General features: G+C 75.2%; 51 protein-coding genes, 1 tRNA gene and 1 pseudogene (1 of these 53 running past the window's edge). 18 read left to right on the top strand and 35 right to left on the bottom strand.

What is annotated here, in order from left to right:
* Positions 1-103 carry the end of a glycoside hydrolase family 3 N-terminal domain-containing protein gene (locus ACI798_RS17825; protein WP_457048553.1) on the top strand. The gene continues 1,109 nt to the left of window position 1, outside the view, so the window shows 103 of its 1,212 coding nt (coding positions 1,110-1,212); the start codon falls outside the window, past its left edge; its stop codon occupies positions 101-103.
* A gap of 68 nt (positions 104-171) precedes the next feature.
* Here the strand turns inward: ACI798_RS17825 and ACI798_RS17820 are convergent, their stop codons facing one another.
* Positions 172-336, bottom strand: a complete 165-nt coding sequence (locus ACI798_RS17820) for a hypothetical protein (protein WP_456941376.1) — start codon at positions 334-336, stop codon at positions 172-174.
* 192 nt (positions 337-528) lie between these two features.
* On the opposite strand from ACI798_RS17820, the gene ACI798_RS17815 reads away from it, so the two are divergent.
* Both ACI798_RS17815 and ACI798_RS17810 read left to right on the top strand, forming a co-directional pair.
* On the top strand, positions 529-2,649 hold the full coding sequence (locus tag ACI798_RS17815) for a SpoIIE family protein phosphatase (RefSeq protein ID WP_457048552.1): 2,121 nt from the start codon (positions 529-531) through the stop codon (positions 2,647-2,649).
* A gap of 23 nt (positions 2,650-2,672) precedes the next feature.
* Entirely contained in the window at positions 2,673-3,497 is an 825-nt protein-coding gene (locus tag ACI798_RS17810; RefSeq protein WP_457048551.1) for an SDR family oxidoreductase, read from the top strand.
* Between the two features lie 43 nt (positions 3,498-3,540).
* Here ACI798_RS17810 and ACI798_RS17805 read toward each other — a convergent pair whose 3' ends face one another.
* On the bottom strand, positions 3,541-4,110 hold the full coding sequence (locus tag ACI798_RS17805) for a metal-dependent hydrolase (RefSeq protein ID WP_456941379.1): 570 nt from the start codon (positions 4,108-4,110) through the stop codon (positions 3,541-3,543).
* Between the two features lie 187 nt (positions 4,111-4,297).
* Between ACI798_RS17805 and ACI798_RS17800 the strand changes: the two genes are divergently transcribed.
* Positions 4,298-5,611: a hypothetical protein gene (locus ACI798_RS17800; protein WP_457048550.1), complete on the top strand. Its 1,314-nt coding sequence runs from the start codon at positions 4,298-4,300 to the stop codon at positions 5,609-5,611.
* On the opposite strand, the gene ACI798_RS17795 is transcribed toward ACI798_RS17800, so the two are convergent.
* The 7 genes from ACI798_RS17795 to ACI798_RS17765 form a co-directional block, all read right to left on the bottom strand.
* Complete coding sequence (locus tag ACI798_RS17795; RefSeq protein ID WP_457048549.1) at positions 5,608-6,465, bottom strand: methyltransferase domain-containing protein; 858 nt, start codon at positions 6,463-6,465, stop codon at positions 5,608-5,610. The two genes, ACI798_RS17800 and ACI798_RS17795, sit on opposite strands and share 4 nt — an antisense overlap.
* A gap of 68 nt (positions 6,466-6,533) precedes the next feature.
* Positions 6,534-10,049: a lipopolysaccharide biosynthesis protein gene (locus ACI798_RS17790; protein WP_456941382.1), complete on the bottom strand. Its 3,516-nt coding sequence runs from the start codon at positions 10,047-10,049 to the stop codon at positions 6,534-6,536.
* Entirely contained in the window at positions 10,046-10,819 is a 774-nt protein-coding gene (locus tag ACI798_RS17785) for a polysaccharide deacetylase family protein (RefSeq protein ID WP_456941383.1), read from the bottom strand. Before ACI798_RS17785 ends, ACI798_RS17790 begins: the two co-directional genes overlap by 4 nt.
* A 23-nt stretch (positions 10,820-10,842) precedes the next feature.
* Positions 10,843-11,862: a glycosyltransferase family 2 protein gene (locus ACI798_RS17780; RefSeq protein WP_456941384.1), complete on the bottom strand. Its 1,020-nt coding sequence runs from the start codon at positions 11,860-11,862 to the stop codon at positions 10,843-10,845.
* On the bottom strand, positions 11,859-13,031 hold the full coding sequence (locus ACI798_RS17775; RefSeq protein ID WP_457048548.1) for a GNAT family N-acetyltransferase: 1,173 nt from the start codon (positions 13,029-13,031) through the stop codon (positions 11,859-11,861). Before ACI798_RS17775 ends, ACI798_RS17780 begins: the two co-directional genes overlap by 4 nt.
* Positions 13,028-13,375, bottom strand: coding sequence for a hypothetical protein (locus ACI798_RS17770; protein ID WP_456941386.1), 348 nt, complete (start codon positions 13,373-13,375; stop codon positions 13,028-13,030). Before ACI798_RS17770 ends, ACI798_RS17775 begins: the two co-directional genes overlap by 4 nt.
* Before the next feature lie 85 nt (positions 13,376-13,460).
* Positions 13,461-14,249, bottom strand: coding sequence for a glycosyltransferase family 2 protein (locus ACI798_RS17765; protein ID WP_456941387.1), 789 nt, complete (start codon positions 14,247-14,249; stop codon positions 13,461-13,463).
* A gap of 1,012 nt (positions 14,250-15,261) precedes the next feature.
* Here ACI798_RS17765 and ACI798_RS17760 point away from each other — a divergent pair.
* On the top strand, positions 15,262-15,801 hold the full coding sequence (locus tag ACI798_RS17760) for an FkbM family methyltransferase (RefSeq protein WP_457048547.1): 540 nt from the start codon (positions 15,262-15,264) through the stop codon (positions 15,799-15,801).
* 208 nt (positions 15,802-16,009) lie between these two features.
* Complete coding sequence (locus ACI798_RS17755; protein WP_456941389.1) at positions 16,010-17,305, top strand: flavin-containing monooxygenase; 1,296 nt, start codon at positions 16,010-16,012, stop codon at positions 17,303-17,305.
* A 66-nt stretch (positions 17,306-17,371) separates the two neighbouring features.
* On the opposite strand, the gene nrfD is transcribed toward ACI798_RS17755, so the two are convergent.
* The 6 genes and pseudogenes from nrfD to ACI798_RS17725 all read right to left on the bottom strand — a co-directional run bounded on the left by nrfD (position 17,372) and on the right by ACI798_RS17725 (position 24,169).
* Complete coding sequence (gene nrfD, locus ACI798_RS17750) at positions 17,372-18,412, bottom strand: NrfD/PsrC family molybdoenzyme membrane anchor subunit (protein WP_456941390.1); 1,041 nt, start codon at positions 18,410-18,412, stop codon at positions 17,372-17,374.
* Positions 18,413-18,458: 46 nt separating this feature from the next.
* On the bottom strand, positions 18,459-19,526 hold the full coding sequence (locus tag ACI798_RS17745; RefSeq protein WP_456941391.1) for a 4Fe-4S dicluster domain-containing protein: 1,068 nt from the start codon (positions 19,524-19,526) through the stop codon (positions 18,459-18,461).
* A gap of 10 nt (positions 19,527-19,536) precedes the next feature.
* Positions 19,537-22,827 (bottom strand): annotated as a pseudogene (gene fdh / locus ACI798_RS17740) (formate dehydrogenase).
* Positions 22,828-22,912: 85 nt separating this feature from the next.
* Positions 22,913-23,389 (bottom strand): hypothetical protein, encoded by a 477-nt coding sequence (locus ACI798_RS17735; protein WP_457048546.1) that lies wholly within the window; start codon positions 23,387-23,389, stop codon positions 22,913-22,915.
* Positions 23,390-23,497: 108 nt separating this feature from the next.
* Positions 23,498-23,884 carry an MmcQ/YjbR family DNA-binding protein gene (locus ACI798_RS17730; protein ID WP_456941393.1) on the bottom strand — a complete coding sequence of 129 codons (387 nt, stop codon included), beginning with the start codon at positions 23,882-23,884 and terminating at the stop codon, positions 23,498-23,500.
* 24 nt (positions 23,885-23,908) lie between these two features.
* Positions 23,909-24,169: a hypothetical protein gene (locus ACI798_RS17725; RefSeq protein WP_456941394.1), complete on the bottom strand. Its 261-nt coding sequence runs from the start codon at positions 24,167-24,169 to the stop codon at positions 23,909-23,911.
* 118 nt (positions 24,170-24,287) lie between these two features.
* Here ACI798_RS17725 and ACI798_RS17720 point away from each other — a divergent pair, with 118 nt between their 5' ends.
* The 4 genes from ACI798_RS17720 (at position 24,288) to ACI798_RS17705 (ending at position 28,938) form a co-directional block, all read left to right on the top strand.
* Positions 24,288-25,097 (top strand): MBL fold metallo-hydrolase, encoded by an 810-nt coding sequence (locus ACI798_RS17720; protein ID WP_457048545.1) that lies wholly within the window; start codon positions 24,288-24,290, stop codon positions 25,095-25,097.
* Positions 25,094-25,735, top strand: coding sequence for a DedA family protein (locus ACI798_RS17715; protein ID WP_457048544.1), 642 nt, complete (start codon positions 25,094-25,096; stop codon positions 25,733-25,735). Before ACI798_RS17720 ends, ACI798_RS17715 begins: the two co-directional genes overlap by 4 nt.
* Positions 25,732-27,888 carry a phage holin family protein gene (locus ACI798_RS17710; RefSeq protein ID WP_457048543.1) on the top strand — a complete coding sequence of 719 codons (2,157 nt, stop codon included), beginning with the start codon at positions 25,732-25,734 and terminating at the stop codon, positions 27,886-27,888. The genes ACI798_RS17715 and ACI798_RS17710 overlap by 4 nt, the downstream gene beginning before the upstream one ends.
* An 81-nt stretch (positions 27,889-27,969) precedes the next feature.
* Complete coding sequence (locus ACI798_RS17705; RefSeq protein ID WP_456941398.1) at positions 27,970-28,938, top strand: glucosyl-3-phosphoglycerate synthase; 969 nt, start codon at positions 27,970-27,972, stop codon at positions 28,936-28,938.
* 11 nt (positions 28,939-28,949) lie between these two features.
* Here ACI798_RS17705 and ACI798_RS17700 read toward each other — a convergent pair whose 3' ends face one another.
* On the bottom strand, positions 28,950-30,062 hold the full coding sequence (locus ACI798_RS17700) for an NDMA-dependent alcohol dehydrogenase (RefSeq protein ID WP_456941399.1): 1,113 nt from the start codon (positions 30,060-30,062) through the stop codon (positions 28,950-28,952).
* A 206-nt stretch (positions 30,063-30,268) separates the two neighbouring features.
* Here ACI798_RS17700 and ACI798_RS17695 point away from each other — a divergent pair, with 206 nt between their 5' ends.
* Complete coding sequence (locus ACI798_RS17695; RefSeq protein WP_456941400.1) at positions 30,269-30,955, top strand: TetR family transcriptional regulator; 687 nt, start codon at positions 30,269-30,271, stop codon at positions 30,953-30,955.
* A gap of 28 nt (positions 30,956-30,983) precedes the next feature.
* On the opposite strand, the gene ACI798_RS17690 is transcribed toward ACI798_RS17695, so the two are convergent.
* The 4 genes from ACI798_RS17690 to ACI798_RS17675 form a co-directional block, all read right to left on the bottom strand.
* Complete coding sequence (locus tag ACI798_RS17690) at positions 30,984-31,580, bottom strand: TetR-like C-terminal domain-containing protein (protein WP_457048542.1); 597 nt, start codon at positions 31,578-31,580, stop codon at positions 30,984-30,986.
* A 117-nt stretch (positions 31,581-31,697) separates the two neighbouring features.
* Complete coding sequence (locus ACI798_RS17685) at positions 31,698-32,030, bottom strand: hypothetical protein (RefSeq protein ID WP_456941402.1); 333 nt, start codon at positions 32,028-32,030, stop codon at positions 31,698-31,700.
* 11 nt (positions 32,031-32,041) lie between these two features.
* Positions 32,042-32,932 (bottom strand): 1,4-dihydroxy-2-naphthoyl-CoA synthase, encoded by an 891-nt coding sequence (locus ACI798_RS17680; protein ID WP_456941403.1) that lies wholly within the window; start codon positions 32,930-32,932, stop codon positions 32,042-32,044.
* Positions 32,933-32,970: 38 nt separating this feature from the next.
* Positions 32,971-33,717, bottom strand: coding sequence for a hypothetical protein (locus ACI798_RS17675; RefSeq protein WP_456941404.1), 747 nt, complete (start codon positions 33,715-33,717; stop codon positions 32,971-32,973).
* A 163-nt stretch (positions 33,718-33,880) separates the two neighbouring features.
* On the opposite strand from ACI798_RS17675, the gene ACI798_RS17670 reads away from it, so the two are divergent.
* Positions 33,881-34,684, top strand: coding sequence for an endonuclease/exonuclease/phosphatase family protein (locus ACI798_RS17670; protein WP_457048541.1), 804 nt, complete (start codon positions 33,881-33,883; stop codon positions 34,682-34,684).
* 2 nt (positions 34,685-34,686) lie between these two features.
* Here the strand turns inward: ACI798_RS17670 and ACI798_RS17665 are convergent, their stop codons facing one another.
* On the bottom strand, positions 34,687-35,166 hold the full coding sequence (locus ACI798_RS17665) for an NUDIX domain-containing protein (protein WP_456941406.1): 480 nt from the start codon (positions 35,164-35,166) through the stop codon (positions 34,687-34,689).
* A 93-nt stretch (positions 35,167-35,259) separates the two neighbouring features.
* Here ACI798_RS17665 and ACI798_RS17660 point away from each other — a divergent pair, with 93 nt between their 5' ends.
* A complete protein-coding gene (locus tag ACI798_RS17660; protein ID WP_456941407.1) occupies positions 35,260-35,718 on the top strand; it encodes a MaoC family dehydratase in 459 nt (152 codons plus the stop codon).
* A 10-nt stretch (positions 35,719-35,728) separates the two neighbouring features.
* Positions 35,729-36,298, top strand: coding sequence for an LOG family protein (locus tag ACI798_RS17655; RefSeq protein ID WP_456941408.1), 570 nt, complete (start codon positions 35,729-35,731; stop codon positions 36,296-36,298).
* Between the two features lie 41 nt (positions 36,299-36,339).
* On the opposite strand, the gene ACI798_RS17650 is transcribed toward ACI798_RS17655, so the two are convergent.
* Positions 36,340-36,900, bottom strand: a complete 561-nt coding sequence (locus ACI798_RS17650) for a mycothiol transferase (protein ID WP_456941409.1) — start codon at positions 36,898-36,900, stop codon at positions 36,340-36,342.
* An 81-nt stretch (positions 36,901-36,981) separates the two neighbouring features.
* Between ACI798_RS17650 and ACI798_RS17645 the strand changes: the two genes are divergently transcribed.
* The gene (locus ACI798_RS17645; RefSeq protein WP_457048540.1) at positions 36,982-38,091 is read left to right on the top strand and encodes an NAD(P)/FAD-dependent oxidoreductase; all 1,110 of its coding nucleotides are present in this window, start codon (positions 36,982-36,984) and stop codon (positions 38,089-38,091) included.
* Positions 38,092-38,117: 26 nt separating this feature from the next.
* Here the strand turns inward: ACI798_RS17645 and ACI798_RS17640 are convergent, their stop codons facing one another.
* The 4 genes from ACI798_RS17640 to ACI798_RS17625 form a co-directional block, all read right to left on the bottom strand.
* On the bottom strand, positions 38,118-39,158 hold the full coding sequence (locus tag ACI798_RS17640; RefSeq protein WP_456941411.1) for a GGDEF domain-containing protein: 1,041 nt from the start codon (positions 39,156-39,158) through the stop codon (positions 38,118-38,120).
* A gap of 104 nt (positions 39,159-39,262) precedes the next feature.
* Positions 39,263-41,821, bottom strand: coding sequence for a putative bifunctional diguanylate cyclase/phosphodiesterase (locus ACI798_RS17635; protein ID WP_457048539.1), 2,559 nt, complete (start codon positions 41,819-41,821; stop codon positions 39,263-39,265).
* An 89-nt stretch (positions 41,822-41,910) separates the two neighbouring features.
* Positions 41,911-41,997 (bottom strand) — tRNA-Ser (locus ACI798_RS17630).
* 60 nt (positions 41,998-42,057) lie between these two features.
* Complete coding sequence (locus ACI798_RS17625) at positions 42,058-42,576, bottom strand: hypothetical protein (RefSeq protein ID WP_457048538.1); 519 nt, start codon at positions 42,574-42,576, stop codon at positions 42,058-42,060.
* Between the two features lie 272 nt (positions 42,577-42,848).
* On the opposite strand from ACI798_RS17625, the gene ACI798_RS17620 reads away from it, so the two are divergent.
* Positions 42,849-44,636, top strand: a complete 1,788-nt coding sequence (locus tag ACI798_RS17620) for a helicase-related protein (RefSeq protein ID WP_457048537.1) — start codon at positions 42,849-42,851, stop codon at positions 44,634-44,636.
* 72 nt (positions 44,637-44,708) lie between these two features.
* On the opposite strand, the gene ACI798_RS17615 is transcribed toward ACI798_RS17620, so the two are convergent.
* The 7 genes from ACI798_RS17615 to ACI798_RS17585 all read right to left on the bottom strand — a co-directional run bounded on the left by ACI798_RS17615 (position 44,709) and on the right by ACI798_RS17585 (position 52,917).
* Entirely contained in the window at positions 44,709-45,461 is a 753-nt protein-coding gene (locus ACI798_RS17615) for an MIP/aquaporin family protein (protein WP_456941415.1), read from the bottom strand.
* 99 nt (positions 45,462-45,560) lie between these two features.
* Positions 45,561-46,628: an ABC transporter ATP-binding protein gene (locus tag ACI798_RS17610; protein ID WP_457048536.1), complete on the bottom strand. Its 1,068-nt coding sequence runs from the start codon at positions 46,626-46,628 to the stop codon at positions 45,561-45,563.
* Entirely contained in the window at positions 46,625-47,644 is a 1,020-nt protein-coding gene (locus tag ACI798_RS17605) for an ABC transporter ATP-binding protein (protein ID WP_457048535.1), read from the bottom strand. The genes ACI798_RS17610 and ACI798_RS17605 overlap by 4 nt, the downstream gene beginning before the upstream one ends.
* Positions 47,641-48,579 (bottom strand): ABC transporter permease, encoded by a 939-nt coding sequence (locus ACI798_RS17600; RefSeq protein ID WP_457048534.1) that lies wholly within the window; start codon positions 48,577-48,579, stop codon positions 47,641-47,643. The genes ACI798_RS17605 and ACI798_RS17600 overlap by 4 nt, the downstream gene beginning before the upstream one ends.
* Complete coding sequence (locus tag ACI798_RS17595) at positions 48,576-49,508, bottom strand: ABC transporter permease (protein WP_457048560.1); 933 nt, start codon at positions 49,506-49,508, stop codon at positions 48,576-48,578. The genes ACI798_RS17600 and ACI798_RS17595 overlap by 4 nt, the downstream gene beginning before the upstream one ends.
* 8 nt (positions 49,509-49,516) lie before the next feature.
* Positions 49,517-51,046, bottom strand: coding sequence for an ABC transporter substrate-binding protein (locus tag ACI798_RS17590; protein WP_457048533.1), 1,530 nt, complete (start codon positions 51,044-51,046; stop codon positions 49,517-49,519).
* An 83-nt stretch (positions 51,047-51,129) separates the two neighbouring features.
* Positions 51,130-52,917 carry a glycoside hydrolase family 2 protein gene (locus ACI798_RS17585; protein ID WP_457048532.1) on the bottom strand — a complete coding sequence of 596 codons (1,788 nt, stop codon included), beginning with the start codon at positions 52,915-52,917 and terminating at the stop codon, positions 51,130-51,132.
* 123 nt (positions 52,918-53,040) lie between these two features.
* Here ACI798_RS17585 and nagA point away from each other — a divergent pair, with 123 nt between their 5' ends.
* Positions 53,041-54,165, top strand: coding sequence for an N-acetylglucosamine-6-phosphate deacetylase (nagA, locus tag ACI798_RS17580; RefSeq protein WP_456941421.1), 1,125 nt, complete (start codon positions 53,041-53,043; stop codon positions 54,163-54,165).
* On the opposite strand, the gene ACI798_RS17575 is transcribed toward nagA, so the two are convergent.
* Positions 54,128-54,943 carry a glucosamine-6-phosphate deaminase gene (locus tag ACI798_RS17575; RefSeq protein WP_456941422.1) on the bottom strand — a complete coding sequence of 272 codons (816 nt, stop codon included), beginning with the start codon at positions 54,941-54,943 and terminating at the stop codon, positions 54,128-54,130. The two genes, nagA and ACI798_RS17575, sit on opposite strands and share 38 nt — an antisense overlap.
* 123 nt (positions 54,944-55,066) lie before the next feature.
* Between ACI798_RS17575 and ACI798_RS17570 the strand changes: the two genes are divergently transcribed.
* Positions 55,067-56,248 carry a hydroxymethylglutaryl-CoA reductase gene (locus ACI798_RS17570; RefSeq protein ID WP_457048531.1) on the top strand — a complete coding sequence of 394 codons (1,182 nt, stop codon included), beginning with the start codon at positions 55,067-55,069 and terminating at the stop codon, positions 56,246-56,248.
* 21 nt (positions 56,249-56,269) lie between these two features.
* Here the strand turns inward: ACI798_RS17570 and ACI798_RS17565 are convergent, their stop codons facing one another.
* Positions 56,270-57,484, bottom strand: a complete 1,215-nt coding sequence (locus tag ACI798_RS17565) for an acyl-CoA dehydrogenase family protein (RefSeq protein ID WP_456941424.1) — start codon at positions 57,482-57,484, stop codon at positions 56,270-56,272.
* Between the last annotated feature and the right edge of the window lie 187 nt (positions 57,485-57,671).

Raw genomic sequence — 57,671 nt, 5'->3', positions numbered from 1 at the left:
CGTCCTCGCCCGCGCCGAGGCCGACCCGGGGTTCTCGGCCACCGTGGACGCCGCCGTCCGCACCGCGCTCACCGCCAAGGCGGAGGCCGGCCTGCTGGGGTGACCGCCCGCGCCGGGGCGGCGGCCCGCACCGTCGTCCGCCACCGCGGGACGCGCCGGGCGGTCCCGCGCTCAGGAGACCCGGCGTCCCCCGGGCGGCGTCCGGCCGTCGTCACGGACCCTCCGGGCCTCCCGGGCCTCCCGCCGGTCGGCCGCGCGGATCACCCGCCCGACGACCACCGAGACGACGACCGCGACCGCGGCCCACAACACCAGCGCCCACACCCACCACGGCACGACTCCCCCAGCCGACGGACAGGCCCCCGTGGCCACACGGGACGGCTACCCACGGAACGGGAGGCAACACGTCCGGTGGCGACTCGCGCCGAACACGCTCCCTGTGATCTCCGTCGGACGCGTTGCTCGAGCAGAGGATAGGCCGGGGTACACAGGATCGGGACCGCGTCTCGAATCACCGGAAAGGGCACCGTGGGGGACCGAGAAGGGGTCGGGCGGCGGGAGAGCGGCCCGGCGCACCGGCACGTCGACGAGATCGCCTCGGCACTGCGCGGTGAACTGGCGCTGCAGGCCGCCGGCATCGGCACCTTCGACTGGGACCTGACCACCGGCGTCCTCGACTGGGACGAGCGCCTCGTGGCGCTGTTCGGATACGACGGCGCGAGCTTCGACCGCAGCATCGAGGGCTTCACCGCCCGGCTGCACCCGGACGACCGCGACGAGGTCGTGGCCGCGCTGCAGGCCGCCGTCGACGAGTGCGGCGACTTCAGCGCGCTGTACCGCATCGCCCTCCCCGGCGGCGCCGTCCGCTGGATCTCCGCCCAGGGCCGCGCGCTGAGCGGACCGGACGGGGGAGCCACCCGGTTGCTCGGCGCCGCCTACGACGTCACCGACCAGCGCGGCGAGTCCCTCGGCGTCACCCAGGTCCTCGAGGCCATGCCCGCCGGCTTCTACTCGCTGAGCCCCGACTGGCGCTTCACCCACCTCAACGCCGAGGCCGAGCGGCTGCTGGGCCGCCGCCGCGAGGACCTGCTCGGCGAGGTCATCTGGGAGGCCTTCCCCGCGGCCGTGAGCTCGGTGTTCGAGGAGAGCTACCGCCGCGCGGTGGAGACCCGCCGGCCGGTCTCCTTCGACGCGTACTACCCCGCCCCGCTCGACGGCTGGTACGAGCTGCGCGCCTGGCCGACCGCGGAGGGCCTGTCGGTCTACTTCATCGAGGTCACCGACCGGGTCCGCGCCCAGGAGGAGCTCCGCCGTGCCGCCGAGCGGACGCTCACCGTGGCCCGGATCAGCACCGAGCTGGCGGGGTCCATGGACGCCGAGGTCGCCACCGGCCAGGTGCCCCGCATGGTGGTGCCCACGCTCGCCGACGCCTGCATCGTCAGCGTCCTCGACGACCACGGCCGCACCCGAAGCGTGAGCTCCTGGCACGCCGACGAGGCCTCCCGCGCGCTGCTGCAGGAGTACGCCCTGTCCCGAGCGGCCGCGCTGCCCGGCATCCCCGCCGTCAGCCACGTGTTCGCGACGGGCGAGCCCCTGCAGCTGACCGGCGAGCAGACCCTCGCCACCACCCCGCCCGGCGAGCCGCACGCGCTGCTGTCCCGGCTGGCGCCGAGCGCGGCGCTGGCCCTCCCCCTGCGCGGGCGCGGCCACACCCTCGGCCTGGTCTCCCTGCTCTACACCGGCGGCCGCGTCCCGACCGCGGAGGAGGTCGCCACCCTCCGCGACGTGGCCGAGCGCCTCGGCATGGCCCTCGACAACGCCCGGCTCTACGGCGAGCAGCGGCAGCTGGCCCTGCAGCTGCAGCGGTCGATGCTCACCGCCCCGCCCGAGCCCGACCACGCCGAGATCGTCGTCCGGTACGCCCCCGCCGCCCAGGCGGCCGCCGTCGGCGGCGACTGGTACGACGCGTTCCTGCAGGCCGACGGCGCCACCACGCTGGTCATCGGCGACGTCGTCGGGCACGACACCGCGGCCGCCGCGACGATGGGCCAGCTGCGCAGCCTGGTCCGCGGCATCGCCGTCGCCACCGGGGCCGGGCCGGCCGCGGTGCTGCGCGACCTCGACCGCGCCATGGCGGTGCTGGGCTTCGACACCCTCGCCACCGCGGCGGTCGCCCGGCTCGAGCAGGAGCCCGGGGAGATCGACCGCGGCACCACCCGGATGCGCTGGTCCAACGCCGGACACACCCCGCCGGTCCTGCTCACGGCCGGCGGGGAGGTGCAGGTCCTCGCGGGCGAGCGGGCCGACCGGCTGCTCGGCGTCGACCCGGAGGTGCCGCGGCGCGAGTCCGTCGTGGAGCTGGAGCGCGGCACGACCGTCCTGCTCTACACCGACGGACTGGTCGAGCGGCGCGACGCCGACCTCGACGCCGGCCTCGCCCGGCTCACCGCCACCCTGGCCGAGCTCGGCGACCGGCCACTGCAGGAACTGTGCGACCTGCTCGTCGAGCGCATGGTCGACGGCCACCCGGACGACGACGTCGCGCTCGTCGCCGTCCGCCTGCACCGGCAGGACCGGCCGCGCCCGGACGTCGCCGGGCCGGCCGACGTGCCCGACGCCGTCCCCCCGGACCCGGCCACGCCCGCCTGACCTGCCTCTCTAGGGTCGGTCCGGTGATCGTCGTGACCGCCGCGGGCGGCCCCACCGGCACCGCGGTCGTCCGGGTGCTGCGGGCGCGCGGCGAGCGGGTGCGTGCCGTCGTCGCCACGCCGCGGCCACGGCCGGAGCTCGAGGCGCTGGGCGCTGAGGTCGTCGTCGCCGACCTCAGCGGGGACGTCGCCCCCGTGCTCGCCGGCGCCGGGGCGCTGTACCTGGTCTGGCCGAACTTCGACCCGCGCGAGGCGACCGGGGCGCCCGCTGTGCTGCGCGCCGCCGCGCGGGCCGGGGCGGCGCGGCTGGTCTACCACTCGGTGCTCCGACCGCAGGCCCGGTCGATGCCGCACCACGCCGCCAAGGACCGCGTCGAGGAGGCGCTCGACGACGCCGTCGCCGGGACCGGCGCCCGCTGGCGGGTGCTGCAGCCGTGCGCCTACGCCGACAACCTCGACGCGCAGGTGGCCGCCGCGGCGGAGACCGGGGAGCTGCGCAGCCCGTGGGGCCTGGAGCGCGCGCAGTCCTTCGTCGCCCTGCGCGACGTCGCCGAGGCCGCCGCCGTGCTGCTCACCGAGGAGGGCCTGGACAGCGGCACCTTCGAGGCGGCCGGTCCCGAGGAGCTCACCGCGCGCGACGTCGCCCGGCTCGTGGGTGAGCACCTCGGCCGGGAGGTCACCGCCGTCGACGCCGACCCGCCCGAGGACGACGGCAGCTACGCCCGACACTGCCTGAGGACCATGTTCGCCGAGTACCGCGCGCACGGGTTCACCGGCAGCCCGCGGGTGCTCACCGCGCTGCTCGGCCGCCCGCCCCGGACCCTCGCCGAGCACCTGGCCGACGCCTGAGCGCCTGCCCCGCACACCCGAGGACGCCCGGCCCGCCCCGACGTCAGCCCTCGCGGAGGCGGCGGACGTCGGCGCGGCGCCACTGCCGCAGCACCGCCGCGCCGGCCAGCAGGCCCACCACTGCCAGGTAGGCCCAGTACGGGACGGACAGGTTCGTGTCCCGGAGCGGCCAGAGGAGCGACACACCGGGCCCGGTCGCGACGTCCCGGACGAGGTGCAGGAGGACCCCGGCCGCGATCCCCACCGCAGCCGTCCGCACCCGTCGAGCGCCGAGGGCGACCGCGAGGAGCACCAGGACCGTGGTCAGCGAGTGCGTAATCGGGCGTCCCCCGTCCGCGTTCAGCGGCTCGTTCCACAGGTACATCGGCAGGTGGTCGACGTCGATGGCCACCGCACCGGCGAGCACCCACGGCCAGACGCGCGGGGACGTCGCGCCCACGGCCACGAGTGCCAGCCACGCGGTGAGCAGGTGGGCCGGCTCGTCGAGCAGCCCGGTGACGACGACCGACCGGTGCCGCGCCGACATCACGAGGTCCAGGCCGACGATGCACAGGACGGCCAGCACCGGACCGGCCGCACCGGCGACCCGGCCGGCCCAGCCACCTCGCGGCACCTGGACATCGTCGCCGAGATGGTCTCGACGCGCCCGTCCGCCGGAGGGGGCCTCCCGTGTGCGACCGGCCGTCCCGTGGCGGGAGGACGCTGACCAGCACACCGACACGCGCGACGGGACCTCCGCGGTCCCCCGCACCCGTACGCTACGCGTGGCCAGGACGCTCGGACCCGTCCGGAGGGTCAGTGTGAGACGTTGGCACCTGCCGACCGCGGTGCTCCTCGTCGCCATGGTCGGGACCGTCCTGGCGGCGGACACCCCCGTCGGGGACCAGCGACCTCCTCTGCGCACCGCACCCTCGTGGCCCGGCTGGGGTTTCACCCACACGCAGTTCAGCGCCGACCACGGCGCCCCGGCGGCCGTCCGGTCCGTCGAGTCGGCCCTGTCCGCCCAGCCCCTCGTCCAGGCCCAGGCGCTCATGGGATGGGGAGCCGACAACCCGGAGCCCAGCCCGGGGCGGTACGACTTCGGCAGCCTGGACGAGCGGATCGACCTCATCCGCCGCTCCGGCGGGATCCCCGTCATCACGCTCTGCTGCGCCCCCGACTGGATGAAGGGCGGCCGGCCCGGGACCACCGACTGGGCCCGCCTCACCGAGGCCCCCCTGCCCGAGCACTACGCCGACTTCGCGGCGCTGGCCGCGACCGTCGCCGAGCGCTATCCCGACGTGCTCCACTTCATGGTCTGGAACGAGTTCAAGGGGTTCTGGGACGAGGACGACGACACCTGGGACGCCTCGGGCTACACGGCCCTGTACAACCGGGTCTACGACGCGGTGAAGGCGGTCAACCCGCGGGCACGGATCGGCGGCCCGTACCTGTCGCTGTTCAACGACGCCGACGGCCACGGGACCGGTGCCGACCCGGCGGTCCCGCCCGACGGCGCCGCTCCGCTGGCCGGCCCCTGGGGGACCGTCGACCCGCGCGTCCTCGATGCGTTCGACTACTGGCTGGCGCACAACCGCGGGGCCGACTTCGTGGTGGTCGACGGCGTGGCCCACAGCCTGGGCCGCGCCGTCGACCCGTTCTCCGTGGTCGGCATGTTCTCCGCGGTCAACCGCTGGATCCAGCAGCGCACGGCCCTGCCCATCTGGTGGGCCGAGTGGTACCTCGACCCGGCCGTGCGGCTCTGGCCGGCCGACCGGCAGGTCGCCGCCTACACGGTCGCCATGATGGAGTTCGTCCGTTCCGGTGCCGAGACGGTCCTGTACTGGAACCCCCGACCCCGCAGCCGGGGATGCGCCGGCTGCCTGTGGACGGACACCGCCGAGGACGGGGGCGGGAGGCCGCTGCCCTTCCTGACCGTGCTACAGGACTTCGGCCGTTGGTTCCCTCCCGGGACGGCACTGCGGACGGTGCCCGCGCCGCCCGGCGTCGAGGTCCTGGCCCAGCACCGCACGCTCGTCGCGGTGAACACGACCGGCGCCGTGCACACCCTGACGATCGACGGCACGCGCCTCACCCTCTCGCCGTACGAGACACGGTGGATCACCCCCGACTAGCTGTCGGGCCTCACGGGCTCGTCGACCGGGCCGTCGCCCGTCGGCGGTCGGGTGCGGCTCGCGTCCGGGCTCGGCGCCGTGCGCTCGTCGTCCCCGGGACCGGCCGCGTACAGCACCCATTCCCGGTCCTGCCGCACCGCCCAGTCGCTGCGGGGGGGCCGCCCACAGCGGATCGGCCGCAGCTCCGGGATCGCGTCCCACACCTGGCGGTGCACGGGATTGACGTAGAGGACGAACAGCGGCCGCGGGCGCTCGTGCAGCGATGCCACGACCGACTTCGCGACCTCGCCCATCGTGCCCGCACCGAACGGGTTGTACAGGAAGAGCAGCGTCGGCTCCGGCGGCAACCGGTAGGTGCTGGCGTCAGCCTCGACCACCTCGATCCGGGTGGGCGTCCGGGCCTGCAGCACGGCCGCGTTGCGCCGGGCGGTCCGGGCGAGCCGGCTGTCCAGTTCCACCCCGATGACGCGGTGGAAGCGGTGCAGGGCCGCCACCGCCAGCGGACCGCCCTTGCCGCAGCCCAGGTCCACGAAGGTGAGCCCGGCCGGATCCGCCGGCAGCCCGGCGAAGATCCGGCCCAGCTCCCGCACCGACATCGGCTCGAAGTCGGTGTTGTCCCGGTGGAGCGAGCGGGCGACCGCGTCCGCATCCGGAGTCCGCCACCCACGCGTGTCCAGGCCGAACTTGCGGTCGAAGACGTACAGCTCGGCGAAGGAGGCCATCCGGTACAGCTGCCGGCCGATCAGCCGCCCCACCACCGGAACCGTCGCTCGCACCCCGCCCCGGTGGTAGCCGCTCAGCACGTCGGCCCGGAAGCGGGTGAGGCGCACCCCCACGTCCCTCACGAAGTCCACGACTGTCCCTCTCCCCTGTGCTCACAGTTCCCCGGACACGCCGAGCCGGGGCCCGGCACCGCCATCGGTCACGCCAGCAGGACCGCGCGCTCCAGGACGACGACGAGCAGGCCGAAGGCGAGCGGCAGGGTCACCACCGTGAGCATCGGCGCCCGGGCCCGTCCGGTCAGGCGGCGCAGCTCACGCAGGCAGAGCGCGCCCGCGAGCGCCACGAGACAGGTGAGGCCCACCCCGGTCAGCGGCGTCCACGCGCCCACGCCCGTGCTCACCGGCGGCGGGTCCTCGACGGGCCCGGGTGGCGGAGTGGCCAGCACGTACACCGCGGCGTCGGGGTTCGACACCAGGACACGGACGTCCGGGCTCGCTGCCATGCTGGCCCGGAAACGGTCCCCCCAATCCTGGGGGAATCCCTCGGCGAGGACCAGTTCGGCCTCCTGGCTGCGGGTGGTGAGGAGATACGCACCGGGCCCGTGCTCACGCATCTGGTTCACCACGGGCCCGACGTCCCCGGGGTCCGGTGGCACGATGACCGAGGAGTAGAAGACCCGGTCGACCTGGCTGTAACTGGTCACGAAGGAGGCGCTGGGCAGGGTCGCGGGGGGTTCCCTCGCCGGCCAGAGCACCGAGGTCAGGCCGGTGCTGTGGTCGAGCACGACGTCGGTGGCGGTGATCTCCCCGGGACGCACGTACTCGAACCCCTCGTTGCCGAAGCGGGCGACCAGGAAGCCACCCACCAGCAACGGGACGCACAGCAGAGCGGCCGGAACGCCCAGCAGGCGCCCGATGCGCCGTCGGGATCCGGCCTCGGGGAAGAAGGACTGGGCGGCGAGGAAGCACACCGCCGGCAGGGAGAACACGAAGACACGCAGGGCGATCTCCCCGCCGTAGCTCTGCAGGCCGAACCCGAGGGCGGGGCTGGCCAGCAGCGCCAGGACGACGCGGTCGTCGAAACCCTGCCGCCGGCGTCGCAGTGCCCCCGCCGCGGCGAGCCCCCACGCACCCAGGGCGAGGGCCACCCGGACCTTCAGGACCAGCAGGTGCTGGGCGCCGCTGTCCCCGGTGCGGCCCTGGACGCTGCTCGACACGTTGGTCCCGAACGACCCCAACCCGCCCAACAGCTCGTGCAGGTGCCCCGACCAGTAGCCGACGGCCATGAAGCTGATCCAGGCCGCCACGATGACGAACATGAGCACCGGCAGGGTGCGCAGCACGCACCGCCCGACGAGGACCAGGGCCGTGGCCGCGCCGATCATCAGGAACGGCGTCAGCTGGTGGCTCATCGTGGTGAACGTGAAGACCACCAGCACGAGCACCAGCAGGACCACCCGTTCGGAGCGCCCGGTGGGCCGAGCGGGCAACTCCCCGGGCGTCGGGGGGTGCAGCCACGACCGGGCCCGCGGCTCCCGGACGCCCGGCCGGCGGGTTCTCGCCGCCGGGCGGAACCAGGTGATCAGCAGCGCCACCAGCGTCAGGTAGAGGAAGTAGGCGAGTCCCTGCGGCGAGAAGTAGTCCTGACCCACCCAGTTGAAGACGGCGAACAGCCACAGCGTCAGCCACTTCGCGCGCCAGTTCGCCCGCAGGTTGGTGAGGATGAGGACCACCGGCAGCAGGTACAGCAGGTTGCTGACGACCGGGGTGAGGCGCAGGACCCACGCCATGTCCTGCCAGTGGCGGGCGTCGCTGAGGAACGAGAACAGCCCGAAGAAGCCCGCCCAGCTGAACCTCGCGTCGATCGACGGGGCGACGGTGCCGGTGCGGGTGATGAACTCGATGAACCCCAGGTGCGTCCAGGCCGTCGGGAACCGCGGCATGCTGTGCAGCAGCACGGGCAGCCCGTGCAGGCAGACGACCCACGCCACGAGCTGCAGACCCAGGAGGACGGTGCGGGCGCGGCGGAGAGCGAGGCCGGCCAGGAACGACGAGCCGATCAGGACGAGCCCCGCGATGGAGGCGAGCGGGAGGACGGAGACGAGTCCGTAGCCGTTGATCTGCCGCAGGTCCACCGACCGCAGCGGGAGCGCGTACGCCACGAGCCCGGCAACGGTCGTGAGCGCGAGCAGGACCGGCGCCGCTCCTCCCAGGCGCCCGGCCGCAGCGCGGTCGCTCGTGCGGATCCGCGTCGCCGTCACCGGCACGGGGGCGGAGGAGCCGGCCACGAGGTGGTCGTCCAGCACGGGAGCGGTCGGGACCGGCAACCGGTGCAGGCCGCCGCGCCGCGCCGTGCTCCGGGCGGTCCCCGCCACCTTCCACAGCCGCGGGAGCACGAGCGCGGCCAGGACGCTCTGGTACAGCAGGACGGCGATCCCCACGCGCGTCAACGTGAGGGGCACGAGGTCGCCGAACAGTCCGTCCAGCTGGGTCGCTGCCAGCACCGCGCACAACATGAGCACGACGCGGAGCACCTGGATGCGGGCGATCCGGGCGCTGGCGTTCTGGGCCCGCAGCACTCCGACGTAGATCTCGACGAGGGAGACCGGCAACGCCGCCGCTGCCAGCAACTGGAGGAGAGGGACGGCGTCGAGGTACCCCTTGCCCAGGAGCCCCAGACCGTAGGGTGCGACGAGCGCGATGGCGACGGCCGCGGTGAGCACCAGCGCGACGGTCCGCGTGATGGCGGCGCGGCAGTTGGCGCTGAGGCTGCCCGGGTCGTAGACGCCCTCGACGGTCAGCGAGCTGGCCATGTTCGTGCCGACGGTGGCCAGCAGCGAGCCCACCGTCCAGGCGATGTAGAAGTAGCCGAAGGAGTACAGCGGCACGGCGGCGGCCACCAGCACGGGCACCAGCTGGAAGGCCGCGAGCATGCACAGCGCGCCGAGGTAGTCGCCGGCCAGGAACCGCCCCACCTGCCTGACGGTGGGGGGGACGTGCGTCGGGGGCACCGTCCGGCGGTGCCGGGGGATCAAGCGGCCGAAGATGAGGCCGTTGACGGGCAGCAGGAGCAGCGCCATGGGGATGACCCACGACAGCCAGACACCGTCCCGGGGATCTCTCGAGGCGAGCACGACCAGCAGGGCCAGCTTGGCGATGCCGAACACGGCGTTCTCGACCGGTACCCAGCCGGACCGGCGCAGTCCGGTCAGGACACCGTCCTGCAGGGTGAACAGCGCCGCGGCGACGACGGCGGCGACGAACCACGCCCCCGTGGTGAAGCCCGACAGGTGGACGTAGGAGGGCCCCCACAGCGGCAGGGTGAGGAGGAAGCCGGTGGCCAGCACGGCCGTGGCCACGGCCGTGAGCACGTAGGTGCCCAGCACGAACCTGCCGGTCCGCCGTCCGCTGGGCCCGATGAAACAGGCCAACGTGCCGTAGAGGCTCAGGGCCACGAGCCCGCTGAGCAGGGTCATCACCGAGATCGTCACCGACCCGCGGCCGACGTCGGACTCCCCGTAGGTCCGAGCCGCCACCAGCCAGTAGCCGACCCCCAGCACGCCTGTCAGACCGGTGTTGAGCACCAGGCTGTAGGCGTTGCGGGCGAACGGCTCGGCCAGGTGCCGCCGCAGCCGTCCCCTCCCTCGCGGTGGCGGGAGCGCCTCCTCTCCCGCCTCCGGGGCGGGGGTGGGGATGCGCACGTCGACGTCGGTCATGCCCGTCCCACTCGCCGGGCGAGCCGGTGGCCTCGTCGGACGACGGCGAACCCACGGGTCAACGTGCGCTGGAGCAGGAACGTCCGGCCGATGCCCCGCGCGCCGACGAGCTGCTCGAAGGTCTGCATCGTCGTCGTCCGCCGGATGGTGAGCCGAGGTACTGCCAGCGGGTCGACCGGCGCCCGGGCACAGGTGTTGGCCACGACGGCGGCGAACCGGTAACCGCTGGCGGCCACGGCCTCCCGGACCCGAGGACTGGTGTAGCCGTACGGATAGGCCAGTCCCTCCACCGGCCGGCCGGTCGCCTCCTCGAGCAGTTCCTTGCTGCGCTGCAGCTCCCCGGCCAGCTGGGGGCCCTGGAGCTGGTCGAGCTGGGGATGGCTGTGACTGTGGCCGCCGATCTCGATGCCGGCGGCGCTCAGCTCCGCGAGCTGCTGCCGGCTCAGCATCCGGCCGATCGGCCGTCCCGCCGCGGACGCCCCTGCATCGGCCAGCCAGCCGGTGGTGACGAAGACCGTGGCGGTGAGACCGTGTCGCCGCAGTATCGGGAACACGACGCTGTGGAAGTCGGCGTAGCCGTCGTCGAAGGTCAGGGCCACCGGTCGCTCCGGCAACTCGGCGCCCGAGGTCAGCCGGTCGGCGAGGGCGGAGAAGGTCAGCGTCGTGAAGCCGAGGTCCGCCAGCCGCTGGGCCTGCTCCGCGAACGCCGGGGGACTGACCGCCAGCCGCCGGGTCGCCGGGGTCGGGTCCTCGGCGACCGAGTGGTACATGAGAAGCGGTACGGGCCTCCGACTCACGTGTCGCCGGCCTCCCCCTGTAGCACCGGGCGCGACTGCGCCAGGCCGACGGCGTAACCGGCCGTGGTCGCGAGCAGCCCGGCCGCGATGGCGCCGGTGCGGGCCAGACCTGCGCCGTCCCCGCGCAGCGCCTCCCCCAGCCCCCGGGCCATCCCCCGGCCGAGGGTGCGCGCGACGTAGGAGCGTTCTGCCGACAACCCGTCGCCGGCGCCCACGCTCCGGGTGACGACGGCCTTGGACAGGCCCTCGGCATAACACCGGGAACGGAAGTAGGAGAAGCGCTCGCGGTCCGCGGGTGCCCGGTGCCGGATGACCGCACGGTCCTCGAAGAGGAACACCGATCCCGGGCGCTGCTGTGCGACCCGGATGCAGAACTCGGTCTCCTCACAGCCGAGTGGTCGGCTGCTCCTGGTGGACCGGCCGAGCCGGCTGACGAAGCCGCCCGCGACCTCGAACGCCTCGCGGCGGAAGGAGGCGTTGCCGCCGAGCAGGTTGCGGACCACGCCGGGACGCCGACCCGTGAAGGTGCACCCCACCACCCAGTCGAACTCCGCCGGGAACCAGGCCGGGCGACCGGTCTCCCACGAGGGGAGGGTCAGCCCACCGACGCCCATGACGTCCGGGCCCGTGTAGCCGGCTCCCAGCCAGTGCAACCACTCCGGTTCGGCCACCGCGTCGTCGTCCAGGAAGGCGATGACGTCGCCGCGGGCCAGCGCGACGCCGGTGTTCTTGCCTCCCGACAGGCCGCGCTCACCCTCGTTCTCGACGACGCGGACGTCGGGCAGCGCCGCTCGCAGCCGCTCGTGGAGCGGGCGGTTGTGGTCGACGACGAGGATGACCTCGAGCGGGCGCAGCCGCTGCTCCTCCACCGACCGGACGGCGGCGAGCACGTCGTCCCAGCGCTGCTCGGTGTACGCGCAGATGACCACGGAGATCGGCGGGGGCGGGGGCGAGGCCGGCACCTCTTCCGGCGACGGCGCTGCGCGCCGGTCCCGGGCTGCGCTCGCGGTGCTCATGACGACACCTCCTGTCGGTGGGGCCGGTGCACCCCGTCGGACCGCTGTCTCCTGCCCCCGGCACCACCGTCGCCGGGTCCGGGAGTCCTCCGGCCGGGCCGGCCGCGCAACTTCGCGTAGCCCACGAGGGCCCGGTCGGCCGCCTGGTAGAGCGCGGGGCTCTCGAGGACGACCTGCCGGAGGTGGCGCACGGGTTCCCGGCGCGCCCAGTGCAGGGCGGCGGCGGCCGAGGCCCGGTGCACGCGCCCTTCGGCGACGACGAGGTCGTAGCTCTTGAGCCACTCCTTGTAGTCCTTGGCGCCACGGCCCAGGTCGACGGTGGAGATGCCGACGGCGGACGCCGCCCGCGCCATCTCGAGGTGCAGCAGCAGCCCGGGCGAGTACGGCCGGGACCCGACGTCGTAGGCGGGGAACCACGTGGGGAGGACCCGCAACGAGCTCACGCCGAAGTGCGCCGCGACCACGTGCTCGCCCGCGTGGAGGATCGACAGCCGGCCGGTGCACCCCGGGGCCCGTGTCTCGAGCATGGTCTCGATCAGCTCGACGATCCAGGGCCGGGCGAAGCGGTCGGTCCGGCCGGTTCGGCGGTATTGCGCCGACTTCCACGCCATGAGCCTCCGGAGCGCCTGCGGGTCCCGGGCGTCGAACTCGAACCGGACGGGCCCGACCTCGCGTTCGAGCCGTCGACGCCGGCGCGGCAGGTCCCGGATCCGCGACGACGCACGGCGGCGCTCAGCGAGGTAGTGGTCGTAGCCCTGACGCAGGTCCATCACCGGCGACGGCACACGGCAGAGTTCGAAGGGCGCGAACGGCCGCTGCCCCTCGGCGAGGCAGTCGAACTCCCAGGTCGCCAGGCCGCAGGCCCGCAGCAACCGCCTGGGATCCCAGTCGAGGCCGACCGCGTGCACCACGCCCTGCCACTCGGTCAGGGTCGGGGCGATCGGCATCCCGTAGCCGAGGCCCCGGCGCTCGAACGGGAAGAAGCCGACCACCGCGTTACCGTCCTCGAGCACCGCCACACGGGTCGCGGGCCGGACCGCGCCGACCGCGCGGACGTACTCCGGCGCCATGAACGGGTTGTCCAGGGCCGGTGTCTGCTGCTGGAAGGTGCGCCAGGCTCCCAGCTCGGGCTCGCCCAGCTCGCCGGGTGGGACCACGGTGATCCTCACGACGCCACCCGGGGGTCCGGGGCAGGCGGGGAGACGGCGGCCACGGCGTCGTCCCGGAGAGCCGGGGCGACGAGCCACAGCGCCGCGCTGATGACGCCGACCGCGGTGGCCCCGCCCGGGATGGACCAGAGGTGCAGGACGAGCATGACCTCCGCCACGATGCCGTTGACACAGATCGCGGCCGCGAGTCCACACACGAGCCGGGTCCACACGGTCACCCTCCGGAGGAGGGCCGCGGTGGTGACCCCTGGGCCGGCGAGGAGAGCCGCGACGGCCAGTCCCTCCACCAGCGCGTGCTGGTCCGTGGCGATCGCCACTCCGGCCAGGTGGCCGGTCGCTGCCATGGCCGCAGCACCGGCCAGGCGTTCCGCCGACCGTCTCATCGGAGGCCGTCGAGTGCTTCGGCGGCCTCCTCGCCCGGGACGGCGCTCACGGCCGCGGAGCAGGGGTCAGTGCGACCGAGGTCGTCCCGGCGGGACGATGGACCATCGACCGGACCTGCTGGACGGCGTGGCCGCTGAGCCCTGAGTTGTGCTCCCGGAGGACGGTGCGGAGAACCCGCGTGCCGTCACGGAAGGTCCGCAGGTTGGACCGGCCGAACCGACGCGGCATCTCGAGGCTGGGGACCTCCGCTATCCGCAGCCCCGACTTGATGGCCGAGACGATCATCTTGGCCTCGACCTCGAAGCCGGGCGTGGAGACCCCCAGGTAGTCGAGGTACCGACGGTGGAAGGCGCAGAACCCGTAGCAGAGGTCGGTCAGGTGCGCGTCGTAGAGGCCGTTGACCAGGTGCACCAGGACCGCGTTCCCCATCCGTCGGGTGGGGCTGATGTCGCGAGAGCCCCCGCCTCCGATGAAGCGCGAGCCCTTGACGAAGTCGTAGCCGTTCTCGAGGAAGTGCACGTAGTGCGGGATCTCGCTGGGCGCCATGCTGCCGTCGGCGTCGATCATGACGATGATGTCGCCACGCGCCGCGCGGAAGCCGGTCCGCAGGGCGTCTCCCTTGCCGATCCCCTCCTGCTCGAGCACCCGGATGCCGGGCCGACACGACCGTGCCGTCACGACGGTCGCGTCGGTGGACCGCCCGTCGACCACGATCACCTCGTCGACACGGTCGGGGACGTTCTCGAGGACCCAGGCGATGTTCGCCGCCTCGTTCCTCGTCGGGATGATCAGGCTGACGATCGGGCGGCCTCTCGCCGAAGCAGTGGTCGGCACGGGGAGCGGCGCCTCGGGTCCGGCCACCGCGTCCCCCGGCTCCCGCGGCTGGACGCTCGTCTGCGGAGCCTGGCGCTCCACACCGTCAGGGTTGATGACGGGACTGGTCAAGGTGTTCACGGGTGGCCTCCGGGGCTCGCGCTTCTTGGAACCGGAATGGGCCGAGGGGGCTCGGTGCGGGATCGGGAGCCGCAGGGCCCCGCATGCCTCCTGCACCCGGCCTGCGGCTCGTGTCCGCGGGGTGGCCGACACCCCCGCCGTAGGGAGCTCGGCGCCCGCCGTCGCATCGGTCAGGTGCATCACTGCCACCGCAGTGGTGCCGCCCGCGGTTCGCTCCCATGGCAAACACGTCTGACCCCCGCTTGAGCGGAGCCGGCCTGTCTCCTACAGCCCGACTCATCTCGTGTGAGTGCTTGACAGGGGAAGGACTTTGCGTCGTGCCAGGAGCATCGTCAAGGGCTGACGAGACGAAATCCCACCTTTTGTGATTTCGTCACGCAGAGTGGCTGCCTCTCTCGCTGCGTCCGCGACTCGCCGCTCGGGTCCGACGTCAATCCGGAAGCGACTACACCAGGTGACCCGGAAATCACCATTCGCATCTCCGTGGCAGCGGACAGAAAGTTGATCACCGGAGAAGCGGGACGACGATCAGAGGCGGACTCCTCTGGACGGGATCCGAGACTCCTGATACGCACGCACGGTGAACGGGGACTTGCTCGAACGCTCCTTTCAGAGAGTTCCGACACAGCTACGGCCGGTACTCAAACGCACATACTTCGCCGGAAAGCTCGCTTTCTTCACGACGCTCGGCAGTGACATCCCCCTACGCGCCCGAGCTCAGCTCGTGCGCGCGTCACTCCGCTTGGTCGCCGGTCGGCCACCGCGACAGGACGACCTGATCACCCTTCCGGGCGGGCCGGTCGTCCTCGGGAGGGACTCCTATGGAGTCGACGCCCTCACTCTCGGCTACATCTGGGGGCAGCACGCGTTCCCCATGACGTGCCGTGGGCGCGTGATCGTCGATCTGGGAGCACACAAGGGCTATTTCTCGGCATGGGCCCTGGCTCAGGGAGCGGCGCACGTGTATTCGTACGAGCCGCAGAGCGACAACTTCCACGCCCTCGTGCAGGCGCAGCAGCAGAATTGTCGAGCGGCGGCATGGACGTGTGTGCAGGCGGCGGTGGGCCGATCGACAGGAACGGCTGAACTGTTCATCGCCGAGGAGTCGTGGGCGCATTCCCTGCACAGCGAGATGATCGACTCGGTGTCGGTCGAAGAGGTGCCGATGGTGACCCTCCCCGACATCCTGCGCCGAGTGGCGGCAGAACACCCAGGTATCGAGATCGCGCTGAAGATCAATGTCGAGGGCGCGGTGGGGGACGTCCTCTTTTCCACCGCCGTCGAGGAACTGGCGGTGGTGGGGCAGGTGGACCTCGACCACGAGCCCGGCTCCCCTTACGACTTTCCCGCGCTTCTCGGACATCTCGCGAGAGCAGGCCTCGACGACGTCCGGCAGATCAACAGCAAGTTGTTCGTCATCCGACGCCGGTAGCCCGCCCGTCGGCGCGGGAGACACGCACTCCCTGAGGTGTCGGCGCGGCCCCGGGGTACGGCCTGGCGGTCGTGGACCTGCGTCGCGGGGACGGGGCGACGGGAGGCGACCTCTGCTCGGGTGTGCGTCCGCGAGGCCCCGAGGGCACCGGGACCGGCGAGCGGGAAACCCACCCCGGCACTCCCTGGCTGACCTACCGTGCTTGCCCATGACCGCGCCGCTCCACCCCGAGGAGGACGTCACCGTCCAGGTCCTCGTCATCGGCGCAGGCCAGGCCGGCCTGGCGATGGCCTGGCACCTGCGACGGGTCGGGATCCCCTTCCTCGTCGTGGACGCGGGCTCCCGCATCGGGGACGCCTGGCGCTCACGGTGGGACTCGCTGCGGTTGTTCAGCCCGGCGGAGTACAACTCCCTGCCCGGTTCTCCGTTCCCGGCCCCCGCCGGCACCTACCCGACCAAGGACGAGGTCGCCGACTACCTGGAGCGCTACGCCCGGACCTTCGGGCTGCCCGTCCGCCTGCAGACCCGGGTGGTCCGTCTCCACCGGTCGCCCGACGGCCGGTTCATCGCCGAGACCACCACCGGGACGCTCACCGCCTCCCAGGTGGTCGTCGCCACCGGCTCCTACGTCGCGCCCCACGTGCCGGCGCTCGCCGGGGGCCTGGCACCGACCGTCGTCCAGCTGCACAGCTCGGCCTACCGACGGCCCGCCGATCTGCCACACGGGCCGGTGCTCGTCGTCGGTGCCGGGAACTCCGGCGTCCAGATCGCCGCGGAGCTGGCCGCCTCGGGCCGCACGGTCAGCATCGCGCTCGGCTCGCGGCCGTACATGATGCCGCAGCGGCCGCTCGGCCGAGATCTCTTCTGGTGGCTCACGATGCTGGGGCTGGTCGCCAGGCCGACGGACGAGGGGCCGATCCGGCCCCCCTCCCGCCGCGGGGCGCTCGTCGACAGCGTGTGGCGGCGCATCCGGGCCGGTGGCGTCGCCTCGCAGCGGCATCCGGGAGCGCGGCAGGGCGCCGGCGTCGAGATCGTCATCGGTACGTCGTGGCGACGCCTGCGTGCCAGTGGTGTCCGGATCCGCCCGCGTGCGGTGAGCGCGTGCGGCGACACCGTCGGATTCGCCGACGGCACCACCGTGGACGTGGCCGGGGTCGTCTGGGCCACCGGGTTCCGCCCTGAGTACCCATGGCTGGACGTTCCCGGAGTGGTCCTCGACGGGCAGGTCCGGCACGTCGCCGGTGTCAGCGACGTGCCTGGCCTGGTCTTCCTCGGACTGCCCTGGCAACGCTCGCGCAGCTCGCACTTCCTGGGCTTCGTCGCCGCGGACGCCGCATGGCTCGCCGAACGGTTGCGCGCCCCGGACCCTGACTGCACCGCGCCGGGCGAGCCGGCGTCACCACAGACAGGACCGTCACTCCGCCGGCGGCTGGCGGGGCTGCCTGAGGCATCGACCCGGCGGGTCCGGCCGTGGAAGTCGCCGTCCGCCCACACGTCGAGGTGACGACGGTCCTCGGCAGCCGAGGGCACGAGCGGTCGCCCGGTGGTCGGCGTCCGCCGCGGAGGGGGATCAGCGGGTGACGGTCGGCGCGTGGCCGTTCTGCCGGGCGGCGAGCCGCTCGCGTTGCGGGACGACCGTGTACTTGGGGTCCCGCGCGCTGGCCAGCCCGGCCTCGAAGACGCCGAAGCGGGTGAGCAGCGAGCCGGCCGCCAGCAGCAGCCCGGACACCACCGCACCGGCCCGACGCCGTCCGGCGACGACGGTCAGCGCCGCGCCCGCCGCGGTGCAGGCCTTCGCCGCGCGCAGCAGCGCCCCGGCCCGGCCCTCGTGGTACGGCTCGCTGACGATCCCGTGGTCGTTCTCCACCCGGTGCATCACGGCCAGCTCGATCGCCGCGCCGGCCACCGCGGTCCGCCGCGACGGCCCCGCCTCGGCCACCGGCGTGAACACCATGGTCATCCCGCCGCCGGCCGCCATCGCCGAGCCGCCGAAGACGAACGGCAGCTGCCGGTGCGCCGCGTGCCAGGACGGCACCGCGGTGTTGGCCAGCAGCACGCCGGTGTAGGTGGCCAGCGGCCCGCCGAACAGCGCCGACACCACGCCGCCGAAGCGCTTGAGCCGCGGGAACCAGCCCAGCAGCTCGACCGCCGCCGTCGCCCCGGCCGCCGCACCGAACGGCGCGAGGATGTAGGAGCCGACCGACAGCGGGGAGGTCGGCTTGAACACCCGCAGCATGTGCAGGAACCGCTCGGGCCGCCCGAGGTCGTGGATGAGGAAGACCACCGAGGCGATCGCGCCGCCGCCGGCGGTGTACCGGCCGACCCGGGTCAGCACCGGCCGACCGGTGACGTCGGCGACCGCCGCCAGGATCGACGACGACCCCGCCATGCCGCCGAGGAACAGGTACAGCGGCACGTCCGGCGACTTCCACACCGGCGACTTGATGATCGGGCGCCCGTAGTACGAGGTGAACCGGGCGTCCTCGACCATCGGCACCTCGCCGCCGCCGCCGCGCCGCCCGCCCCTGCGCCGCCGCTTGCCGCGGGCCTCCGCCGCCGGGCCGTCGGCCCGCCGCCAGCCCGCGCCCGGTGTCGTCAGCCCCTCCGTCACCGGTCCCCCTCCGGCAGGAACGGCCATTCCTGCCGCTCCCGGCCGATCATCGGGGCCTCCGTCCGACGAACGACGAGATGACGACGCCGGCGATCATCGCCGCGCCGGCCGCCGCCGCGCGCCACATCGAGGGCAGGTCGCGGGTGGTGACCACCGGGTCCGGCGGCAGGCCGTAGACCTCCGGCTCGTCGAGCAGCAGGAAGAACGCGCCCGCGCCGCCGACGCCGTCGTCCTCGTCCCGGCCGTAGAGCCGCGCCGTCTCCACTCCCTGCGACTTGAGCGTCGCCAGCCGGGCGTCGGCGCGGGCCTGCAGCTCGTCGAGGTTGCCGAACTGGATCGACTGCGTCGGGCAGGCGGTGGCGCACGCCGGCTGCAGCCCGTCGGTGAGCCGGTCGTAGCACATCGTGCACTTGAAGGCCCGGCCGTCGCCCTTGCGGGTCTGGATGACACCGTAGGGACAGCCGATGACGCAGTAGCCGCAGCCGTTGCAGATGTCGCCCTGCACGACGACGGTCCCGAACTCGGTGCGGAACAGCGCCCCGGTCGGGCAGACGTCCAGGCACCCGGCGTGCGTGCAGTGCTTGCAGACGTCGGAGCTCATCAGCCAGCGGATCTGCTTGTCGGTGCCGCTCTGCCCGGTCTGCGGGTCGAACTCCGACAGCGCCTCGGCGTTGAGCACGCTCGACTGCTGCGCCGCGGCCAGGCTGCCGTCGTTGTCGCCCTCGGCCACCGACGGGCCGCTGCCCTGCCGGTCGTCGCCCGGGCGGCCGAAGGTCGGCATCGGCAGGTCAACGGTGCGGGACTGCTCGATGAACGCCACGTGCCGCCAGGAGTTGGCCCCGAGCTGCCCGGTGTTGTCGTAGGACATCCCGGACAACCCGATGACGTCGCGCACGCCGTGCGAGTCGTCCATCGGCAGCGTGTTCCACTCCTTGCACGCCACCTCGCAGGCCTTGCAGCCGATGCACACCGAGGTGTCGGTGAAGAAGCCCACCCGCGCCGGGTGGTCCGGGTCGTAGCCGGCCTGCCCGGTCACGTCCGGCACCGGCCCGTAGAGCCGGTTCTCCGGGTCGTGCCCGGTGAACGCCGCACTCGCCGAGCTGATCGGGGTCATGCCGGTCTCCTCACTGCTGGGATCCCTCGCCGGCCTCGGCGGCGACCGGGTCGCGGCCGTTGACCCCGACCCGCCCCGACCCCACGCCCGCGCGGCGCCGGTAGCCCTCCACGAACTCGATGAGCTCGGGCCCGCGCGGGCGCCGTCCCGGGACGATGTCGGCGGTGCTGACCTTGTCCTCCTGGATGTGGGTGTTCGGGTCGAGCACGATCCCGAGCAGGTCGTTGGCCGAGTCGCCGGTCGAGATGCCGCTGTAGGACCAGTGGTAGGGCATCCCGATCTGGTGCACGACCTGGCCGTCCCGCAGCCGGATCGGGCGCATCCGCTCGGTGACCAGCACCTTCGCCTCGATCGCCGTCCGCGTGCTGACCAGCGTGGCGTACTCCCCGTTGACCAGCCCGCGCAGCGCGGCCAGCTCGGGGCTGACCTCGACGAAGAACTCCGGCTGGAGCTCCGACAGGTAGGGCAGCGTCCGGCTCATCCCGCCGGCCGTGTGGTGCTCGGTGAGCCGGTAGGTGGTCACCTGGAACGGGAAGACCGGGCTCAGCGGCGGGTTCTCCCGGTTCCACGGGCCCTCGATGCGCTCGATCGTCGGGTTCGCCTGCTGCTTGTAGAGGGCGTTCTCGACGACGGACTCCGCCGGCTCGTAGTGCGTCGGCAGCGGCCCGTCGACGACGCCCGCGGGCGCGTACAGCCACGCCTTCCCGTCCCCCTGCATGATGAACGGGTCGGCGCCGCCGATCGCGTCCTGCGCCCGGGCTCCCTCCGGCGGCACGTAGTCCGGCCGCTTGGTCGCCTCGAAGTCCGGGTTGTCGGCGCCGGTCCAGCGGCCGGCCTCCTCGTCCCACCAGACGTACTTCTTGCGCTCGCTCCACGGCCTGCCGTCGGGGTCGGCCGAGGCGCGGTTGTAGAGGATGCGCCGGTTGTACGGCCACGCCCAGCCCCACTCGGAGGCGACCTGGCCCTGCTCGCGGCCGGGCTTGCGGCGGGCGGACTGGTTGACCTCGTCGGCGTAGACGCCGGAGTAGATCCAGCAGCCGCACGACGTCGACCCGTCGTCCTTCAGCTCCATGTACCCGGAGACGGCACGCCCGTCGGGGCCCACGCCGTTGATCTCCCGCAGCACGTCCTCGGCGCTGGGCTCCTGGTCGGGACCGTGCGTCGGGTAGTCCCAGGTGAGGTCGAGCAGCGGGCGGTCGCGCGGGTCGGTCGAGCCGGCCAGCCGCTCGCGCAGGATGCGGCCGAGGTGGAAGTAGAACCACAGGTCGCTCTTCGCGTCGCCCGGCGGGTCGACGGCCTTGTGCCGCCACTGCAGCAGCCGCTGGGTCTGGGTGAAGGTCCCCTCCTTCTCCGCGTGCGACGCCGCGGGCACGAAGAAGACCTCGGTGGCGATCGTCTCCGGGGCGAGCTCGCCGGTCTCGATCTCCGGCGACTCCTTCCAGAAGGTCGCCGACTCGATCATCTGCAGGTCGCGGACGACCAACCAGTCGAGGTTGGCCAGTCCGAACCGGTTCATCCGGCCGTTGGGGTGGCCGACCGTGGGGTTCTCGCCGACCAGGAAGTAGCCGGAGATCTTCCCCTCGATCATGTCCTTGATCTGGCGGTAGGAGCTGTGGTCGCCGTCGATCAGCGGCATGTAGCCGAAGGCGAAGTCGTTCTCCGGCGTCGCGGCGTCGCCCCACCAGGCCTTGAGCAGGCTGGTCATGTAGGCGCGCTTGTTGCCCCAGAAGCCGGCCTTGCCGGCGGCGTCGGCGCAGTAGTCGTCGAGCGACTGGTGCTGCAGCGCGTGCGGCATCGGCAGGTAGCCGGGCAGCAGGTTGTACAGCGTCGGGACGTCGGTCGAGCCCTGGATGCTGGCGTGCCCGCGCAGCGCCAGGATGCCGCCGCCGGGACGGCCGATGTTGCCCAGCAGCGTCTGCAGGATCGAGCAGGTGCGGATGTACTGCGCGCCGACGCTGTGCTGCGTCCAGCCCACCGAGTACACCCACGCCGTCGTCCGGTCGCGGCCGCTGTTCTCGGTGACCCAGCGGGCCACCTGGAGGAACACCTCCGGCTCGATGCCGCAGACCTCGGCCACCATCTCCGGGGTGTAGCGGGCGAAGTGCCGCTTGAGGACCTGGAAGACCGTCCGCGGGTGCTGCAGCGTCTCGTCGCGCTTCGGCTTGGCCGCGATCGGGGGGCCACCGCTGCCGGCCGCCTGCGCCTTGTCGGTCTTCCGGATCTGCGGGTGGTCCTCGAGCTCGTCCTGCGCGGCGGCCCCGGCGGGGTCGTCGGAGCCCGAGTGCGGCGGCTCCTCCGGCTCGTACTGCCAGCTGGACTCGTCGTAGGTGTTGTTCTCCGGGTCGAAGCCGGAGAACAGGCCGCCGAGGTCCTCGGCGTCGACGAAGTCCTCGCGCACCAGCGCGGCGGCGTTGGTGTAGGCGACCACGTACTCCTCGAAGTACAGGTCGTGGGTGAGGACGTGGTTGATCAGCCCGCCGAGGAACGCGATGTCGGTGCCGATGCGCAGCGGCACGTGCAGGTCGGCGATCGCGCTGGTGCGGGTGAACCGCGGGTCGACGTGGATGACCTTCGCGCCGCGCGCCTTGGCCTCGCTCACCCACTGGAAACCCACCGGGTGGCACTCGGCCATGTTGGAACCCTCGATGACGATGCAGTCGGAGTTCGCGAGGTCTTCCTGGGAGTTCGTGGCACCCCCACGACCGAACGAGGCACCCAGACCGGGCACCGTGGCGGAGTGCTATATGCGCGCCTGGTTCTCGATCTGTATGGCGCCCAGGGCGCTGTACAGCTTCTTCATGAGGTAGTTCTCCTCGTTGTCGAGGGTCGCCCCTCCGAGGCTCGCCAACCCCATGGTGCGGTTCACGCGCTTGCCGTCGTTCTCGTCCTGCCAGCCCTTGCGCCGGGCCTCCAGCACGCGGTCGGCGATCATGTGCATCGCCGTGTCGAGGTCGAGGTCCTCCCACTCCGTCCCGTACGGCCGGCGGTACTTGACCGTCGTCACGCGGGTCGGGCTGGTGACCAGCGACTTGCTGGCGCTGCCCTTGGGGCAGAGCCGGCCGCGGCTGATCGGGGAGTCCGGGTCGCCCTCGATCTGGACGATCTGCTCGTCCTTCACGAAGATCCGCTGCCCGCAGCCGACGGCGCAGTACGGGCAGACGCTCTGGACGACGCGGTCGGCGGTGGCCGTGCGGCTCACCACGTCCTCCGTCGCCTTGCTCCGCGCGGCCCTGCCGCGCCCGAGCGGATCGGGGCCGGTCAGCTGCCGGAACACCGGCCAGGCGTCGAGCCAGGTCTTCACCCTGTGGACTCTGCCACTCCCGGCGCGATCCGGCGCGCGGAACGTCGCGGTACCGGTCGTGCCGGTACCGCGGCGTCCGCCGGGGTCAGCGCACGTGCACGAACTCGGTGTGGCTGAGCAGCAGGCCCTCCGGGCCGGGGGCGTCGGGGTCGGTCAGGCAGAACTGGACGTAGGCCTGCCCCCGGGCCAGCTCGCCGAAGCCCCACTCCAGGTGGTCGACGGTGAAGGTGCCCACGCGAGTGCGCCCGTCGCACGTGAACGAGTTGCCGTGGCTCTGGCTCCACGCCGCGGAGATGCCGCTGCTGCCCTCCTGCTCCAGGCGTGGGTCGGCCGTGCGGTCGGCGGTCTGCTTGACCGACACCCACAGGCCGAGGTCCTCACCCGCGGCGCAGCGGTAGCGGACCTGGACCTGCGCCACGGTGCGGTCACCGCGGTCGCCCTGGACGACGCCGACGACGTCGGCCTCGTAGGCGGGCCTGGGCGCCGCGGCGGCGGGGGCGGCGAGGGCGAGGACGGACGTCGCGGCGAGGGCGGTGCCGGCGACGAGGGGGCGCAGACGCACGGGATCTCCTGTGATCACGGGTTCGGGACGGCGGCGGAACATGCCAGACCCGGAACCGCCCGGCCAGGGGTCCGCGCGCGGCGCCGTACCGCCCGGTACCGGGAGGGGCTACCGCCCGGCGGGGAACTCGCGCGCCAGCCGGGCCGGCGCCCTCGCCAGCCACGCCTCGGTGACCAGCTCCCCGAGCTCGGCGACGTCGATCGCGTCCAGGCGCACCAGCACGGCGGCGTACCCGTCGAAGTGCGGCGTCGTCAGGTAGACGGCGGGGTCGTCGGCGACCAGCGCGTGCTTGACGCCCTCGTCGGCGACGGCGGCGCCGAGGACCGGGCCCTCCGGTGCGGCGTCCCCCAGGTGCTCGACGTCGGCGCGGCGCAGCGGGCGCTCCCAGACGAAGGCGCGGCCGCCGACCTCCCAGGACGGCCGGCCGTAGGAGGTGCCCTCCGTCGTCCCGGGCAGCGCGAGGGCCAGCCGCCGCACGTCCGCCCAGGTGGCCACGGACGCGACGCTAGCGCCCCCGGGTCACGCGGGGGCCGCGCCCGGCGCCCGCTGCCCGAGCGGCAGGGCCACGCCGCAGGCGGCCAGCCGCTCCCGCAGGCGGGCCGCCTCCTGCCGTCGCTGCTCGGCGCGCCGGCGCAGCACCACGACCTGCACCGGGTCGGTGGTGCGCTGGGCGCGCAGCTCCAGCACCGCCGCCGTCTCCAGGTGCAGCGCCATGCGCCGCAGCTCGCCGGACAGGTCCTGCGCCGGCCGTGGCAACCCCGGGGCCCCCGCTGAGGTCATGGGAGGCATGGTGGAACGCATCCGTCCCCGCCGCACCCGGAGCGGCGCGCCGGGCCCGCTGCCCCGGACGGGGAGCGGCGTCCCCGGGCCCGTCGGTGCCCGGGTCGATACTGGCCGCGTGGAGGGTCCCGGGCTGCACTGGATCGGCCACTCGACCGTCCGCGTCGAGCTGGCCGGGTCCACGGTGCTCACCGACCCGGTCCTCACCCGCTCCCTCGGCCCGCTGCGGCGGGTCGTCCCCCTCCCGTCCCCGGCCGCCTGGGCCGACGCCGACCTGGTCCTGGTCAGCCACCTGCACGCCGACCACCTGCACCTGCCCAGCCTGCGGCTGCTGGACGACGACGTGCGCGTGGTCGTGCCGCGCGGCGCCGGCGCGTGGCTGCGCTCGCGCGGCGTCCGCTGGGTGGACGAGCTCGCCCCCGGTGAGTCGTTGGTGCACCGCCGCCTGCGGGTCACCGCCGTCCCCGCGGTGCACAGCGGCCACCGCTGGGGCCCGCGTCTGAGGCACGGCCCGGAGACGGTCGCGGTCGGGCACCTGCTGGAGGGCGCCGGGTCCAGCGTCTACGCCTGCGGCGACACCGACCTGTTCGAGGGCATGACCCGCATCGGCGACCGCGGGGTCGACGTCGCGCTGGTGCCCGTGTGGGGCTGGGGTCCCACGCTCGGCCCGGGCCACCTCGACCCCGGGCGGGCCGCGGAGGCGGTGGCGCGCGTGCGCCCGCAGGTCGCGGTCCCGGTGCACTGGGGCACCCTGGCCGTCCGCGGCGGCACCACGCTCCCCGGCCTGGCCGGGCGCTACCGCCGGCTGCTGTCCGAGCCGCCGCTCGCCTTCGCGGAGGCGGTCGCCGCCCGCCGGCTGCCCACCACCGTCGTCGTCCCCGAGCCCGGCCGGCCGGTCGCGCTCCCCGCCGTGGCGGACGCGGCATGAGCACCGCCCTCGCCGCCGCCTGGACCGACGGGTCGCTGGGCTACCCGGTCCTGTTCGGCGGCGTGCTGCTCGGGTCGATCGTCCCGGTGGTGCCCACGGGGCCGCTGGTCGGCGCCGCCGCCGCGTTCGCGGTCACCGCGCACGAGCTCAACCTGGTCGCGGTGCTCGTCGTCGCCGCCCTCGGTGCCTGGCTCGGCGACGTCACCACCTTCGCCGTCTGCCGCTTCGGCGGGCCGGCCGCGGTGCGCTGGGTGGCGCGGGGGCAGCACGCCGACCGCATCGAGGAGGTCCGCGGGCAGTTCCGCCGGCACGGCTGGCAGATCATCGTGGCCGGGCGGCTGCTCCCCGCCGGGCGCATCCCCGTGCTGCTGGCCGCCGGCGCGCTGGCCTACCCGTGGCGGCGGCTGCTGCCCGCCTCGCTGCTGGCCGCGTCGCTGTGGGCGGTCGCCTACGCGCTGCTCGGCGTGGCCAGCGGCGGGATCTTCGACAGCCCGCTGATCGCCACCCTCGTGGCGACACTGCTGGTCCTCGTCGTCGGCGCGGTCCTCAACCTGGTCGGGTCCCGCCGCCGGCGGCACGCCGAGCCGGAGCGGCAGCCGGAGGACGAGGGCAGCCCGACGTCGTGCGGTCCGGCGTGACGCGCACTCCCCGGGCGGACCAGCACGGCCGGGTGCTCGGCCGCGGGCGCGCACCGGCCCGGGTGCTGCTCACCTGGGTGCTCGCCACGCTCGCCCTCGTCGTCCTCGACCGCTGGCTCGCCGGCTTCGCGATGCCCGCCTGGTGGCAGCCGCCGCTGACCGCGCTGCTGCTCGGCCTGCTCGCCGGCGTGGTCTGGCCGCTGGTCATGCGCGTGGCGCTGCCGCTGGCGCTGTTCACCCTCGGCCTGGGCAGCTTCCTGCTGCTGGGCGCGGGGGTGCTCGCGGTCTCCTTCGCGATCCCGGGCGTCGTGGTCACCGACCTGGGCACCGCCACCCTGGTCGTCGTCGCCATGGCGGCGGTGACGGCGGTGGTGAGCAGCGCGCTGGCGATCGACGAGGACGAGCTCTTCTTCCGCCGCGCCCGCCGCCGCGCCCCGCACGCCTCGGCGGCCGGGCCCCGCCCGCCGGGCGTGCTGTTCCTGCAGATCGACGGGCTGGGCGCCGACACCGTCCGGCGCGCGGTCCGCGACGGGTCGATGCCCACCCTGGCCGCGTGGCTGCGGTCGGGCAGCCACGCGCTCACCTCGTGGCACACCGACTGGAGCTCGCAGACCGGCGCCTCGGTCTGCGGCATCCTGCACGGCTCCAACCACGACGTCCTGGGGTTCCGCTACTACGAGAAGGACCGCGACCACGTCGTCGCGGTCTCCCACCCGACCGACGCCGCGGAGGTGGAGCGGCGGCACTCCGACGGCCGCGGCCTGCTGGCCGGCGGCGGCGCCAGCCGCGGCAACCTGTTCACCGGCGACGCCCCGCACGTCAGCCTGACCATGAGCGCGCTGCCGCTGGTGGTACCGCGGCGGTCGGGACGGCGGCGTGAGCGGGTGGGCGCCGGCTACTACGCGTACTTCGCCAACCCGGTGAACGCGCTGCGCACGCTCGGCGTCTCGCTGGCCGACGTCTACCGGGAGCTGTCCGCGGCCGCCCGGCAGCGCCGCGCCGACGTGCGGCCCCGGGTCAGCCGCGGCGGCATCTACCCGCTGGCCCGGCCGGGGACGACGGTCATCGCCCGCGACGTCGTCGTCGCGGCCGTCCTCGAGGACATGATGGCCGGCCGCCCGGCCGTCTACGCCGACTTCCTCGGCTACGACGAGGTCGCCCACCACAGCGGCGTCGAGCGCTTCGACACCCTCGAGGTGCTGCGCAGCATCGACCAGCAGGTGGGCCGGCTGGCCCGCGCCGGCGAGCTCGCCCCGCGGCGGTACCACGTGGTGCTGCTGTCCGACCACGGCCAGACCCAGGGCGAGGCCTTCGCGCAGCGGTTCGGCGAGACGATCGAGTCCTTCGTCGGCCGGCACTGCGGCGGCACGCCGGAGCCGGGGCGGCGCGGGGCCGAGCCGCGGGACAGCCGCCGCCCGGCCGAGGGCTGGCAGGTGACCAGCGCGCTGGCCGAGGTGGCGTCCGGGCCCGGGTTCATCGCCCGCCGGCTGCGGGAGCGGGTGGTGTCCGCCGGCGCCGGCGAGCACGCGCACGGGACGCCGTCCGGGCAGCCGGCCCGGGTCGCGCGGGTGGCGCCGGGCGTGGTGGTCGTCGTCTCCGGCCACACCGCCGGCGTCTCGTTCCCCGACCTGCCCGGCCGGGTGCCGCTGGAGGAGATCGAGCACCACTGGCCCGAGCTGCTGCCGGCGCTGGTCGACCACGACGGCGTGGGCTTCGTGCTGGTGCACTCCGAGGAGCACGGGCCGGTCGTCCTCGGCCGCGACGGCCTGCACCGGCTGGCCACCGGCGTCGTGGTCGGCGAGGACCCGCTGGCCGGCTACGGCGAGCACGCGCCCGCGCTGGTGGCGCGGGTGTCCACGTTCCCGCACTGCCCCGACGTCATGGTCAACAGCCGCTACGACCCGGACACCGACGAGGCCTCGCCGTTCGAGCCGCACGTCGGGTCGCACGGCGGGCTCGGCGGCCCGCAGCAGCGGGGCTTCCTCGCCCACCCCCGGGTCCTGACGCCGCCCGGCGAGATCGTCGGGGCCGAGCACCTGCACCGGGTGCTGCGCGGCTGGCTGACCGAGCTCGGTCACCCGGAGCCCGACGGCGCCGGCGCGCAGGTGGGGCCGGACAGCCCCGCGGCCCTGCGCGACCGCAGCCGCGTCTGACGGCGGAACGCCCGGCTACGGCCACGTGAACACCGGCCCGCCCCGTGGCGGCGCGCCGGGGGCCTCCTGGAGAGTGGGGCGATGCGACCCGACGCCGCCGCCTGGTTCTCCGGCCGCACCTCCGCCGTCCGCTCGATCGGGGACGTCGACGTCCTCGGCCTGCTGCGGGCCAAGCGCCGCGGCGGCCACCGGGTGAGCCTGGTCCTCCCCGCGCGCGACGAGGAGTCCACCGTCGGCGGGATCGTCGCCGGTCTGGTCGCGCACTGGGTCCGGCTGGTGCCGCTGGTCGACGAGGTGGTCGTCGTCGACTCCGACTCCACCGACCGCACCGCCGAGGTCGCCCGCGCCGCCGGGGCCGACGTCGTCGCGGCCGCGGACGTGCTGCCCGCGCACGGCAGCCGGCCGGGCAAGGGCGAGGCGCTGTGGAAGTCGCTCGCGGCCACCACCGGCGACCTGCTGGTCTTCCTCGACGCCGACCTGCTCGGCGACGTGGCGCACTACGTGCCGGGGCTGCTCGCGCCGCTGCTGACCGATCCGCAGGTCGGCTACGTCAAGGGCTGCTACGCCCGGCCGCTGGAGGTCGACGGCCGCATCACGCCCGCGGGCGGCGGCCGGGTCACCGAGCTCACCGCGCGCCCGTTGCTCAACGCCCTGTGGCCGGAGCTGGCGGGCTTCGTGCAGCCGCTGGGCGGGGAGTACGCCGGCCGGCGCGAGGCGCTGGAGCAGGTGCCCTTCGTCTCCGGCTACGGCGTGGAGGTGGGGCTGCTGGTCGACCTGCTCGGGCTGCTGGGCCTGCACGGGCTGGCGCAGGTCGACCTGGGCGTGCGCCGGCACACCTCGCAGGACCAGGAGGCGCTGGGCCGGATGGCCGGCCAGGTGGTCTCGACGGTGCTGGCCCGCAGCGGCCGGTCCGGCGCGGGCGGGCTGCTCACCCAGTTCCGCGCCGACGGCAGCGGCTTCCTGCCGGTCAGCACGCCGGTCGCCGTCGACGAGCGGCCGCCGATGGTGACCGTCCCCGGGTACCGGACCTCCCGCGCCGGGGCGGTCTGACACCCCGCCGCTCAGCCGTGGACCAGCAGGCCCCGGACCGTCTCGCCGGCCGCCTGGTCCCGGTAGCCCTGGTTCAGCTCGTCCAGGGTGTACCGCCGGGTGACCAGCCGGCCGAGCTCCAGCCGCCCCTCCTCGGCCATCCGCGCCAGCATCGGGATGTCGCGGAAGGGGTTGCACGAGCCGAACAGCGAGCCCTGCACGCGGTGCTCGAACACCGTGGTCATCTGCCCGTTGAGGTCCACGTGCCCCTCGCGGGGGTGGTCGGCCAGCGCCGTGAGCACCAGCGTGCCGCCCTTGCCCAGGCAGGCCGACGCCCCGGCCATCACCTCGGCCGACATCTTCCCGACGGTCACGACCACCACGTCGGCGCCCGTGCCCCGGGACAGCTCGCGGGCCAGCTGGGCGGCCTCGCGGGCGTCGGCCACGGTGTGCGTGGCCCCCAGCGACTCCGCGAACTCCCGCTTCATCGCCACCGGGTCGACGCCGATCACGTGCACCGCGCCGGCGTGCACCGCGCCCTGGACGGCGTTGACACCGACGCCGCCCAGCCCGACCACCACGACGACGTCGCCGGGGCGGGTGCCGCCGGAGTAGACCGCCGACCCCCAGCCGGTGGGCACGCTGCAGGCGAGCAGCGCCGCGGTGTCCAGCGGCAGGTGCGGGTCGATGCGCACGCAGGAGAACTCGCTGAGCACCGTGTGCCGGGCGAAGGCGCCGACGATGCAGAACCCGCCCAGCGGCTCGCCGTCCAGCCGGAAGGGATAGGTGCCGGTGGGCAGCTGCCCGATGGCGATGGTGGCGCCCGCGTCGCAGATGTTGGAGCGGCCGGTGGCGCAGTACCGGCAGTGCCCGCACGCGGGGAGGAAGCTCGTGACGACGTGGTCGCCGGGCGCGACGGAGGTGACGCCGGGCCCGACCGCCAGGACGACGCCGGAGCCCTCGTGGCCGCCGACGATCGGGTACCGCCCGCCGGGGTTGGAGTGCCGCAGGTGCTCGTCGGAGTGGCACAGCCCGGCGTAGGCCATCTCGACCAGGACCTCACCCGGGCCGGGGTCCACGACCTCGAGGTCGACGATCTCGTACTCGGTGCCCGCCCCGCGCAGCACCGCTCCCCGCGTCCTCACCGGTCCCCGGCCCTCCTCTGGCCCGGCACCCGCCCGCGCGGACGCCGTCGTCTCGGCGTCCAGCCAACCCCACGGTGCGACGGCGACCGACGGCGGGGTGGCACCCGGTGCCACCTGCGGCTGCGGCGGCCGGCGGCCCGCCCCGACCGGATGATGTCGTTCCGTTTCCACGAGACCAGCAACGCAGCGTTGCTACCCTTCGCACCGTGAGTGATCAGTCCCGCCGGGCCCAGAAGAAGGCCCTCACCCGCGCCCACGTGCGCGAGACGGCCCAGCGACTGTTCGCCGAGCGCGGCTTCGACGCCGTGACCATCGCCGACGTCGCCGCCGCGGCGGACGTCGCGGTGCAGACGGTCTTCAACCACTTCACGACCAAGGAGGAGCTCTACTGGGCCGACCGGACGCCGTGGGTGGACGGGCCGGCGGCCGCCGTGCGGGAGCGCCCCGCCGGGGTGTCCGCGCTGACCGCGCTGCGTGAGCACCTGGTCGCCTCGGTGGGGCGCTTCGTCGAGCGGCTGGCCGACCCGACCGGGCGCTGCACCGTCACCGACCTCGACCGCTCCCCGGCGCTGCAGGCCTCCGAGCGGGAACTGCACCACACCGCCGAGGCCCGGCTGCGCGAGGCCCTCATCGAGGCCTGGACCGGCCCCTGCCCCGAGCGCCCCGTCCCCGCCGACCCGCGGACGGCGGCCGCGGTGGTCGCCGCCACGTGGCTGGCGGTCACGCGCATCCTGGTCACCCAGCCGCGCTCGCCGATGCCGGCACCCGAGCAGGCGGCCGAGGTCGCCGCGGCCACGCGCGCGCTGGCCGAGCGGCTGCTCTCCGGCTACGAGGCGAACCTGGTGAGCTCCGCGCTGGCAGACGACACCACCCGCGCCCTGCGCGCCGTCTGACCCGCTCCCCGGTCGCCCGGGGCCGGCGTCAGCGGCGGGCGGGCTCCGCGGACGGGACCACGATCGGGAGCAGCACGTCGTCGACGACCTGCTCGACGCGGTCGGCGACCATCCCGCCGTCGCCGGCCGCGGTGAGCCGCTGCCACCAGAAGGCCTCGAGCACCGAGCGCAGCAGCGCCAGCCGTTCGGCCGGCACCTCCTCGCCCCGTGCGGCCCAGCGCTCGCCCAGCACCTCGACGACCTCGGTCAGCGGGCGTACCAGGGCGGCCTCGAGCCCGGCGCGCAGGTCCTCGTCGTGCCGGGCGGCACCGACGAGGCTGGCCACCGCCCGCTCCTCGCGGGACAGCGGCCGGCGCCAGGAGGCGACCAGGGCGACGAGGTCGGCGTGCATCGAGCCCTCGTCCTCGGGAGCGTGGACCAGGGTGAAGCGGCTGACCGCCGACCGTGCCAGCGCCGCCATCGACGGCCAGCGCCGGTAGATGCCGGCCTTTCCCGCGCGCGCCCGGGCCGCGACCCGGTCGCTGTTGAGCCGGCCCCAGCCCTCGTCGGCGAGGATGTCGACCGCAACGGCGACCAGTTGCTCGGACAGCTCGGCGCTCAGCGGGCGGCCGGGGGTGCCACTCACGAGCGAACTCGTTCGCACGACATCAGGTTGCGCACGGTCTCATCCTGACCTGTCAGTGGAGTGACCACAACGACCGGGGCCGTATCGTCACCCGACCGGTCCGCCGAGACCTCCGTCTCAGGCGCCCGCCGCGCCCTCGACGTGCACCTGGAGGGTGGCGCCGTCGTCGCTTCCCCAGCCCTGGTCGCGGGCCTGCTCGACCATCCGGTCCCAGCGCTCGCCCCAGTCGGCGACGTCGGCGTCGGGCTCGGCGGCGGCCCGCAGCGCGGCGGCGTCGAGCAGGCCGGTCCCGTCGTCCTGCAGCCGCCCGAGGCCCGCCTCGCGCAGCACCTCGTCGGCCTCCTCGTCGGTCACCTGACCCAGGGCCAGGTGCAGCCCGGTCAGGTCGTCGGTGTCGACGACCCGCACCTCGGGGCGCTCGTCGGCGCCGCCCACCACCTCGACGATCACGGGTCCTCCGTTCAGACGTGCCAGGGGAAGCGGGAGAAGTCGGGGTCGCGCTTCTCCAGGAAGGCGTCGCGGCCCTCGACGGCCTCCTCGGCCGTGTAGGCCAGCCGGGTCGTCTCCCCGGCGAACAACTGCTGGCCGACCAGGCCGTCGTCGATCAGGTTGAACGAGTACTTGAGCATCCGCTGCGCGGTCGGGCTCTTGGCCACGATCCGCCGGCCCCAGTCCAGCGCGGTGCGCTCCAGCTCGGCGTGCGGGACGACGCGGTTGACCATGCCCATGCGGTGCGCGTCCTCGGCGGAGTACTCCTCGCCGAGGAAGAAGACCTCGCGCGCGAACTTCTGGCCCACCTGGCGGGCGAGGTAGGCGGAGCCGAAGCCGCCGTCGAAGCTGCCGACGTCGGCGTCGGTCTGCTTGAACCGCGCGTGCTCGGCGCTGGCCAGCGTCAGGTCGCTGACGACGTGCAGGCTGTGCCCGCCGCCGGCGGCCCAGCCGGGGACGACGCAGACGACGACCTTCGGCATGAACCGGATCAGCCGCTGCGCCTCCAGCACGTGCAGCCGGCCGCTGCTGCGGCCCACCTCGTGCTCGTAGCCGTAACGCCCGCGCACCCGCTGGTCACCGCCGGAGCAGAACGCCCAGCCGCCGTCCTTCGGGCTCGGGCCGTTGCCGGTGAGCAGGACGCAGCCGACGTCGGTGGCCAGCCGGGCGTGCTCGAGCGCGGTGATGAGCTCGTCGACGGTCTGCGGGCGGAACGCGTTGCGCACCTCGGGCCGGTCGAAGGCGATCCGGACGACGCCGGCGTCGACGGCGCGGTGGTAGGTGATGTCGCCGAAGTCGAACCCGTCGACCGGCTGCCACGCGGCGCTGTCGAAGATCTCCGAGACGTCGTCGCGGGCGCTCATGACAGGAACCTATCCGCGCGCCCGGGACCGGGCAGCGGCTACCTGCCGCCGCCGAGGCCGAGTCCGCCGGTCACGCCGTCGACGGTGCTCTCCAGCGTCACGGTGGTCTGGTCGAGCACGCTCTCGACCGTCCCGGTGGTCTGTTCGACGACCTGGCCCACGGTGCCGGTGGTCTGCTCGACGACCTGGTCGAGCGGGCCTGGTGCGCTCGGAACGGCCGGAGGCGAGGGCTGTGGCGCCGGGGCCGGCGCGGGGGCTGCGGGGGCCGCGGGCGCCGTCGTGCCGGCGGACGGACCCGTCCCGCCCGACGAGCCGGAGCCGGCGGGGGCGCGGCCACCCGCGGGGGCGGCCGGGGCGGCGGGCGCCGGAGCAGCGGCGGGGACGGCGGGAGCGGGCGCGGCGGGCGCGGCGGCACCGGCCGTCGCGGCCGCGACCGAGCCGGCGATGCCGGTCAGCCCGGCCGGGGACGCGGGCCCGCCGGTGGCGCGCTGCGACGAGGAGGCCGTGGTCCCGAAGCCCGGGAAGAGGAAGCCGTCGGGGGTGCCGGGGACACCGAAGGACGGCGTCAGCCGGGCGTAGGTCGAGGGCTGCGCGACCGCGGGGTCGTCGGAGTAGACGCCCGTGCCGCCGTCGGCGGCCACCGCCCCGGAGGCGTCCGTGCCGGCCGTGGCCATCAACGGCGCGACCACGATCCCGGTGACGGCGAAGGACATGAGCACGCGCCAGCAGAAGCGCTGCCCCGCGGTCTCGGGCGCCGGCCCGGCCGCCGCCCGGTCCCCCGCCACGACGTCCTCCGTTGCGCGGTGCCGCGCGCCCATGGGTCGACCCCTCTCCGCCGAGGTGGTGAGACTGCTCTCACACCTTCGGTACAACGAGGTACCAGCCCCGCGGTTGCGCTGCCAGCCGAGTACTGCGCACGAGCGACGTGCCGCCGCTAGCGTCGGGCCCGTGCCCGACGGCGCCGCCCTGCGCGTGGGCACCCTCAACCTCGCCTCCGGCCGCGGTGCCGACGGCCGCACGCTGGCCCCCGCCGCGCTGGCCGCGGCGGTCGCCGGACTCGACGTCGACGTGCTCGCCGTGCAGGAGGTCGACGCCGGCCAGCCCCGCTCGGGCGGCACCGACCAGGCCGCGGTGCTCGCCGGTGCGCTGGCCGCGGTCGACTGGCGGCACGCGGCCACGCTCACCGGGACGCCGAGCCCGTTCCGCGGGACCTGGGCCGCCGCCGACCCACCCGCGCTGCGCGGGCCCGAGCACGCGGCGGACGGTCCGGCGTACGGCGTCGCGCTGCTGGCCCGCCGCCCGGTGCGGGACTGGGCGGTGCTCGGGCTCGGGTCCGGCCGCGCCCGGCTGCCGCTGCGGGCGCCGGACCCCGCCACCGGCCGGCCGCGGCTGTGGTGGGTGCCCGACGAGCCGCGGGTCGCCGTCGCCGCCTGCCTGGACGGGCTGACCGTGGTGGCCACCCACCTGTCGTTCTCGCCGCCGACGGCGGTGCGGCAGCTGCGGCGGCTGCGCCGCTGGGTGGCGTCCCTGCCGGGGCCGGTGGTCGTCGCCGGTGACCTCAACCTGCCCGGCGGGGTGCCGGCGCGGCTGCTCGGCGCGACCGCGCTCGTGCGGGAGGCGAGCTTCCCGGCGCACGGGCCGCGCCTGCAGCTGGACCACCTGCTCGCGCTGGGCGGGGTGACCGCCCGGGACGCCGCCGCCCGCCGGCTGGGCGTGGGCGACCACCGGGCGCTGACCGTGACGGTCGGCTGAGCTCAGGCGGCGAGCAGCGGCCGCAGCCGGTCCAGCGAGGCGGCGAGCCCCGGGTGCAGCGTGACCTGGTGCAGCGCGGCCAGCGCCACCCACGCGACGCCGGTGCTCTCGCCGTCCAGCCGCAGCCGGGACGGGTCGAGGTCGCCGACCGGGCGGGCCAGGACGGTCGTGTAGGCCCAGCCGCCGTGGTCGTCGACCGAGCGGGCGCCGAGCACGAGGTCCGCGGCGGCCAGCCCGAGCTCCTCCTCGACCTCCCGCAGGGCGCCCTGCTCGGGCGTCTCGTCCAGGTGCAGCGCCCCGCCCGGCGTCCCCCACGTCCCGCCGTGGTGCGACCACAGGGCGCGGTGCTGCAGCAGCAGCTCGGGGCCGTCGCCGCCGTCGCGGTGCACCAGCAGGCCGGCCGCGCCGGCCCGCCCCCAGTGCCGGTGCCCCAGGGAGCAGGTGGTCCAGCCGTCGGTGGGGGTCAGACGGAGGGTCGGCACGCCGACCAGTGAACCGCAGCCGGGCCGCGGGCCGGTGGACCGCTTTGGCAGGATCCGGCAGGACGACCGGCGACGACGACGGAGGCACCCCGCATGGCGACCACGACGACGATGGCCGAGGTCTCGGGCCTCATCGGCGAGGAGCTGGGCACCAGCGACTGGTTCGAGGTCACCCAGGACCGGGTCGACACCTTCGCCGACGCCACCGGCGACCACCAGTGGATCCACGTCGACGTCGAGCGGGCGAAGGCCGAGAGCCCCTTCGGCGGGCCGATCGCGCACGGCTACCTCACGCTGTCCCTGCTCGTGCCGCTGTTCGCGCAGGTCTTCGTGGTCAGCGACACCGCCATGGGCGTCAACTACGGCCTGGACAAGGTGCGCTTCCCCTCGCCGGTGCCGGTCGGCTCCCGCGTGCGGCTCACCGCGACGCTGAAGGACGTCGAGCAGGTCGCCGGCGGGCTGCAGCTGACCTTCGCCGCCGTCGTCGAGCGCGAGGGCAGCGAGAAGCCGGCCTGCATCGCCGAGCCGGTCTACCGCTACTACGGCGGCTAGCCACCAGCGCATGCGGATCGCCGTCTTCACCGGCAGCCGGCCCGGGCCGGAGGCGCACCGGAAGGCCGCCGCGGACCTGGCCACGGGCCTGGCCGAGGCCGGCGTCGGGATCGTCTACGGGGGCGGGCACGTCGGGCTGATGGGCGTCGTCGCCGACGCCGCCCTGGCCGCCGGCGGCGAGGTGGTCGGGGTGATCCCGCAGCACCTGGTCGACGACGAGCTGGCCCACCCCGGCCTGCCGCGGCTGGAGGTCGTGACCTCCATGCACGAGCGCAAGGCGCGGATGGCCGAGCTCTCCGACGCCTTCGTCGCCCTGCCCGGGGCCGCCGGCACGCTCGAGGAGCTGTTCGAGGCCTGGACCTGGGGGATGCTCGGCCTGCACGCCAAGCCGGTGGTGCTGCTCGACGTCGACGGGTTCTGGGCGCCGCTGCGGGCCCAGCTGGGGCGCATGGCCGACGACGGCTACCTCGAGCGGCGCCGGCTCGACGCCCTCGGCGTGGTGACCGACGCGGCCGGGCTGCTCGCCTTCGTCGAGGGCTACGAGCACCCGCCGCGGAAGTGGGCGCCCACCCCGCCCTAGCCCTGGCCGCCCCAGCCCCGGCCGCCCCAGCCCCGGCCGCCCTAGCCCCGGGCGCGGTCCCAGCTCGGGCCGGTGATGCCCTGCGCCTCGGCCTCCAGCTGCCAGGCGCCCTTGCCGTCGATCGACTCGCGGATGACGTCGGCGTGGCCGGCGTGCCGGGCCTGCTCCTCGATCTGGTGCAGGAGCAGCCAGCGGACGCTGAACACGGTGCCGTCGGGCAGCCAGCGCGCGACGCCGTCGGGGACCTCGACCACCCGGTCCAGGTCGCGCTCGGCGCGCACGACCTCCTCGGTCTCGCGCGCAACCTCCGCCTGCCGGTGCAGCAGGACCTCCACGGTCTCGCCGGGTGCGACGGTGAACCCGGCCATCCACTCGGCCTGCGGATCGCCCTCCACCGCGTGCGGACGGCGCCCGACCCGCCCGGCGAGGTTCGCCCGCTCACCCTGGGTCACGTGCTTGAGCAGCGCGGACAGCGACAGCTCGCTGGCGCTCGGGGTGGCGCGCGCCTCCTCCTCGGTGAGCCCGTACAGGGCGTTGCGCAGCGCGGTGCGCTGGTTCGCCAGCAGGCGCAGCAGCAGGTCGTGCTCGGCGGGTGCGGTCACGCGGGCCATCCTGCGCCGGGATCGCGCGGCGGGACAGGGCCCGGCTGGCCGCCGGCGGCAGCGCTGCCTAGCGTCGCCCCCGTGGAGCGCTGGGACGTCGTCGTGGTCGGGGGCGGCCCGGCGGGCGCGGCGGCGGCGCTGGCCGCGCGGCGCGACGGCGCCTCGGTGCTCGTCCTCGACCGGGCCGACTTCCCGCGCGACAAGGTCTGCGGCGACGGCATCGCTCCCGAGGCGCTGGACGTGCTCGCCGGGCTGGGCGCCGACGCCGCCGCGCTGACCGCCGGGTACGCGCCGGCACCGCGGCTGTCCCTGCGCTCGCCCGGCGGGGCGGCGGTGGAGCGGGCCACGCCCCGGCCGTCGTCGGTGGTGCCGCGCGCGGTGTTCGACGCCCGCCTGCTCGGCACGGCGCTCGACGCGGGCGCGGGGTTCCGGCGGCACGCCGTCCGCCGGGTCACGCCGGGACCGGACGGCGTCGACGTCGACGGGGTGCTCACCGCGGGGGTGCTGGTCGGGGCCGACGGCGCGGAGTCCGTCGTCCGGCGGGCGCTGGGCCTGCCGCGCAACGCCGACGACCGGATGGCGGTGGCGCTGCGCGGCTACGCGCCCGAGCTGCCGGGCCGGGCCGGCACGCAGGTGCTGGTGACCACCGAGCAGCGCTGGCCGGCCTACGCGTGGTCGTTCCCGCTCGGCGACGGGCGGGCCAACGTCGGCTACGGCGAGCTGGTCTCCGGCGGGGCCACCCGGGCGGCGCTGGTGGAGGGGCTGCAGCGGCTGCTGCCCGGGGTCGAGCCGGAGGGGCTGCGGGCGCACCGGCTGCCGCTGTCCACCGGCCGGCCGCGGCAGCCCGACGGGCGGGTGCTGCTGGCCGGCGACGCGGCGTCGCTGGTCAACCCGATGACCGGCGAGGGGATCTTCTACGCGGTGCTGTCCGGGGCGCTGGCCGGCGCGGCCGCGTCGGCGGGGGCGGCCGCGGGCGCGGTGCACCGGCGGGCGCTGCGGCGCCGGCTGGGCGCGCACCACCGGTCGGCGTCGGTGGCGTCGTGGGTCAGCCGCTGGCCGCGGGTGATGGACGCGGCGTTCCGTGCGGCGGCGGCCGACCAGCGGGTGTTCGACGACGTCGTGGCGCTCGGGCTGGCCGACGGCCGGCTCACCGCCCGCACCCTGGCGGCCGCGGCCCGGCACCTGCGCTGAGGAGCCCTCCTAGCGCTGTCGGTTCCTCAGGCCGGGGCGACCTCGACGCGGCCGCGGCCGGCGCGCTTGGCGCGGTAGAGGGCCCGGTCGGCGGCGGCGTAGAACTCGCGCATCCCGACCGCGGCGCCGCGGGCGTGCGCCACCCCGACGCTCACCGACATCGCCAGCAGGCTGCCGTCGGGGAGCGTGAGCGGCGTGGACAGCACCGTCCCGAGCACCGACTCGGCGCGGGCGACGGCGACCTCGGACGTGCACCCGGGCAGCAGGACGGCGAGCTCGTCGCCGCCGAGCCGGGACAGGACGGCGTCACCGGCGCGGATCTGGCGCCGGATGATCCCGGCCAGGTGGACCAGCGCGTCGTCGCCGACGGGGTGGCCGTGCTCGTCGTTGATCTGCTTGAACGAGTCGACGTCGAGCAGCAGCAGGGCGGTGCCGTCGGCGCCGGCGGGGCCGGTGAGCGCGACGGCGAGCGCGTCGTCGAACACCCGGCGGTTGACCAGGCCGGTGAGGGTGTCCACGGTGGCCTGCTGCTCGAGCGCCTCGACCAGCCGCTCCTGCACCGCGCCGGCCCGTTCCAGCATCACCGCGACCACGGCGAGCACGGTGCCGAGGAGGAGGGCGTCGCTGACCGCGTTCTCGACCGGCACCAGGTGCAGCAGCACGGTGGCGTTCGCCGCCACGGCCAGCGCCGTGACCACCGTGACGGCCGCCCGCCGGAGGTGGGCGGCCGCCCACAGCACCGGGAAGGCGAGGAAGGCCTGGGCGCCGGCCGACGGGTCCTCGGTCACGAGGTTCAGCCCGGCGACCAGCAGGACCCCGGTCACCCCGAGGAGGGGGAACACGCCCCGGCGGTCGAGCCGCTCGGGCGCGAGACGGCGGCACGCGACGGCGCTCGCGACGAGGAGGGCGACGACGACCCAGCACGCCGCCAGGGTCAGCGGCGAGGCGGCGTTCGCACCGAAGCCGTTGACCGCGGCGAGGGCGCCCGCGGAGATGCCCAGCACGAGGACCAGCGAGCGGGCGGCGGCACGCGGCTGCCGGGCTCTCAGTCCCCGGGGGATGGCCACACCCCCTCTTCGGCACCCGGGGTCCCCCGGATGAGCCGAGCCACCCGCAGGGGTGAGGACTCCCCCCGGCGTGTCCCCGGGACGCGCCGCGCACCCCCGCAGGGTCAGTCACGCCGGCGCGCCTCGCCGGCCGCCGTCCGCACCGCCGCGCGGAGCCGGTCCGCCAGGCCGGGCGGGCAGCAGTCGGGGTCGACGAGGACGTCGTCGGCGCCGGCGACCAGCAGCCGCGCCCGGGTGGCCCGGTCGGCGTCGTCGCAGAGCACGAGGACGGCGGTCCCCGGCGCGGCGCCCAGCCGTGCCACCCGGTCGACGGCGTCCTCCCCCCGGCCGGTCACGAGCAGGACCGCGTCGGCCTCCGGCGCCGCCACCCCCGGCACGGTGACGGCGAGGCCGTCGCGCAGCAGGACGCCGCGCAACGTCCGGCTGCGGGCGTCCCCGGGCGCGACGAGCAGCACGACCGGTTCCCGCCCCGGCCCCGCGGACCGGTCCCCCGCGGTCTCGAGGGCGGCGCCGGCGGCGGCGACCGCGCCGGCCAGGTCCTCGGGCGGCACCGGGCGGGCGAGGTGGTGGCCCTGCAGGTGGTCCACGCCGAGCTCGACCAGCCGGGTCGCCTGCACGCGGGTCTCCACGCCCTCGGCGGTGACCTCCAGCCCCAGGCAGTGCGCGAGCGTGACCAGGGCGGTGAGGACCGGCTGGTCGTCGGCGCCGTCGCCGATCTGCTGCACGAACGACCGGTCGATCTTGATCCCGTCGACGGGCAGGGCCTGCAGCCGGCCCAGGGAGGAGTAGCCGGTCCCGAAGTCGTCGATGGCCACCCGGATGCCCGCGGCCCGCAGCTCGTCGAGCTGACCGACCACCCGGGGCGCGGCCTCGAGGAACACCGTCTCGGTCACCTCGAGCAGCACCTGCCCGGGGCGCACGCCGGTGCCGGCGAGGATGCCGAGGACCGCCGTCGCGAAGTCCGGCTCGCGCAGCTGCACCGGCGAGACGTTGACCGACACCGACCGGCGCGGGTCCGCGGACAGCCAGCCGGACAGCCCGGAGCACGCGGTGCGCAGCACCTGCTGACCGAGCTCGCGCACCAGCCCGCTGCGCTCGGCGACCGGCAGGAAGTCGGCCGGCAGCGCCAGGCCGCCGGGGCGCGGCCAGCGCACCAGCGCCTCGACCCGGGTGGCCGCGCGGGTGCGGACGTCGACCAGCGGCTGCAGGTGCACGACGAACCCGTCGTCCTCGAGCGCCTGCCGGAGGCCGCTCTCGACGTCCGCGCGGGCGAGGACCGCCGTCGACATGGTCGGGTCGAAGACCGCGTGCCGGCCCTTGCCCGCCTGCTTGGCGGCGTACATCGCGATGTCGGCCTGCTGCAGCAGCACCTCGGCGGGCACGTGCTCACCCCCGGCGCTGCGGGCCAGGCCGATGCTGCCGCTGGGCACCACCTGGCGGTCGCCGAACCGGACCGGGGCGTCGAGGGCGGCGCCGATGCGCCGGGCGACCTGCTCGCCGTGGTCGGCCTCGGCCAGGACGACGGCGAACTCGTCCCCGCCGAGGCGTGCGACCGTGTCCTCGGGACGGACGCACCGGGTGAGCCGGTCGGCGACCTCGACCAGCAGCCGGTCGCCGACCTGGTGGCCCAGCACGTCGTTGACGTCCTTGAAGTCGTCGAGGTCGACCAGCAGCACGCTCACCCCGGCGGGCGAGCGCGCCTCGAGGGCGTGGGCCAGCCGGTCGGCGAACAGCGCCCGGTTGGCCAGCCCGGTGAGCGGGTCGGTGAACGCCAGCCGGCGCAGCTGCTCGGCCTGCCCGGCCAGCTCCGCGGCGGCCCGGGCGGCCGCCAGCTCGGCCGCCTTGCGCTCGGTGACGTCGGTGGCGGTGCCGTGGACGCGCACCTCCGCGCCGCTCCCGTCCCGCTCGACGGCGGCGCGGCAGGCCACCCAGCCGGTGCTGCCGTCGGCGCGCAGCACCCGGTGCTCGAGGCCGTACTCCTCGCGGCCGGCGCGGACGTCGGCGAGCAGCTGCACCAGCTCGGCCCGGTCGTCGGGGTGCACCCGCGCCAGGTAGCCCCCGACGGTGGGCACCAGCGCGTCCGGCGGCACGCCGAAGATGCGGTACATCTCGTCGGACCAGGTGACCGTGTCGGTGACGACGTCCCAGTCCCACCGGCCCAGCCGCGCCACCCGCTGCGCCTCCAGCAGCCGCCGCTCGCTCTCCTGCAGGCGCGCCTCGATCGCCACCCGCTCCGTGACGTCCTGCGCCGTGCCGACCAGGAGCACGGCGTTCCCCGCCTCGTCCCGGGTGACCGACCCGCGGGCACGCACCCAGATGAGCGCGCCGTCGCCGCAGACCACCCGGTGGTCGAAGTCGAACACCCCGCCCGCACCCAGCGCGGAGAGGATGGCCTGCTCGGCGCGGCCCCGGTCGTCGGGGTGGACCATCTGCATGCAGATCTCGAAGGTCGGCGTCACCACGGCGGGGTCGAGCCGGTAGACGGCGAACAGCTCGTCGCTGAAGGTCACCGCGCCGGTGCGGACGTCCCACTCCCAGCTGCCCATCGCGGCCAGCCGCTGCGCCTCGGCGAGCCAGCGCCGGCTGCGGGCCAGCGCGAGGACCGGGTCCTCGGGTGCGGGGTCCCCGGGCGCGGGGTCCTCCGCCGCGGCGACTCTGCTCATGCCACTCCCCGGACCGGTCCGACTCGGATCTCCGTGCGGGGGGCACGTTAGGGGACGGGAGGGGTGCGCAGCCCCGATCAGCGCACGAGCGGAGGGCGTGGGATTCGAACCCACGATGGGTTTGACCCCATAGCGGTTTTCAAGACCGCCGCCATCGGCCACTAGGCGAGCCCTCCCGGCAGGTCGAGGCTAACCCGGCCTCCCGGGAGGACCCACCCGGCCGCGCCGCCGGGGCGTCAGCAGCGGGGCTGCGGGTCGACGAGCACCGGTGCCGGGGTCGCCGCCTCCGGCACGAGGTAAGTGATCGTGAAGACGGCGGGTTCGTCGCCGTCGTTGGCCAGGGTGTGCACCCCCGACGGGTGGGCGAACGCGGTGCCGGCCGGGTAGGTCTCCTCCGTGCAGCCGTTCCCGGCGTGGTGTGGGGGCTCGACCATCCGCAGCGTGCCGCTCACGACGACGGCCACGGACGGTCCGAGGTGCGTGTGGAAGCCGGTGGACGTGTGCGGCGGCAGGGTGGCCCGGACCACGGCGACGTCGGTCGGCTCGGTGACGGCGAGGGTGATCCCGGCCTCGCTGTCGACGAGGCGGAACTCGCCCGCCGACCCGCGGGCCAGCAGCTCCGAGGTCACCGCCGAGGGACTGGCCGGCGGGATCCCCCCGTCCGGGTCGAGGACGGCGGCGGTGTCGGGATCCGCCACGGCCGCGCCCGCCGCCAGCACCGGCGCGAGCAGCGCGCCGAGCCCGATCGCCGCCACCCTCGTCCTCCTCGCGACCGTCCGTGACATCTCGGCCTCCCTGGTGCGCTCGGCTCCCGCCTGCCCGCGGGAGGCCGACGCTAGGGCGGTGCGGGGCAGGGCGGATGAGAGCCGGATGAGACTCCGGTGAGGCGACGGCGGGCATGATCCGGGACCGGCCGGTGTTGTCCCTCCGACCCGGTCCGCGACCCCGTCGCGTCGACCCGCCCCGCACGCCGATCCGAGGACACCTCCTGCCCGAGACCGCTCCCCCGCCGTCCACCCGCCGCCGGGTGCGGCGCCCCGCCGACGGGCGCCCTCCACTCCCGACGACCGCCGACCGCGCGGCCGAGCGCGATGCCCAGCGTGAGGCCCGGCGTGAGGCCGTCCGCGCCGAGCGGCGCGCCCAGCAGCTGTGGGTCGAGGGCGCCGCACCCGAGCTGCCCGTCCGCGCGACCCCGCCGCAGCGGGTCGTCTTCCACCTCGGCCCGACCAACTCGGGCAAGACGTACGAGTCGCTGCAGGCGCTAGCCGCCACCGGCTCCGGCGTCTACGCCGCGCCGCTGCGCCAGCTCGCCCACGAGGCCTACGCCAAGCTCGCCGCCGGCCTGCCCGAGGGCGCCGTCGGCCTGTCCACCGGCGAGGAGGAGATCCACCCGCAGGCGGACATCCTCTGCTGCACGGTGGAGAAGGCGCCGATGCGCGGCGAGCTGCTCGTCCTCGACGAGTCGCACTGGATCGCCGACGCCGACCGCGGGCACCACTGGGCCCGGCTGCTGCTCACCGGCGAGTACCGCGAGATGCACCTGGTCTCGGCGGCCGAGGCGCACCCGCAGCTGGCGCCGCTGGTGTCCGACGCCGGCGAGGTCGAGGTGGTCCACCACCGGCGGCTGTCCCGGCTCGACGTCCTGCGCGCGCCGGTGCGCACCCCGCGCGTGCGCTCGCAGACCCTCGTCGTCGCCTTCTCCCGCAAGACCGTCTACGCCGTCGCCGCCGAGCTCGACCGGCACCGGCCGGGGAAGGTGGGCGTCCTCTACGGCGCGCTGCCGCCGGCCACCCGCCGCGAGGTCATCGAGCGGTTCACCACCGGCGAGCTCGACGTCCTCGTCACCACCGACGTCATCGGCCACGGCATCAACGTCCCGGCCACCACCGTGCTGTTCGCCGAGACGACGAAGTTCGACGGCACCGAGCTGCGGCCGCTGCGCAGCTGGGAGGCCGCCCAGATCGCCGGGCGGGCCGGCCGCTACGGCCTGACCGGGCACGGGACGGTCGGCGTCCTGGCCGGCGTGCCCGGACTCCGGGCGTCGGCGGCGCTCGTGGCCGTCGGCGCCGAGGTGGCCCGCGGCGAGCGGGTCAGCGACCTGCCGGCCCGCGGGGCGCGGCTGCGCCCGGAGCTCGAGGACCTCGGCGCCGTCGAGGCGGCCGACCTGCCCGAGGCCCTGGTCCGCTGGGAGTCCTGGGCCCGCACGGCCACAAGCGACCGGGCGATGACCCCGGACGACGTCGGCGAGCTGGTGCTGCGGGTGCGGGCGCTGCTGCCGCTGCTGCGCGGGCCGCTCGGCGCGGTCGGCGACCTGCGCACCGTCTGGCGCCTGGTGCAGCTGCCGATCGACTACGAGCCGCCGCGGCGCACCCGCTGGCTGGTGCTCGCCCGCGCCGCGCTGCGGCACGCCGCGGGCCTGCCGGTGCGGCCGGAGCTGGTGCTGCCCGACGTCCCGGTCGGCGGGAGCGTCGAGGAGTTCGAGCAGGCCGCCGCGGCCGCCCGCGACGCCCAGGCGCTGCTGCGGCAGTTCCCCGGCGTCGCGGACCTGGACGCCGACGACGCCGCCTGGGTCGAGGAGGAGTGCGCCGAGGCGATCAGCGAGCTGCTGCCCGACGCGATCGCGGTGAGCCGGTCCAGCGCCTGCGTCGAGTGCGGCACCGCGATCGCCCCGTGGTTCTCCACCTGCCGCCCGTGCAGCGCACCGCGCGGCCGCGGCCGCGACGGGCACCCTCGCCCCGGCGGCCGGGACGGGCGGCGGGCTCCCCGCTCGGGCTCCCGGCAGGGCCGGCGCCCCACCCGCACCGGCCGCGGCTGACGAACACGCGCCGGGCGCCCCCTCCGCCGTCCGGAGGGGGCGCCTGGCGCGTTCTCGCCCGGGGGCGGGGCGTCAGGCCTCCGGCGGCTCGGCGGGGGCGAGCAGCCGGTCGTAGACGACTGCCGCCAGGACGCCGCCGACGAGCGGAGCCAGCAGGTAGATCCACAGCGCCGAGAGCTCCCCGGCCAGCAGGTCCGGGCCGAAGGCGCGCGCCGGGTTGACCGCCCCGCCGGTGAGCGGCCCCGCGACGAAGACGCCCGCGGCCAGCGCGAACCCGACGGCCACCGGCGCGATCGCGGCCTGGGCGCGCTCGTCGGTGGCGACGGACACCACGACGAGGACCAGGACGAAGGTCACCAGCGCCTCGACGAGGAAGCCCCGGCCGGCCGAGACGCCCGGCTGCAGCGTCGTCGCGCCGAGCAGCCCCTCGTCCCGGCCCGCCTGCCCGTAGGCCGCCCACGTGGCCGCCGCGCCGACGACCGCGCCGACGAGCTGGGCGAGGACGTAGGCGCCGGCGGCGGGCCAGGGGAAGCGCCGGGTCACGGCCAGCCCCAGCGTCACCGCCGGGTTGAGGTGGCAGCCCGACACGTGGCCCAGGGCCGCGGCGAGCGCGGTGAGCACCAGGCCGAAGGCCAGCACCACGGCCAGCAGGTCGTAGACCGGGTTGCCGGTGGCGGGCGTGGCCACCGCGGTGCTGGTCCCGACGAACACGAGGACTGCCGTCCCGACCAGCTCGGTGAGGGCGGTGCGCCCCACCCTGTCGTCGATCCTGCTCCCGTACAGGCCGGTGGCCGCGGCCCTCCGGCCGGTGCTGCTCGCTGCCATCGTCGGATCCCCGGTCGATCGGCACGGCCCGCGTGGCTGCGGTCGTCCGCCCGTGCCCTCATCCCGCACGGGCGAAACGGCCGACCGGGGGGCCGCAGGTCAGGTCGCCGGGTCGCCCGCGGTGACCGGCTCGTCGGGCCGCTCCCGCTCCACCGGCTCCCCGACGACGCCGTGCAGGTGGCAGGCGGCGACGTGCCCCGGCGCGGAGCCGACCGGCTGCAGCGCCGGGTCGACGTCGGGGCAGGGCTCGAAGACGTCGGGGCAGCGGGTGCGGAACCGGCAGCCGCTGGGCACCCGGGCCGGCGAGGGGACGTCGCCGCGCAGCACGATCCGCTGCCGCGACCGCTCCAGCGCCGGGTGCGGCACCGGCACCGCCGACAGCAGCGCCCGCGTGTAGGGCATCTGCGGCTCGGCGGCGACGGCGGCCGCGGGCCCCACCTCGACCACCCGGCCCAGGTACATCACCGCGATCCGGTCGGACACGTGCCGCACCGCCGACAGGTCGTGCGAGACGAACAGCAGCGTGAGGCCGAGCTGCCGCTGCAGCCGGCGCAGCAGGTTCAGCACCTGCGCCTGCACGCTGACGTCGAGGGAGGCGATCGCCTCGTCGCAGACCAGGAAGTCCGGCTCGCCGGCCAGCGCGCGGGCGATGCCGACCCGCTGCCGCTGGCCGCCGGAGAACTCGTGCGGGTAGCGGGCGGCCACCGCCGGGTCCAGGCCGACCAGCTCCAGCAGCTCGCGCACCCGCGCGGCCCGCGCCTGCCGCCCCGGGTGCAGGCCGTGCACCTCCAGCGGCTCGGCCACCGTCTGCGCCACCGTGCGCCGCGGGTCGAGGGAGGCGAACGGGTCCTGGAACACCATCCCGGCCCGCCGCCGCAGCTCGCGCAGCTCCCGCCTGCCCATGGCCGTGACGTCCGTGCCGTCGAAGGTGACCGTGCCACCGGTGGGCTGGACCAGCCGCAGCAGCGCGTTGCCCAGCGTGGACTTCCCGCACCCGGACTCCCCCACCAGGCCCAGCGTCTCGCCGCGGTACACGTCGAGGTCCACGCCGTCGACGGCGCGCAGCACGCCGGTGGTGCGGCGCACCAGCCCGCCCGAGCGGACGGGGAAGTGCACCTCCAGGCCCCGGGCGGAGACCAGGACCTCCTGCTCCGTCGTCGAGGTCACGACGCCTCCTCCTCCGCGCACCACGTGGCCGCCCGGTGCGGCAGGCCGTCGCGCCCGGACCCGACGACGGCCAGCGGCGGCTGCTCGGTCTCGCAGCGCGCGTCGCCGCGCACCGGGCAGCGCGGCCAGAACACGCAGCCGGCGGGCAGGTCGGTGGGCGGGGGCGGCGTCCCGGGGATGGTGGCCAGGTCGCCACCGCCGCCGGCGGCGAGGTCGGGCAGCGCGCCGAGCAGGCCGCGGGTGTAGGGGTGCACCGGCCGCTCGAGGACGTCGTCGACCGTGCCGTCCTCCACGCAGCGCCCGCCGTACATGACCAGCACCCGGTCGGCGATGCCGGCGACGACGCCGAGGTCGTGGGTGATCCAGATGACGCCGGTGCCGTGGTCGGCCTGCAGCCGCTCGACCAGGTCGAGGATCTGCGCCTGCACGGTGACGTCGAGCGCCGTCGTCGCCTCGTCGGCGATGAGCAGCGACGGCGAGTTGGCCAGCGCGATCGCGATGACCACCCGCTGCCGCATGCCGCCGGACAGCTCGTGCGGGAAGCGGTCCACCGCGCGGCCGGGGTCGGGCAGCCCCACCTCGGCGAGCAGCTCCACCGCGCGCGCCCGGGCCTCGGCCTTGGACACCGCCCCGTGCGCGCGGATGCCCTCGGCGAGCTGCCGGCCCACGGTGAGCACCGGGTTGAGCGAGGTCATCGGGTCCTGGAAGACCATGCCGACGCCGGGCCCGCGGACCTGCCGCAGCCGGTCGGGGGACATGGTGAGCAGGTCTTCCCCCCGCAGCAGCGCCCGGCCGGTCACCGTCGCCGTCCGCGCCGGCAGCAGACCCACCAGCGCGAGCACCGACACGCTCTTGCCGCTGCCCGACTCCCCCACGACGGCGACCGTCTCGCCCGGCCCGACGGTGTAGCTCAGGCCGTTGACCACGTGCGCCGTCCCGCGCGGGGTGCGCAGGTCCACCCGCAGGTCCTGCACCTCCAGGACCGGTTCCGCGGCGGTCTCGGGCAGCGCGCTCACCGGCCGCCTCCGGCCATGAGGGTGCGCTGCCGGGGGTCGAGGACGTCCCGCAGCCCGTCGCCGAGCAGGTTGAAGCACAGCACCGTGATCACGATCGCCAGGCCCGGGAAGACCGTGTACCACCAGGCCTGCTCGATGAAGCCGCGGCCGTCGGCGAGCATCAGCCCCCACGACGGGTTGGGCCGGCGCGGGCCCAGGCCGAGGAAGGACAGCGCCGCCTCGGCCAGCACCGCGAAGGCCAGGCTGATCGAGGTCTGCACGATGATCGGCGGTGCGGCGTTGGGCAGCACGTGCCGGGTGACCAGCCGCCAGTCCGAGGCGCCGACCGAGCGCGAGGCCCGCACGTACACCTCCTCGCGCACGCCGAGCACGCTGGCGCGGGTGACCCGGGCGAAGATCGGCACGTAGACGATGCCGATCGCGAGGATGGCGTTGGCCGGCCCGGCGCCGCGGATGGCCACGATGGCGATGGCCAGCAGCACCGCCGGGAAGGCGAACAGCACGTCCATCAGCCGCATCAGCGCGTCGTCGACCCACCGGCCGTAGAAGCCGGCGAGCAGGCCGATCAGCGTGCCGACGACCAGGGCGAACGCGACGGAGAGGAAGCCGACCCGCAGCGACGTCGCCGCGCCCAGGATGACCCGGCTGAGGATGTCCCGGCCGAACTCGTCGGTGCCGAACGGGTGGTCCCAGCTCGGCGGCTGCAACTGGAGCGAGGGGTCCTGCTCGTTGGGGCCGTCGGGGGCGAGCGTCTCGTCGAAGACCGCCATCAGCACGATCAGGAGCAGGACCACCGCCGAGACCGCAGCGGTCGGGTTGCGGGCGAGCAGGCCGAGCGTCTCCCGCCAGCGGGGGCGCGGCGGGGCCGCCGTCGGCAGGGGCTCGGCGGGCGGGGGGACGGCCGGGGTGGCGCCCGGCGTCGGCAGCTGCGTCATCGGCGGGTGATCCTCGGGTCGATGCGGCTGTAGAGCAGGTCCACCAGCAGGTTGATGACCAGGAAGACCAGGGCGAACAGCAGGACGGCGCCCTGCAGCACCGGGAAGTCGCGGTCGCGCACCGCCTGGTAGGCCAGCTGCCCCAGCCCCGGCCACGAGAAGACGATCTCCACGACGACGACGCCGGACAGCAGGTAGGCCAGCTGCACGCCGGTGACCGTGACCAGCGGCAGGAGGGCGTTGCGCAGCACGTGCCAGGTCAGCACCTGGCGGGTCGCGACGCCCTTGGCCTGCGCCGTCCGCACGTGGTCGGAGCCCAGGGCCTCGAGCGTGCTCGACCGGACGAACCTCGTGATCACCGAGCCCGAGACGACGCCGGTGGCGATCGCGGGCAGCACCAGCCGCTGCGCCCAGCCCAGCGGGTCCTCGGTCAGCGGGACGTAGCCGCCCGAGGGCAGCCAGCCGAGCGTCCCGGCGAAGACCAGGATCAGCATGATCGACAGCCAGAAGTCGGGCACCGAGATGCCGAACTGGCTGACGACGGTGGCCAGCCGGTCGACGAACGACCGCGGGTGCAGCGCCGAGAGCATCCCGAGCGGCAGCGCGATGACCAGCGCGACCAGCAGCGACGCGAAGGCCAGCGTCAGCGTCGCCGGCAGCCGCTCGGCGATCAGCGAGGTGACCGTCTCGCCGCTGCGGAAGCTCACCCCCAGGTCACCGGTGACCGCCCGCCCGGCCCAGGTGAGGTACTGCTGGACCAGGGGGAGGTCCAGCCCGCTGCGCTCCCGCAGGGCGTCGTAGGTCTCCTGGGAGTACCTCGTGCCGAGGGCCAGGCGGATCGGGTCGCCCCGCACGAGGTGGATCAGGGAGAAGACCAGGACGCTCACACCGGCCAGGACGACGATCGCCTGGCCGGCCCGCCGGAGCAGGTAGCCGCTCAGGGCAGCTCCACGTTCTCGAACTCGATCGCCGAGTCCGCCCGCACCTGGTAGCCGGTCAGCCCCGGCACCCAGGCCTGCACCTCGTCGGGGTTGTAGAGGTACAGATAGCTGACGTCGTCGACGATGATCCGCGCGGCCTCGTCGTAGAGGCCCTTGCGGGTGGCCTGGTCCGGCTCGGTGGCGGCGCGGGTCAGCAGGTCGTCCACCTGCGGGTTGCTGTAGCCCTGGTAGTTGCTGCCGCCGGTGGACAGGTGCTGGTTCTCGTAGAAGTCGGCCGGGTCGATGTTGCCGATCCACTCGAGCATGAAGGCGTCGAAGTCGCCCTGGGACTGCCGGTCCAGCCAGGTGGCGAAGTCCTCCTCCTGGATCTCCACCTGGATGCCGATCGGCTCGAGCTCGCTGGCGATCACCTGGGCGGCGGCCACCGTCTCGGGGTACTCGTCGGTGACCATCAGGCCCATCGTCAGCGGCGTCTGCACGCCGGCCTGCGCCAGCAGCTCCCGGGCGGCGTCGTCGTCCGGGGTGAACGGCGCGTAGTCCAGGTACCAGGGGCTGCCCTGCGGGATCGCCGTCTGGTTGGGCTGCGCGGTGCCGAAGCGGGCGGCCTGGGTGATCTCGTCGCGGTCCAGCGCGGTCGCGATGGCCCGGCGCACGTCCCGGTTGTCGAACGGCGGGACGGCGTAGTTCATCGACAGGTAGAAGTACTCGACGCTGGTGACCGAGCCGAGCTCGACCGCCTCGTCGTCCTCGAGGTCCGCCACGTTCTGCGGCGGGACGTTGTCGGTCCACTGGACCTCGCCGTTGCGCAGCGCGGTCAGCGCGGAGCTGGGCTCGGAGATGTAGCGGAACTCGACGCCGTCGATGCCCGGCGCCCCGCCCCAGTAGTCGTCGAAGGTGGTGAGGGTGGTGGCGTTGGCGTCGGAGCCCTCCAGCCGGAACGGGCCGGTGCCGTTGGCCTCGCTCTGCAGGTCGAACTCCTCGGCGGCGTTCTCCGAGACGATCGCCATGCCCTTGAACGACCCGATCAGCTCGAGCAGGTTCGGCGTCGGCCGGGTCAGGGTGAGGACGACGGTCCGCGGGTCGGGCCCCTGCACGTCGGCGACCGTGGCGAAGCGGTAGGCGTTGGACAGGTCCTCGTCGATGATCCGCCGGTAGCTGTAGACGACGTCGGCGGAGTCGAACTCGCTGCCGTCGTGGAAGGTCGCGCCCTCGCGGAGGGTGAACGTCCAGGTCAGCCCGTCGGGGCTGGTCGTCCACGACTCGGCCAGGCTCGGCTGCATGGTGAGGTCCTCGGCGCTGGGGACGACGAGGGTGTCGTACACGTTCTCCAGCACCTGGAAGCTCGCGTAGGCGTTGGTGACGTGCGGGTCGAACTGGTCGGGCTCGGCGCTGACCGCGGCGACCAGCACGTCGTCGCCTCCTCCGCCGCCCCCTCCTCCCCCGGTGTCGACGCTCTCCCCGCCGCCGCAGGCGGAGAGGACGAGGGCCGCCGCCGCGGCCAGGGGCAGGAGCCGGTTCGTGCGCACGGGGACCTCCGGGGGGCTCGGTGACGTCTCCGTCCCCGACCCTGGCCCTCTCTCTCCGTCCCCGCAGTTCGAGACGGTGATCGTCACGTTCCCTCGACCCGGCCGTCACACGTCGCGCCGGTGGTGGCCCGGCGGATCGCCTCGACGTCGCACTTGGGCACCCGGTCGGCGGTCAGCAGCCCGTTGACCTCCTGGTAGGTGTCGGTGAGCTGGGTCCAGCAGGCGCCGGCCAGGGCGGTGCTGGCGTGCACGGCGGCCCACTGGTCGCGGTAGCGGGCGAGCAGGTCCTCCGGGGAGCGGGCGTCGGCGTAGCCCCACGGCCGGGTGTGGTCGGGGTCGGAGCGCCCCGCGTTCAGCGCGATCCCGCCGAACTCGGACAGGACGACGGCGCGGCCGGCGACGCCCGCGCGGTCGAGGTCGGTCAGCCGGCCGTCGGGACGCCGTCCCGTCGCCAGGCGCTCGAGGTCGGCGGCGGTGGCGTAACGGGCGGCGAGCACCGCCGGGTCCTGCTCGTAGTCGTGGACGCCGAGGACGCTCCCGCCGAGGGCCTCCCAGCCGTCGTTCGCCGAGACGGGGCGGGTGCCGTCGAGCGCGTCGGCGGTGGCGGCCAGGGCCGTGACCAGGCCGCGCTGGGCCCGGTCGGCGGCCGCCTCCTGCACGCCCCACGACTCGTTGAGCGGCACCCAGGCGACCACGCTCGGGTGCCCGCGGTGGGCGACCACCACGTCGGCCCACTCGCGCAGCAGCCGGGCGGCCGAGGTGGGCCCGGGGCGGTAGGCGGCGGGCATCTCGGCCCACACGAGCAGGCCCATGCGGTCGGCGAGCGCGAGGTACCGCGGGTCCTCGGTCTTCTGGTGCTTGCGGGCGCCGGTGAAGCCCAGCGCCCGGGTGAGCTCCAGGTCGCGGCGCAGCGCGGCGACGTCGGGCGGGGTGGCGCCGGTGTGCGGCCAGTAGCCCTGGTCGAGCACCAGGCGCAGCGGCACGGGACGGCCGTTGACCAGCAGGCGCCCGTCGTCGACCTCGACCGAGCGCAGCGCGGTGTAGCTCGCGACCTCGTCGAGCACCTCGCCGTCGTCGCGGACCAGCGCGATCTCGGCGTCGATCAGCACCGGGTCCGGGCCGGGCTCCCAGGTCAGGTGCCAGCGGTCGTCGGTGCCGCCGTCGCCGACCCGCAGCGTCCGCTCGACGACCGCGCCGTGGACCCGGACCGCGTCGTCGGCCAGCAGCCGCTCCCCGGCCCACAGGCGCAGGTGCAGCCGGGCGCGGGTGACGGGGACCGACAGCTCCACCCGGACGTCGACGCGCAGCGTGCGCGGGTCGCCGCGCCAGACGACGTCGGTGACGTGCTCCCGCGCCACGGACTCCAGCCACGGCGTGCGCCAGATGCCGGTGGTGCGCGGGTAGAAGATCTCGTGCGGCTCGTCGCGCCAGTCCTGCTTGCCGCGCGGCGCCTCGAGGTCGCGGGGGTCGTCGTCGGCCCGGACGAGGAGGTCGGCGCCGTCGCCGAGGGAGTCGGTGACGTCGACCCGGAAGGGCGTGTAGCCGCCCTCGTGCCGCGTGACGTGCGCGCCGCCGACCCAGACGTCGCACACGCGGTCCACTGCCCCGAGGTTCAGCACCGTGCGGCGGTCGCCCTGCCGGCCGGGCAGCGGGCGGCGGTACCAGGCGCGGGGCAGCGGGCCGGTCCACCCGATGCCGCTGGCCGGGGTCTCCGGGGCGTACGGGACGCGGATCGTGCGCTCGAAGCGGACGGTGCCGGGCGTGGCGGCGAGGTCCGGGTCCGCCGCGAACTGCCAGTCCCCGTCGAGCGAGCGCCAGGGCCGGCGCAGCAGGGGGCGGGGGTGGGCGGTCGGGTCGTCGGCGACGGGCACGCCCCCACCTCACCGGACCGGGGCGGCCCCCGCACGGCACGGCCACCGCCGGGTGCCGACGCCGGCGCCGCTCGCGCAGGCCGCGGACGCCGTCGGCCGCACCGTGTGGAGGAGGATCCCGGTGTGCTGCTGACCGGCGCGCGGCTGCGCGACGCCGGCGGGGTGACCGACGGCGGCTGGGTGCTCCTCGACGGCGACACCATCGCCGCCACCGGCACCGGCCCGCCGCCGGACTCCGGCGAGACCGTCGACCTGGCCGGCGCGGAGCTCACCCCGGGCTTCGTCGACCTGCACGCGCACGGCGGCGGAGGCGCGGCGTTCGACGACGGCCCCGACGCGATCCGCACCGCGCTGGCCGTGCACCGCGCCGCGGGCACCACGCGCTCGGTGCTCAGCCTGGTGGCCGCGCCGCTGGACCGGCTGGAGACGTCCCTGGCGGCCATCGCCGAGGTGGCCGCCGCGGACCCCACCGTGCTCGGCGCCCACCTCGAGGGCCCGTTCCTCGCGCCCGCCCGCTGCGGCGCGCACGACCCCCGCCACCTGCGCGCGCCCACCGCGGACGCCGTCGACCGGCTGCTCACCGCGGCGCGCGGCACGCTGCGCCAGGTCACCGTCGCCCCCGAACTGCCCGGCGCGCTGGAGGCGGTCCGCGACCTCACCGCCGCCGGCGTCGTCGTCGCGGTCGGGCACACCGACGCCGACGCCGCGCTCGCCGCGGCCGCGTTCGACGCCGGCGCCCGGCTGCTCACCCACGCGCTCAACGCCATGCCGGGCCTGCACCACCGCGAGCCCGGCCCGGTCGGCGCCGCGCTGGCCGACCCGCGGGTCACCCTGGAGCTCGTCCTCGACGGCGTGCACGTGCACCCCGTCGTCGCGCGGCTGCTGGTGGCCGGCGCGCCCGGCCGGGTCGCGCTGGTCACCGACGCGATGGCCGCCGCCGGCGCCGGCGACGGCGACCACCGGCTGGCCGGGCAGGCGGTCACCGTGCGCGGCGGCCGGGCGGTGCTCGCCGGCACCGGCACCCTCGCCGGGTCGACGCTCACCCAGGACGCCGCGCTGCGCACCGCCCTCGCCGCGGGCGTCGACCCGGTCGCCGCGGTCACCGCGCTCACCGCCACCCCGGCGCGGGTCCTCGGCCTCGGCGACCGGCTGGGCCGGCTGGCCCCTGGCGCCGCCGCGGACCTCGTCGCCCTGGATGCGGACCGGTCCGTCACGGCCGTCTGGGTGGCCGGCCGCCGGATCCGCTAGGGCCACTGCCAGGGCGGCTCTGCCGCGTGGGCGTGCCGTGGTGGTCGAGCCGGGTCAGCCGCGCGGCGGCCGCCTCGTCGACGACGACGGTCGCCCGCCGGTGCAGTTGCAGCGCCGAGGCCGGGCAGTCGGCGGCCGGCGGCCCCTCGACGGCGGCCGCGACCGCTTCCGCCTTGGCGCCGCCCTGCGCGACCAGCAGCAGCCGCCGCGCCTCGAGGATCGTGCCGAGCCCCTGGGTGAGTCCGTGGAGCGGCACCTCGTCGGGCGAGGCGAAGAAGCGGGCGTTGTCCGCGCGGGTGCGCGGCGCGAGGGTCGTCAGCCGGGTGCGTGAGGCGAACGACGACGCCGGCTCGTTGAAACCGATGTGCCCGTTGGCGCCGATCCCGAGCAGTTGGACGTCCACGCCGCCGGCCGCGGCGATCGCCCGCTCGTACTCCTCCGCCGCCGCATCCAGGTCGGCCGCGCCGCCGTCGGGGACGTGCACCCGCGCCGGGTCCAGGCCCAGCGGGCCGGTGACGTCGCGGGCGATCACCGCCGCGTAGCGCTGCGGGTGCCCGGCCGGCAGCCCCACGTACTCGTCGAGCGCGAACCCGCTGACGCCGGAGAGGTCCAGCTCCCCGGCGGCGACCCGGCGGGCGAGCTCGGCGTAGACGCCGACCGGCGAGGACCCGGTGGCCAGGCCCAGCACGGCGGCGGGCCGGCGCCGGACGACGTCGGCGACCACGTCGGCGGCGACCCGGGCGACGTCGTCCGGCCCGGGCAGGACGACCACCTCCACCCGACCACTGTCCCACCGCGCCCACGGGCCCGACGGGAGCGCCGGCCGACCACTCCGCCTCGCGTCCGGCCGTGATCCGGATCACACTGGGGGCCGAATCCGCATCCGAGTCCGAGGTGCCCGATGACCGACAGCGACCACCGCACCCGCATCCCCCGTGACCGCGAGCACGACTACACCCGCGAGATGGCCGACAAGCGCCAGGCCTTCGTCGCCGAGCGCACCGGCGTCGGCCTCGACCACGTCCGCCAGTACTCCTTCGACCCCGCCGTCCTGCCCGGCAACGTCGAGAACTTCACCGGCGTCGCCCAGGTGCCCATCGGGCTGGCCGGCCCGCTGACCCTGCGCGGCGAGCACGCGCAGGGCGACTTCTTCGTCCCGCTGGCCACGACCGAGGGCACGCTGGTGGCCAGCTACAACCGCGGGATGCGCGTGCTCGGCGAGAGCGGCGGCATCCGCACCACCGTCGTCGACGACCACATGCAGCGGGCCCCGGCGTTCATCCTCGACGACGCCCTGCAGGCCCGGGAGTTCGGCCGCTGGGTGGACGAGCACCTCGACGAGATCCGCGCCGCCGCCGAGGCCACCACCCGCTCGGGCCGGCTGACCTACATCGGCCAGCACCAGATCGGGCCGCTGCGGTACCTGCGGGTCAACTACACGACCGGCGACGCCGCGGGGCAGAACATGACCGGCAAGGCGACGCTGGCCGCCTGCGAGTGGATCCGGGAGAACCACCCCGACCACCCGCGCTTCGTGCTGTCCGGGGCGATCGACACCGACAAGAAGCACTCGCAGATCAACATGCTGATGACGCGGGGCAAGCGCGTCGTCGCCGAGGCCACCATCCCCCGGGAGGTGCTGCGGCGGCTGACCGGCGTCGACACGCGGGACCTGTTCGAGTACCGGCAGATCGGCATGGTCGGGTCGTTCATGTCCGGGGCGGCCTACAACGGCGCGCACGCGGCGAACGGGCTGACCGCGCTGTTCATCGCCACCGGGCAGGACGTGGCCAACGTCAGCGAGTCGCACTCCGGGGTCACCTACACCCAGCTGCTGGAGAACGGCGACTACTACTGGTCGACCACGCTGACGTCGCTGATCGTGGCCACCTACGGCGGCGGGACCGGGCTGCCCACCCAGCGCGAGTGCCTGGAGCTGCTGGGCTGCTACGGCTCCGGGAAGGTGCAGAAGTTCGCCGAGATCTGCGCCGGCGTGGTGCTGGCCGGCGACGTCTCGCTGACCTCGGCGATCCTCGCCGGCGACTGGGTCACCAGCCACGACGCGCTGGGCCGCAACCGCTGACCCGGCTCGGCGGACCCCGGCTCAGCGGATCTGGACGCCGGAGATCGTCCGGGCGATGACCAGCCGCTGGATCTCCGAGGTGCCCTCGAAGATCGTGTAGATCTTCGCGTCGCGGGCCATGCGCTCGACGGGGTAGTCGCGCGTGTAGCCGTTGCCACCCAGGACCTGCATGGCCTGCTCGGTCACCCGCACCGCCGTCTCGCCCGCGACCAGCTTGCTCATCGAGCCCTCGGCGGAGGTGAACGGCTGGCCGGTGCGCGCCATCCACGCGGCCCGCCAGACCAGCAGCCGGGCGGCGTCGATGGACGTCTTCATGTCGGCGAGCACGAAGGCGATCGCCTGGTTCTCGATGATCGGCCGGCCGAACTGCACCCGCTGCCTCGCGTAGTCCAGTGCGTACTCGTAGGCCGCCCGCGCCACCCCGACCGCCTGGGCGCCGACGCCGGGCCGGGTGCGCTCGAAGGTGGCCATCGACGGCTGGGTGCGGCCGCTGCGCAGGCCCTCCCGCGCCCGGGCCAGCCGCTCCTCGAGCCGCTCGCGGCCGCCGAGCAGGCAGTCGCCGGGGACCCGGCACCCGTCGAGGACGACCTCGGCGGTGTGCGAGGCACGGATGCCGTGCTTGAGGAACTTCTGCCCCTGGGAGAGCCCCTTCGTCCCCGGCGGGACGACGAAGCTGGCGTGGCCGCGCGCCTTGAGCTCCGGGTCGACGACGGCCGTGACGACGTGGACGTCGGCGATGCCGCCGTTGGTGGCCCAGGTCTTGGTGCCGGTGAGCACCCACTCGTCGGTCGCCTCGTCGTAGACCGCCCGGGTGCGCATCGCCCCGACGTCGGAGCCGGCGTCGGGCTCCGACGAGCAGAACGCGGCGACCTTCGGCTCGGCCTCGGTGCCGAACATGGCGGGGATCCACTGCCCGACCTGCTCGTCGGTGCCGTTGGCGCGCACGGACGCGGCCGCCAGCGTGGTGCCGACGATCGCCAGCCCGATCCCGGCGTCCCCCCAGAAGAGCTCCTCCATGGTGAGCGGGATGCCGAGGCCGGACTCGTCGAACCACTGGGTGGCGAAGAAGTCGATCGAGTAGATCCCGGTCTTCGCCGCCTCCTGGAGGACCTCCCACGGGAAGGCCTCGCGCTCGTCGTACTCGGCGGCCGCGGGACGGATGACGTCCGCCGCGAACCCGTGCAGCCACTGCTGCAGCTCGACCTGGTCCTCGGTCAGCGCGAACGACACGGCCACGGTGCGTCTCCTCCGGTCAGAGCGGGCGGACGGTGCCCACGAGGTGGTCGGACCCGCTCCGGGGGGGGGGGGGGGGGGGGGGGGGGGGGGGGGGGGGGGGGGGGGGGGGGGGGGGGGGGGGGGGGGGGGGGGGGGGGGGGCGGGGGGGGGGGGGGGGGGGGGGGGGGGGGGGGGGGGGGGGGGGGGG

The sequence above is a fragment of the Geodermatophilus sp. SYSU D01045 genome, assembly GCF_054050295.1.
The sequence above is the reverse complement of the archived record's forward strand: the minus strand, read 5'-3'. Positions and strand labels throughout refer to the sequence as shown.

Coding starts and splice junctions, on each gene's coding strand:
- ACI798_RS17790 (WP_456941382.1), bottom strand. CDS start 10,049: ATGACCGACGTCGACGTGCGCATCCCCACCCCCGCCCCGGAGGCGGGA.
- ACI798_RS17785 (WP_456941383.1), bottom strand. CDS start 10,819: ATGTACCACTCGGTCGCCGAGGACCCGACCCCGGCGACCCGGCGGCTG.
- ACI798_RS17780 (WP_456941384.1), bottom strand. CDS start 11,862: ATGAGCACCGCGAGCGCAGCCCGGGACCGGCGCGCAGCGCCGTCGCCG.
- ACI798_RS17770 (WP_456941386.1), bottom strand. CDS start 13,375: ATGGCAGCGACCGGCCACCTGGCCGGAGTGGCGATCGCCACGGACCAG.
- ACI798_RS17755 (WP_456941389.1), top strand. CDS start 16,010: ATGACCGCGCCGCTCCACCCCGAGGAGGACGTCACCGTCCAGGTCCTC.
- ACI798_RS17745 (WP_456941391.1), bottom strand. CDS start 19,526: ATGACCCCGATCAGCTCGGCGAGTGCGGCGTTCACCGGGCACGACCCG.
- ACI798_RS17725 (WP_456941394.1), bottom strand. CDS start 24,169: ATGACCTCAGCGGGGGCCCCGGGGTTGCCACGGCCGGCGCAGGACCTG.
- ACI798_RS17715 (WP_457048544.1), top strand. CDS start 25,094: ATGAGCACCGCCCTCGCCGCCGCCTGGACCGACGGGTCGCTGGGCTAC.
- ACI798_RS17705 (WP_456941398.1), top strand. CDS start 27,970: ATGCGACCCGACGCCGCCGCCTGGTTCTCCGGCCGCACCTCCGCCGTC.
- ACI798_RS17680 (WP_456941403.1), bottom strand. CDS start 32,932: ATGAGCGCCCGCGACGACGTCTCGGAGATCTTCGACAGCGCCGCGTGG.
- ACI798_RS17660 (WP_456941407.1), top strand. CDS start 35,260: ATGGCGACCACGACGACGATGGCCGAGGTCTCGGGCCTCATCGGCGAG.
- ACI798_RS17655 (WP_456941408.1), top strand. CDS start 35,729: ATGCGGATCGCCGTCTTCACCGGCAGCCGGCCCGGGCCGGAGGCGCAC.
- ACI798_RS17635 (WP_457048539.1), bottom strand. CDS start 41,821: ATGAGCAGAGTCGCCGCGGCGGAGGACCCCGCGCCCGGGGACCCCGCA.
- ACI798_RS17615 (WP_456941415.1), bottom strand. CDS start 45,461: ATGGCAGCGAGCAGCACCGGCCGGAGGGCCGCGGCCACCGGCCTGTAC.
- ACI798_RS17600 (WP_457048534.1), bottom strand. CDS start 48,579: ATGACGCAGCTGCCGACGCCGGGCGCCACCCCGGCCGTCCCCCCGCCC.
- ACI798_RS17570 (WP_457048531.1), top strand. CDS start 55,067: ATGACCGACAGCGACCACCGCACCCGCATCCCCCGTGACCGCGAGCAC.